The organism is Acidithiobacillus sp. TH-A67 (genome assembly GCF_057473545.1).
The window spans coordinates 1-57,671 of record NZ_JBYCKU010000064.1 but is presented as its reverse complement, the minus strand read 5'-3'; the positions used below and the strand labels follow the sequence as shown (position 1 = coordinate 57,671).

Sequence of the window (57,671 nt, the reverse complement as noted above, 5' to 3'; positions counted from 1 at the left end):
GCGACCTCTCCCTGCCACAAGCCGAGCAGCGCCGCACGCTGCCCAGAAGCGACGCTGGCGGTTGGCGCAGCGCCCTGGCTAGGCAAAAGGCGTACGCGAAGTAATGGCTCGCCGGTTTTCACCAACTGCCCGGCGGCAACGGTACTAACCACTTCCCCCTCCACCCCTGCCTTGATCACGACCTGATGCATGAGCACAAAGGCTGGAGCGCTAGGAAATATGAAGCCTACAAAAAATTCATAGGCCAGCCACGCGGGCAACGCGAGGATGATTGCCAATAACACATACCAGCGCCAAGGCGGAACAGGCCTTTTGCCGGGAGCATAGCGGGTCGGCAAACCGCCCGATGAATCGGGAGACACAGGAGGCCGATCAAAGTGGATTTTCATGCAGTCCCCTGTCAGGAACAGGTACGCCGCCAAGACAGGACCATTTTACTGCCACGAAGCATAGGTGGATAGCGAGGTCACTGAGGCGCACGAAGGTAATCCTCCCACGATTGAACCATGATCCCGGCAAAGCCTGGCGAGCCGGATAGCTGATCGCTAATGCTTCGCCAGCGCGACAAAGCGACGGACCGACCAAGGGATGCAACGCTCTCCTCATCAGACAAATGAGGCTCGATGCTTTGGGCAATAAAAACCGGTAGCCCATCGGCGTTAGGCAATATCCGACGAGTCAACTCGACAACCCGCTTAGGATTTGCCACATAGAGCATGACATCCAACACACTGGCACCGGCACCTCGCAACGCAGCGGCTAACTCTGGCTGGCTGAGATCACGCCAGTTGACGGTTACCGCTATTGGCAACGGACTAACATCCCGCACAGCAGCAATTGCTTTTTCCAGACCCTCTTCCCACGCCGCACGTTCTGACTCAGGCAGCTGACTTCGTTCCGCGTCAAATGCAATTCCATCAATTCCGGCATCAATCATTGGCGGCAACCAGCGTAGCACCGCTCGTCTACCCTGCGGGAACACCAATTGGGGGTAACCAAAAAGAGCGTATACCTGCAGCCCGCTCGCGTGCAGGTGAGAGACCAGTCTGCGAAGTCGATCAGCAGCCTCAGGGGAATCCAGAAAGCTGTCGAGAGTAGGTGCCTTGAAAGACAGCAGCACCACTCGGCTACTGTCGGGTAGCGCATTTGCCTGTGCTGGATCGGCCAGCCAGGCTTCTCCATTCCAAACATACCATCCCAAGGATGTCTGAAGGCGTCGTCCCTTGGCCGACGGTCCCAGTGCTGCCAGGGTAAAGCCAAACCAATTCTGACGGAACTGAGCTAGTTGCGTAGATACCCGCGGCAACGCAGGTGGGGGCAGCAAAGCGAGAGCAGGAGACCGAAGGCCTGCGTTTCGCGAAAGGACATGGGAGGCTGAGCTGATACGAGACGCGGATGCGTGGGAAGGCAAAGGTTTCGCCAACGTAGCACGACCACTGCTATCCGCTGCTGAATTCGGTTCACCGATGGGGAAGCTATCATCCACTGGCCGACGATATTCAGGTTCAGATGGACTTCTCATCGTTCTTGGTATAGCAGCGTCGAGCTGACCACTCACCACCGCCCAAGCAATCACACTCTGCGCCGCACGTTGTTGAGCACGTGTGTAGGCTATCGCCGCCTGATACAGGGCGTATCGAGCTTGGAGCTCTTTTTCCAGCACGTCACCACCTAGACTGGCGGCACGGCGTTTAGCAATCACCCATGCGGCATAGGCTCCGCCGAGCTGTCGCCACGACGCCACCAGGTCTTGGCGACTGATTTGCAATTGCGACTGAAGGTCACGAAGCTGACTCCCTGTCTCCTGACGCTGATTTTCCCAGTCCAAACGCGACTGCAACGCGGCCTCCTGCAAACGCTGACGTTCGGCCCGGCGCAACTTAGTGATCTGCAATGGGATAGAGGCCTGCACACCCACTCCTGCGGTCCACCCATTGGGCACACCGAAACCTGGATCATAACCAGTACTGAAATCCAAGCTGGCACTGATGCCAGTGAAGTTGGTCATCTGCGACTCCTTCTGGCGCGCCTGCATGGCCACTGCTGCAGCGCGGACTGCTGGCACCGAATCGATCATCGTGTCGGTTACGGGGACATATGGCGCACTCACGGGAGGCTCGACCGGGATATAATCACCGAGCTTGGAAGAGCTCAGGCGGCGCAGAGCAGACAGCGCTAGACTCTGCCCAGCCTGAGCCTTGGCCAAATCACGTCGCGCCAGATCAAACATCGATAGGAAATCCTCCTGATCTGACAAAAGTAGCAAATGGGCCTGCTCGCGGCGCTGCAACCAAAGGCTATCTGTTGAGTCGTTGCGTAAGAAAGTCTCGGCGAGCCGCTCCTCGAGTTTAGCAAAATACAATGTGCTATTGGCTTCCAGGACAAGGCGTTCGACGGTATGGCGAGTCTTTTCGCCCTGAACGCGTGCTTCCTCGACCCCAAGTTTCGATTTCAGAACAGCACGCTGCTGGCTTTGAGCGGACCCTAACAACGGCAGACTCAGACCGATGGTGCTGGTACCGGTAGAATAGCGCACTACCTGCTGAGAGGATATAACATCCTGTCGTACCGCCCAACCAACATGAGCAAACAGCCGCCAACCAGAATTTGCGGTTGCAGCTGCCAGATCGTCTTTCGCCTGCTCAACCCGACTATCGGCGATCTGATTAGCCAATGCTGAGCTGCACGCCTCCTCCAACACAGAGGAAAGCGTTTGCCCCAATGCCGGCGTGATTCCAAACAGGAGACACAGGAGCAACGTGCTGCTTCTCGTGCACCGGGGCATGACTTCACCACCCATCAGAATTTTGATTTACGCAGCACCCACCATGGTGCCATGGAGGATTCCAGATGCGTTTTCCACAACATTTCCTGCAGGATTGCCAACGACGAATTTACGCGCACAAAAAACGCGAACAAAGGATAAAATGGAAGCAGGATAGCGTACGACAAATCATCTTTCCAACGTTCCGATACCAACAGCATGTAAAGACCATATAAAAAGCTCAGAACCAGAAAATAAATGAAGTACACAAACCCAAGAATACCCAATACCGGCCCAGGCGGATAGCTGACAAAAAGAAAAATCGTATACAATACGATAATAAACGGAAGCAGCAATTGTTGAATCAAACCACTGTAGATAGTAAATAAAAAGTTTTTCCAGCCAAGCACGCTAGGCCGGAAATTTTTTCCATACTTGCGAATATACAAATAGTAAAGATCCCCGTCCCAACGCCAGCGCTGCCTGAAAAACGCTGTAAAACTCTCCGGGACGTCCGTGTGACCGACGACGTGGGGATCGAAGATGATTCGCAATCCCGGGTGGCGACCAAAAAATTGCTTCATCCGCAGCGTCAGGTCTAGATCCTCCGCCGTACCCGTATCCCAGCCACCAATGTGACGGAGAAAGGAAGCACGGAAGACACCAAACGCTCCCGAGATGTTATTGACCATATTGAACTCCGACAGCCCCGTTCTGCCAGCGCTGATAGAGAGCAGATACTCCATCGCCTGGAACCGCGTAGCCAGACTCCGTGCGCCGTTACGCACCCGTAAATTGCCTGCAACACCAATGACATTGAAATCCACGAAATGGGCTACCGCACGCCGGACCATATCGTTGTCGAAGGAAGTATCCCCGTCGAGGGCCATCACAACCGTACCATGCGCGAAGGCAAGACCCGTATTGAGCGAGGATACGCGACCACCACGTTGCCACTTAGGCACTACCTGAATCTGGCGGTCTGCGCGTCCGGAAAGCTGCCGCTGCGCTTGCCGGGCGGCGCGCAGCGTCGCGGCATTTTGAATTGCACCATCCACCATCGGAATAATTTCTATAGTCCCAGCATAGTCCTGTTCAACAAGGGAGCGAATGGTTTTTTTCACCTCTTCGCCCTCGGAATAGCAGGTGATCAGACAACTGACACGCGGGAAAAACCCTTTTGGGGAGTTCACACCGATACGTCGACGTAATCCCCATCGCAGTATTCCCAAAAAAACGAGAAGCTGTAAGGGGAATTCAAGTAGCAAGGCAAATGGAAAAAACTTGGCCGCAACCAGCAGCATCGAACTTCTGGAACTGGCGTACCAGATATGGAGAAATGTCCACCATGCTTCGCTCCACATTATTGGTCTCTCTCACGCGGGATTTCCAATTTAGCCATCAAACTGCCCGCATCATCGCTCGCCGCGATGTCTTCAGGGCATTGCAACAGCGAATACTGCATCTGTAGTGGTGGCGAGGTGACATTCAACATCGATTGAACTACGCTTTGCACTCGCTCTACATATCCTTTGGCCGAAGACTCTGGAAGAAAAATCCAGAATACCTCGTCGCTGGTACGCGTAACCAGATCGGACTCGCGCAACAATTCGGCTAGGCGCCGACCGAGTTCATCGAGAATCATCTGCGTCTGAGGAGAACCCATTTCATTCTCGACTGCAGCAACATTCTCAACTTTCATGCTTACCAACCCAAAACCAAAAGTCGTATGGCGCCGCTGTACTGCCAAGGCCCACGAGATGACGCGACGAAAATAATTGGGCACGATAAAAGCGGGAACATCCAGCACTGCAACATTGTCATCAAGTTGCCCCATACGAAGAGCGCTACGTCCCTGAGGTGCTAATGTATAGGTAAAGACCTCTCGTTTTTCTAGCTCCTCAGGCTGGTTTTTGCTGTTGCACTGTAAACAGCGAGCGATGACATCGGGATCCACAAAATTATAGCGACAGGTGTTACAGTGGTATTGGTCCAAGGGGCGGTCATAGTCTACCCCTATGTGGCGCAGTCGGGTGGAACAATTTGGACAAACCAGCCCATCAGCGGTCATAAAGTCCATTTGCGGCGCAACATTCCCGCAAATAAAACAATGAATCAAGGAAGCCTTTGCAATATCAATGCTGCCACAATGGGGACAGACATCAATAAAATTGTGTTGTGCCGATCCACATCTCGGGCAGTGGTGAGTCCGGTCGCATAATTCTTTCGCCATCAGCAACCTGCGACGGGTCAAGCCCTCAATCAGGATAAAGGAAGCCGCTGCAGAGCTCCCTGATAAACTCTCTACCAGCGGATAACGCCACAGAGACGGGCTGAGACGATCAAGGATTGGCTTCAACACAGTTTCTGTTTGGCGACAATACAAGTACGCCAGCAATTTTTCATCGCTCTGTGCCTTGGCCGGATTAAGACGTAAGGTAGAGAACTGCTCCTGCAAAGCAAGCGCAGAACGCAGGGTATCTTCGCCAACAACGGCCACACCATCACCCACTGCGTCGAGCGTGGGGGTTATTTGAGACGCCATCGTAAACCAGACTGGCGACATCCAGAATGCCGAACGACGAACTTGATGGATATACTGCTCCGCCAGCTCGGGCGGTAGTTCGTCGAATAAGAATCCCGCCGCAGACGAGTCCGGATTCGCCAACACACTCTCAACATCATCAACGAGCACCCAAGACTTCGACGGTAAAACCTGAACCTTCTCAGACACCAGATAGATGACTTGCTGCAACCTCATGCCTCCAAGAGAATACCAAACTTTGGCATCCAAAACTGGCAGCTACCACGAAACAACACAAAACACTTTGACTGCCAAAAAGGGCGAGGACATAGCCTCGGCTCCCTTGACCCAACTCCCCCTTGGAACTCAGCGCTCCGACAACATCCGCTCAATGCGCGGACCAAGAATCAGCTCCATGGCATAGCCCATTTTGACGCCGGGCACGACGATGGTGTTTTTCCGTGACATGAAACTGCCAGGAATCATCTGCAGCAAATACGGGAAGTTCTCTTCCTTGTGGTCGCTGAAGCGGATCACCACCATGCTCTCATCGGGAGTAGGAATATCGCGAGCGATGAAAGGATTGGAAGTATCCACCAAGGGTACCCGCTGAAAGTTGATATGCGTGCGACTAAACTGCGGGGTGATGTGGTGGATGTAATCGGGCATGCGCCGCAGGATGGTGTCGACAATGGCCTCGGCGGAATAACCGCGCTGGGCATTGTCACGATGGATCTTCTGGATCCACTCCAGATTGACCACCGGCACCACACCGACGAGCAGATCGACATAGTTGGCCACATCGTGCTCTTCGGTTTTCACGCCGCCGTGCAGCCCCTCATAAAAGAGCAGGTCGGTGCCGGACGGAATGTCCTGCCAGGGCGTGAAGGTACCCGGGGCACTGCCGCGCAGCTCGGCCTCGGCATCATCATGCACGTAATAGCGCATCTTGCCGGTGCCGGTCTCGCCATATTGGCGGAAGAGCGCCTCCAAGGAGCCAAAATCGTTCCCCTCGGGTCCGAAATGGCTGATGGTCTTGCCTTCGGCAGCGGCCTTGGCAATCGCTTCGCGCATTTCGACACGATTATAGCGGTGGAAGCTATCGCCTTCGATCACCACCGGATTGACATCCAGGCGGTGGAAGATATCGTGAAAGGCATGTTTGACGGTCGTAGTACCCGCGCCCGAGGACCCGGTCACCGCAATGACAGGATGTTTTTTCGACATGGAACTGCTCCTTGATAGGCAAAGAAAAGGGGGTAGCACGCAGCGAGCGCGGCAAATTAGCTATGAGTGTATATCAGCGCAGCGGAATCGCTCAAATATTCAGACGTTGCGCGATGGCGAGCGTAGCCTCTGCCTGGTTCAGGGTGTAAAAATGCAATCCTGGTGCCCCTTCTCGCAGCAGGAGATCGCACTGGCGCGCGACCACATCGGCAGCCACTTCGCGCTGCGCCTCCGGTTCATCGGCGTGGGCTTCCAGCAGCAGGCGCAAGTAGCGCGGAATCTCTGCCCCACACTGGGCAGAAAAACGAGCAATTTGCTCAAAATTATGGATGGGCATCACCCCGACCAGAATCGGCACCGTCACCCCGCGCCGCTCCAGCTGGTCACGGAGCTGCAGATAGGCATCGGGGTTGTAAAAATACTGGGTGATGAGCGCGTCCACCCCAGCTTCGGTCTTGGCGACAAGATAATCTAGATCCGCACGCGCATGCTGCGCCTGTGGATGGACCTCGGGATAGGCCGAAGCGAAAATCTCGAAGCCACCGAAGTCGCGGATGAAAGCGACCAGATCGCTGGCATGACGGAAGAACCCCGGATTTTCCATACCTTCCGGCAGGTCACCGCGCAGGGCGACAATCCGGCGCACCCCCCAGTCCCGATAGCGCTGCAGGAGCTCCCGAATCCCCGCCTCGGTAGAACCGATGCAGGTGAGATGCGGCACTGCCTCATAGCCATCCTGTTGCTGAATCAGGCGCACCGTGGCCAGGGTACGCTCCTGAGTGGATCCGCCCGCGCCATAGGTAACCGAGGCATAGGCTGGGCGCAAGGCAGCCAGGGCGGCCATGCTCTCGCGCAAACGCTCTTCGCCCGCCGAATTCTTCGGTGGAAAAAACTCCACCGAGATTTCCGGCGTCTTCATCAGTAGCGGTAGGCGTCGTTCTTGAACGGGCCGTCCACCGGCACGCCCAAGTAGTTCGCCTGCTCTGTGGTCAACTGCGTAATCACCCCGGCAAAGCCCTCGACCATGTAGCGTGCCACTTCCTCGTCGAGCTGCTTGGGCAGCACATTCACCCGAATCGCCTTGGCCTTTTCCGCAGCCGACAGCTTGGCGAAGCCCGCCTGATAGAGGTGGATCTGCGCCAGGACTTGGTTGGCAAAGGAACCGTCCATGATGCGACTGGGGTGACCCGTGGCGTTACCCAGATTCACCAGACGACCCTCGGAGAGAAGAATCAGGTAGTCATGACTGTCAGGGTTGGCCTTGCTGCCACTCGCGGCGTCACGATAGATCTTGTGCACCTGCGGTTTCACTTCTTCCCAGGCCCAGGTCTTGCGCATGTAGGCGGTATCAATCTCATTGTCGAAATGGCCAATGTTGCAGACCACCGCACCATTCTTCAGTGCCGCCAGCATGCGACTATTGCAGACGTTGAAGTTGCCAGTAGCGGTAACCAGCAGGTCGGTCTGCGCGAGTAGATCTCGATTGATGCAGGCGTCCGAACCGTCATCCACTCCATCCCGATAGGGGGAAACCACTTCGTAGCCATCCATGCATGCCTGCATGGCGCAGATCGGATCGACTTCCGTAACCCGCACGATCATTCCTTCCTGGCGCAAGGAAGCAGCGGAACCCTTGCCAACATCACCATAGCCCAGCACCAGGGCGCGCTTGCCGGACAACAAGTGATCCGTAGCACGCTTGATGGCGTCATTCAGCGAGTGACGACAGCCATATTTGTTGTCATTCTTGCTTTTGGTTACGGAATCGTTGACGTTGATGGCCGGGATCTTGAGGCTGCCCTCTTTGAGCATTTCCCAGAGGCGATGGACGCCGGTGGTGGTCTCTTCCGAGACGCCGTGGATTTCGTCCAATAGTTCCGGATGCTTTTCGTGCAGGAGGCCGGTCAGGTCACCGCCATCGTCGAGGATCATGTTCGGCTTCCAGCCCCCCGGGCCGGTGATGGTCTGCTCCACACACCACCAGTATTCTTCTTCGGTCTCGCCCTTCCAGGCAAAAACCGGGATCCCCGCCGCGGCAATGGCCGCCGCCGCCTGATCCTGGGTAGAGAAGATGTTACAGGAAGACCAGCGCACCTCCGCCCCCAGAGCCACCAGGGTCTCGATGAGGACGGCAGTCTGGATGGTCATGTGGATACAGCCGGCAATGCGCGCGCCCTTGAGGGGCTGTTCGGCGCGATATTTCTCGCGGATCCGCAGTAAAGCCGGCATTTCCGTCTCAGCAATGCGGATTTCCTGGCGACCCCAGTCGGCCAGGGACAGATCAGCAACTTTATAATCAGCTTGGTCTTGCAACACGGCATTCATCGGGGTTTATCTCCTTTGAAAGACGAGCGCGGTTGAAGCGAAGACCCGCACCGAGCCTGACCGCCGGACCACGACGGCTGCAGCGCCCCTCGGTACAGGTAAAAAATCAGTTCAGACCGGCCGCGGCACGCAAAGCCGCGGCACGATCGGTGCGCTCCCAGGTAAACTCCGGCTCCTCGCGGCCAAAGTGCCCATACGCGGCGGTCTTGCTGTAGATCGGCCGCAATAGGTCGAGCATCTGGATGATGCCCTTGGGACGCAGGTCGAAATACTCGCGCACGAGGGCAGCAATGCGATCGTCGTCAATGACGCCGGTACCAAAGGTATCGACCATCAGACTGACCGGCTGGGAGATGCCGATGGCATAGGCTACCTGTACCTCGCAACGCTTGGCCAATCCCGCGGCAACGATGTTTTTGGCGACGTAGCGACCGGCATAGGAGGAGGAACGATCGACCTTGGAGGGATCCTTGCCCGAGAAGGCGCCACCGCCGTGACTCCCCTGCCCGCCGTAGGTATCGACGATAATCTTGCGGCCGGTCAGACCGCAGTCACCCACGGGTCCGCCAATCACGAAGCGGCCGGTGGGATTGATGAAATACTGGGTGCCCTTGTGCAACATTTCTGGCGGCAGGACGGGCTTGATAATTTCCTCGCGCACCGCTTCCACCAGATCGCTGTGTGTCACATCCGGGCTGTGCTGCGTGGAGAGAACCACCGCGTCGATGGCCACCGGGCGGCCATTCTCATAGCGCACCGTCACCTGGCTCTTGGCGTCGGGGCGCAACCAGGGCAAGCGACCATCCTTGCGCACCAAGGCCTGCCGTTCGGTCAGGCGGTGGGCGAAGTAGATCGGCGTGGGCATCAGCACGTCGGTTTCGTCGCAGGCAAAGCCAAACATCAGCCCCTGGTCGCCCGCCCCCTGATCCAAATCCAGGCCGGCACCCTCGTCGACACCCTGAGCAATATCGGGCGACTGCTTGTCGAGAGTCTGTACAACGGCGCAGGAGGCCCAGTCAAAACCCATCTCGGAGGAATCGTAGCCAATCCGGCGCACCGTCTGCCGCGCCACGTCGGCGTAGTCTACCTGCGCCGTGGTGGTGATCTCACCGGCAAGGACAATCAAACCGGTGGTGATCAGCGTTTCAGCAGCGACTCGCCCCCGCGGGTCCTGCGCCAGGATCGCATCGAGAATGGCGTCGGATATCTGATCTGCAACTTTATCGGGATGGCCTTCGGATACGGACTCAGAGGTGAAGAGATGGGTTTTGGACATGCGGACGGTTCCTCGGCTGCAGGCGATGTCAATCGCAGAAAAGTGAGGCAAATATAGCAGAGGGTCCGACCACAAGAAACTGAAAGGCGCTCATTGCAAGCGCGAAAAACCCTCAAGATCCCGATTGCGTCGGTGCGATAATGGGGAAGGCGCGCTTGCCCTCACTGCCACCCCAGAAGTAGGAAATGCCACCCGTCACCTGGACATTGTTCAGGGCACCCCCCTGCGCGCGCGGGGTGTCGAAGAGGATTTGATCCTGCACGCCAAGGCGCAGGCCGAAATGGTCACCCAAGCGCTGCTCGTAGCCGAGACCAAAGATCCCCATCGGCGAGGTCCCCCGACCAGCCTGCTGGCTGAAGACGTCGCTCGAAGCACCGATCCCCAAGGAAAGATACGGAGAGGAATCCCCAGAAAAGACATAGTAGTTACCAAGGATGGAACCACTGTACTGATTGGCATTGCTTTTGTTCTGATCTTGCAGTCGCGCAAAGGCCGACGCCACCTGCGCCTCAATACCCAGATGCCGCCCCAAACGCTGCCCGACACGCAGACCTACCGTGCCTCCGCCATCCAAATGGCTACCCGACCCAAAGAACGTATCGCCACCAAACAGGTTGACATAGGGCTGATCCGGGGCAGCCATTGCCGCGGCCGGCAGCACTGCCAGCCCAGCAAACAGCAATCCAGGGAAAAGCCCCAAAACTCGCATCATTCGCACCCGATCACTACATTGTCGTACAATGGCCACATTGTAGTCCTCAATCGTGCAAATTACCACTCGTATCCGTTGCAAAAAATCAACAGGAGATTCCATGCCGACCCTTATCTGCGGTTCCCTCGCCTTCGACACCATCATGGTCTTTCAGGACCGCTTTCAGGAGCACATCCTGCCCGATCGCGTGCATATGCTGAACGTATCTTTCACCGTACCCGAGATGCGCCGCGACTTTGGCGGCTGCGCCGGCAACATCGCCTACAACCTCAAGCTTCTCGGCGGCGAGCCGCTGATCGTCGGCACCGTTGGCCAGGACTTCGGCCCCTACGCCGAGCATTTGCAGCGCCTTGGCATTGCCTGTAGCCATATTGCGGTTCTCAACGATCAATATACCGCACAAGCGTTCATCACCACGGACCTCGATGATAACCAGATCACCGCCTTCCACCCCGGAGCGATGATGCAGGCAGGCAAGAATCGTCTCGCCGGGCGGATTCCAGCGGGAAGCCGCTGGGGCATCGTCGCCCCCGATGGACTCGATGCCATGGTGCAACACCTGCACGATCTGCGCAGCGCCGGAGTGCAGACCATCTTCGATCCCGGCCAGGCATTGCCTCTCTTCGATGGCGACACCCTACGCCAGATGATCAGCGAGGCCGATTATCTCAGCGTCAACGATTACGAGTGCGGCATGATCCAGTCGCGCACGGATTGGGACCTGACAACCCTCCGCGGCAAGCTCAAGGCCTTGATCGTCACCCAGGGCGAGAAGGGTTCGTCTATTTACCAGGGCGAGGAAGAGATCCGGATTCCGGCGGCCAAGGCCAGTGCCGTCGTCGATCCCACCGGCTGCGGTGATGCCTATCGTGCCGGCCTGCTCTATGGCCTGGAGCACGATTTGCCGTGGGCGACCTGTGGCCGCATCGCGTCGCTCATGGGTGCCTATAAGATCGAGGTTGCGGGCACCCAGAACCATCACTTTACACACAACGAGTTCGTACAGCGTTATCAGGACAGTTTTGGCGAGGCCTTACCTGCCTGAATCAGCTTTCGATGGGCTTATCTTCAGCCTCCCAGACGACCATGCCGCCGGCGAGGCTGTAGACTTGGGCGAAGCCCATCTGCGCCAGGGTGACGGCGGCAAAGGCGGAACGGGTGCCACTGTCGCAGTAGAGCAAGACTCGGCGTTCCCGCGCCTGCGACAGTTCCGGGTGCGCCTTGCCATAGTCGAGGTCTGCCAGCGCTTCCAAGTGACCGCGCGGGACGTGATGGGCCCCAGGCAATCGCGCCTGATGAAAATCCTCTGCCTCACGCACATCGACGATCAACACGTCTTCGCCGGCATCCAGCCATCCCTCGACCGCATCACAATCAACTTCAGAGATTTGTGCCCGCGCCTCACGGATAAAGTCTGCCAAGCTTTTTGCCATATTTTACCTGCTCCTGAGTCACACCTTTCCGGAGCGGCTACCATGGCGAGGAAATCGACAAAAGGCAAGCTTGCGGACACTTCTCAAGGCCATAAAAAGGTTCTATGCTGACCTTAAGTCCTGCAGCGAAGAAGGAGTCCGTCGTGATACGCAAACGCAGCAAGAGCGCTGAATGTACCCTTCCCCCCTTGGGCATGGATGCCGAGGCCCTTTGTCAGGACAGCCAACACTATCTCTTCCGCAGCCTGGGCGTTCCCGTCGCCGAAGCCACTGCCGGCAAGGTTGCGCGTAGCGTCTACACCGCCCTGGGCATGGCTTTGCGCGATCGCTTGGTAGAGCGCTGGAACCAAAGCGAAGAACGGCGCGCGGAAATGCGAGGGAAACGGGCGTTTTACCTGTCCCTGGAATTCCTGCTCGGACGCAGTCTGAACAATACCCTGCTCAACCTTGGACTCGAAGAGGCTGCCGAAACAGCCCTGGCCTCCCAAGGCTGGAAATTGGCTGAACTGGCTGAAAAAGAGGCCGATGCCGGCCTCGGTAATGGCGGTCTTGGCCGCTTGGCTGCCTGTTTTCTCGACAGTTGCGCAAGCCTCGCTCTGCCGGTTACGGGATATGGCATCCGCTACGCTTATGGCATGTTCCGCCAAGAAATCGTCAATGGCGAGCAGGTCGAAGAGCCCGACCACTGGCTGAAAAATGGCTATCCCTGGGAGATCAGACGCCCAGAGCGGGTACGCCGCGTTTCCTATCGCGGGCGCAGCGAAGTCTATATCGACGCTGCCGGCAAAAATCGCTTTCGTTGGGTAGATACCCATGATGTCCTGGCTGTGCCCTACGACATCCCCATTCCCGGCTATGCCAATGGCGTCGTCAATACCCTGCGCCTATGGCGCGCCGCCGCCACCGACGTCTTCGATCTGGGGGAATTCAATGCGGGGGCCTATCCCGAGGCGGTTGCCGCGAAAAACGCCGCCGAGCATATCAGCATGGTGCTCTACCCCAACGACAGTAGCGAAAACGGCAAGGAACTGCGTCTGCGCCAGCAGTATTTCCTCGCCTCCGCCAGCCTGCAGGATGTCCTGGCCGACTGGGTCGCAAAGCATGGGGAAAAATTCTCCCATTTTGCCGAGAAGCATGTCTTTCAGCTCAACGACACCCATCCCAGCATCTCGGTGGCCGAACTCATGCGTCTGTTGATCGACGAATACGGCCTGGACTGGGACGCCGCCTGGCAGATCACCAGCAGCACCATGGCCTACACCAATCACACCCTGCTCCCCGAGGCGTTGGAGCGCTGGCCGGTGCGTCTCTTTCGCCAGCTCCTGCCGCGGGTGCTGGAGATCATCTACGAGATCAACGCGCGCTTTCTGCGCGAGGTGGCGCGCACCCACCCCGGTGACAGCGGCCTGCTCAGCCGTGTCTCATTGATCGAAGAAGGCCCGGACCCCATGGTACGCATGGCCAACCTAGCGGTGGTCGGGAGCTTTTCCGTCAATGGTGTTGCCGCGCTGCACACCGAGCTTCTGTGTCGGGAGTTGTTTCACGACTTCTACCAGCTCTGGCCGGAACGCTTCAACAACAAGACCAATGGCGTCACCCCGCGCCGCTGGCTGCAGTCTGCCAACCCCGAGTTATGCAAGCTGATCAGCGCTAAGATCGGCAGCGACTGGCAGCAGGACCTGGCCGGGCTACAGGCACTGGCGCCCTTTGCCGATGACAGTCGATTTCGCAAGAGCTGGGCCAAGGTCCGCGCCGCCAACAAAGCGGCACTCTTTGACGTCATCAGCGAGCAGACCGGGGTGGCAATGATCCCCGGCGCCCTGCTCGATACCCAAGTCAAACGTATCCACGAGTACAAGCGGCAGTTGCTCAACGCCCTGCATGTGGTACACCTCTACGATCGCATCAAGCGCGGCGATCTGGAAGGGTTCACGCCGCGCAATGTGCTTTTTGCCGGCAAGGCGGCGCCAGGGTATTTCATGGCCAAGCGCATCATTCGCTTCATCAACGAGATCGCTCGTACCATCGATGCCGATCCCGACACCGATGGGCTGTTGCGTGTGGTATTCCTGCCCGATTATCGGGTCTCGCTGATGGAAAAGATCTGCACCGCCACCGATCTTTCTGAGCAGATTTCCACCGCTGGCAAGGAGGCATCGGGCACCGGGAACATGAAATTCATGATGAACGGGGCATTGACGATCGGTACCTTGGATGGTGCCAACATCGAAATTCGTGAGGCCGTAGGTGCCGAGCACTTTTTTCTCTTTGGCCTGAATGCCGAGGAGGTCGCCCATCTGCACGCGCGGTATCAGCCGCAACACTTCGTCGATGCCGACCAGGATCTGGAGCGCGTCTTGCAGCTCATCCGCAGCGGCTATTTCAATCCCTACGATTTTGGCCTCTTTGATTGCCTGCTGGATGCCGTACTCTCTCCGCATGATCCCTGGATGGTGCTCGCCGACTTCACCAGTTACAAGCAGAAGCAGCAAGAGGTCGCAGAACTATGGTGCGATCAGGACGAATGGCTGCGTTTCAGCATCCGCAATACGGCGGCGAGTGGGATCTTTTCCAGCGATCGAACCATCCGCGAATACAACGCCGATATCTGGCATCTGACGCCCCTGGTAGCGGAGGGCGCCAGTCTTGGCTAGAATCCGCGGGTGTCGGAAAAGTTTGTGAAGGAGTCAGGTGAGTACATCGTCCGTTCGCCCTGTGGTATTGCTCATTCTCGATGGTTGGGGCTATCGCGAGGCGGCGGAAGATAACGCCATTGCGCTGGCTCATACGCCGCACTGGGATAGCTGGTGGAAAACCCACCCGCATGCCCTCTTACAGGCATCCGAGGCTTCGGTCGGCCTGCCCCGCGGGCAGATGGGCAACAGTGAGGTCGGGCACATCAACATCGGTGCCGGCCGGGTCGTCTATCAAGAGTACGAACGGATCAATCGTGCCATCGCCGATGGCAGCTTCTACCAGAATGCCGCACTGGTGCAGGCCGTGGATGCGGCCCAGCAACGCGGCAAGGCGGTGCACATCCTCGGGCTGCTCTCTCCCGGTGGGGTACACTCCCACGAAGATCACCTGATCGCCGGCTTGCGCCTGGCGCGGGAGCGCGGCGCCGAGCGGGTCTATCTGCATGCCTTTCTCGACGGGCGGGACACCGCTCCCCGCTCGGCAGCGGCATCCCTGCGGAAAGTAGAAGACGCTTTGGCGCGTAAGGGTGGGCGCCTCGCCACCCTCATCGGTCGCTACTATGCCATGGACCGCGACCATCGCTGGGACCGCGTGCAAAAGGCCTACGATCTCATCACTCAGGGCCTTGGCACGGAATATCCGAGTGCCGAAGCCGCCCTGGAGGCGGCCTATACCCAAGTGGAAAGCGACGAGTTCGTACCTGCAGCGCGGATCGGACCCGCAGCGCGGGTAGAGGACGGCGATAGCATCGTCTTTCTCAATTTTCGTTCTGATCGCGCCCGCCAGATCACCCGCGCCTTTGTCGAGCCGGACTTCTCCGGCTTCCCGCGTGCAGTCGTGCCGAAACTCTCGGCCTTCGTCACCCTGACAGAGTACAGCGAGCAGCTGCCCGTGCAGGTAGCCTTTCCACCGAGTCGCTTGCGCAATACCTTTGGAGAGTGGATTTCCCGCTTTGGGATGCGGCAACTGCGCATCGCCGAGACCGAGAAATATGCCCACGTGACGTTCTTTTTCAACGGTGGCGAAGAGCAGGTTTTTGAAGGGGAAGATCGCGTTCTCATTCCCTCGCCCAGCGTCGCCACCTATGATCTGCAGCCGGAAATGAGCGTACGGGACCTGGCGGATCGCCTCATTGCCGAGGTGCAGGCCGGTCAGCATGACGTCATCATCTGCAACATTGCCAACCCCGATATGGTCGGACACAGCGGCAAACTGGAGGCCGCCAAGGTTGCGGTGGAGGCCGTAGATCAAGCCCTGGGCCGTATCGTGCCGGCGGTGCGGGCACGCGGTGGCGAGGTGCTGATCACCGCGGATCATGGCAATGTTGAACAAATGCTCGACCCGGAGACCGGCCAGGCACACACTGCGCATACCTGTAACCCTGTGCCCCTGCTCTATATTGGCCGCTCCGCCCGCCTGCAGGAAAGCGGCGCGCTGGAGGATCTCGCCCCCACGCTACTGCAACTGCTCGGCCTACCCAAGGCCCCGGAAATGAGCGGGAAAAGTCTCATCGAGCATACGTGAAGGATCTGACCCCCACTGCCGTCCTGCTGGGCAGCGCCCTTTTCTGGGTAGGCATCGGCCCCGCCCAGGCGAGCAATCTGCCACAGAAAATCCACGAGAACAGGGCCCGTTTGGAGTCCATCCACCAGAATGTGTCGGCGCTGCAGGCGCAGTTGGCTGATAAGCAGAAAACCCAGGCAGAGCTCCGTAGCGAGATCGCCCAACTCGACCAGCGTATCCAATCCACCCAGCGCCAGCTGCAAAGCATTCAGAAGCAGCGCCAGCAAACACAACAGGAAATCAGCGAACTGCAAGGTCAGATTGACAAGCTGCAACAAGAATTGCAAACGCAGAAAAAAATCCTCGCGGACCAGTTGCGCGCCGCCTACATGTTGGGTGGGGAAACCCCACTCGCGGTCTGGCTACAAACGGAAAAGCCGGCCGAAATTGGGCGCCTCAGCGTCTACTATCGGGCATTGGCCAAGGCGCGTCTGGAATTGATCGCGAAGACGCAGACAACGAGCAAAGAGATCATCAAGACGCAAGAGCGGAAAAAGCAACAAGAGTCCCATCTCGCGCAACTGGCAGCGCAGACGCAACATCAGGAAACTACCCTGGAGGCCCAACGGAATCAGCATGCCACACTGGAAGAACAACTAGTGAAGCGCATTGCCGCCGATCAGGCCAAAATTGCCAATCTGCAAGCCAACGCCAACATTCTCAACGGCTTGGTGCAGCGGCTCTCGGTGCAGTACGCGCAGCAACTGGCGGCGGAAAGGGCGGCGGCCGAGGCGGCGGCGCGCAAACGCGCGGCCGAACGTCTGGCGGCAGAACAAGCGGCGGCCCGCGCGGCTGCAGAACGGCGCGCTGCCGAGCGCGCCGCGGCGCAGGAGCGTGCCCGGATCGCGGCCCAAGCCGCCGCCGAGCAAAAACGTGCCGAACAACTGCAAAAAGAGCTGCATCAGCCTCCCCCGCCAACGCCGGTGCAAGCTCCGCCAATTGCGACGGTTCCCCCGGTTACGCCCAGTATCGCCCCGCCAGCCAGCGGCGCCGTTGGTCACGGTAGCTTTCCCCCTCCCGTCAGCGCGCCTGTGCGTCATCTCTTTGGCACGCCGCGGGTACAAGGCGGGCCGAACTGGCAGGGAATCACCTTTGCCGCGCCGGCGAGCACGCCGGTACACGCCATCGCCCCGGGCATGGTCCTATACGCCGGTCCGTTACGTGGTTATGGCGAGATCGTCATTGTCCAACAAGCCAATCTCGTTCTGGCCATTTACGGGCATCTGGCTAAGCCCGCCGTGCAGGTCGGCCAGAAGCTGCAAACCGGCAGCCTGGTAGGTACGGTCGGCAGCGGCGGTGAGATGGGTGATGATGGCCTCTATCTCGAGATCCGCAGCCAGGGTCACCCGGTCAACCCATTGAATTTCATTCGCTAGCAGTGCAAGGTTCTGGAGCCATGATGACGACGCGCATCCTGCAAATCTGTTTACCCGTCCTGACTATCGCGGTCATGGCTCTGGGTCCGGTTCCTGCCCGGGCAGACGAGAGTCAGACCATTCCCCTCAAGGAAATCCAGACGTTCAGTCAGGTCTTTGCGCTGATCAAGTCGGACTACGTCGCTCCCAGCTCCGACCAGAAACTGATGCAAGGGGCCATCGCCGGCATGGTACATGCCCTCGATCCGCATTCCGCCTATCTCACTCCCAAGGAATGGAAACAGATGCAGGTCTTTACCGATGGCCGTTTTGGTGGCGTGGGCATCGAGATCACCCCGGATCATGGGCTCTTGCGGGTGGTCACGCCCATCGACGGTACGCCTGCCGCGCGGGCAGGGATTCGTGCTGGCGATCTCATCATCAAGATCAATGGCAAAGCGGTTGAGGGTCTGGGCCTGCAGAAGGCGGTGGACGAGATGCGTGGCAAGCCGGGTAGCCAGGTCAGTCTCACCCTGCTGCGACCGCACAGCAACATCCCCCTGCAAGTCACCCTGACGCGCGCCATCATCAAGGTTCAGAGCGTGCGCTACCAGATGATCGCCCCCGACTACGGCTACCTGCGCATCAGCCAGTTCCAGGATAACACCGGCAATGCCGTGCAGGCGGCCGTCAAACAGCTCGAAAAAGATGCCAATGGCAAACTGAAAGGACTCATTCTCGATTTGCGCAACAACCCGGGTGGGGTGCTGCAGGCGGGGGTGGAAACCGCCGACACCTTCCTGAATCAGGGGCTGATCGTCTACACCAAGGGCCGCACCGGGAACAGTGACATGCGCTTTCGCGCCCATGGTCCCGACCTGTTGCATGGCGCCCCCGTGATCGTATTGATTAACGGGGGGACGGCCTCCGCTGCGGAAATCGTGACCGGCGCCCTCAAGGATGATGGCCGCGCTTTGGTGCTCGGCAGTCGCAGCTTTGGCAAGGGTTCCGTGCAATCCGTCATCCCTCTGGATAACGGCGGGGCACTCAAACTGACCACGGCGCTCTACTACACGCCAGCTGGCTGTTCCATTCAGGGGCAAGGAATCGTCCCCAACGTCGCCATCGTCCCCAGCAACCCGGAAGAGCGGCAAATCGATGCCGCTTTGCTCAAGGAATCGGAATTGGAGGGAATGCTCCAAGCGCCGGACCAGTGCCAGAAGGTTCAGCCACAGTTCCAGATTGCGGAGCCGACGCCGACCGCCACCACTCAGCAAAAGCAGACGCCGTCCGAGGGTCCGGATCTCGCCACCGATTTTGTGCTGCGCAAGGCCCTGGAGATTCTGCAGGGCGATGCCGTAGGGGTGATACAGGATGGGAAGTCGGTAAAAAAAGTCATCCCATTACCGACTTATCCCAGTCGGGATAAAAATGCCGACGCCAAGGTCAAAGCTGCCTGAGTGAGAATGCAGGAGGAGAAGGTGGCGCCGGTACCGAAAGTAGTCATTCCGATTGCCGATGGTTGCGAGGAGATGGAGGTGGTAATTTGCGCCGACATCCTGCGCCGCGCCGGCGCGGAGGTCTGTCTGGCCGGAGTGGATGGCACGCGTGCGGTCACCGCCTCGCGCGGCGTGCGCCTCCTGCCGGATTGCAGTTGGAGCGAATGTGCCGATACGCCAATGGATCTGCTACTGCTCCCCGGCGGTGCGGGTGGGGTGGAGCGCCTGCGGCAATCCGCCAGCCTGCGCAATAAAATCATCGAGCGTAGCGCCGGTGCTGAGAGAGTCGCGGCCATTTGTGCCGCTCCCTCTTTGCTTGCCGAGCTGGACGTACTGCGTGACAAAAAAGTGACCAGTTATCCCGGCGCCCTCGATCCGCAGAGCAAAGACTATCAATTTCAGACCGCGACCGTCGTTGTCGATGGTTCGCTTACCAGTTCTCGCGGTCCGGGGACCGCGATGGACTTCGCTCTCGACCTCGTCGTCCAGCTCTTTGGCCGGGAACGGGGAATGGCGGTGGAAACGGCCTTGCAAAGGCCGTCGGTTTACCTTTGATCCATCCCCATGGATAATGCTTCGTCTCAATCAAACTGAAGGAAAACGCATGAAACTTCGCGCAGTTGTTCTCGCCGGCATGGTCGGTGCTTTCTCTCTGCCCGTATTCGCTGCGCCAGCGGCCACCGTCAATGGTCATGCCATCGACAACAGCCAGGTGCAGGAAATCATGAGCATGAGCCCGGATCTCGCGAAAGAGCCCAATGCTCGCGAGCAGGTCATTCAGAATCTGGTCAACATGGAACTGCTGTCGCAGTATGCGGATCAGCACGGCCTGGCCCAGTCCGCCGACGTGCAGGAACGCCTGAGCCTGGCCAAGCGGCAGATCCTAGCGGACGCCGCGGTCGAATCCTATGTCAAGGCCCATCCCGTTTCCCAGACCGACATTCAGAATGCCTACAACAAATTCGTCGCGGCCATGGGCAAGAAGGAATATGAAGTGCGCCACATCCTGGTGAAGACCAAGGCTGAGGCCGACAAGATCATGGCGGATCTGAAGTCAGGCCAGAAGTTCTCCAAGCTTGCCGAAAAGTACTCCATCGACAAGGGTAGTGCCGCGCACGGTGGCGAGCTCGGCTGGATCGTTCCCGGCATGGTGGTACCACCCTTCGCGCAGGCCGTGGAAACGGCGCCCATCGACAAGCCCGTGGGTCCGGTACAGACCCAATTTGGTTACCACATTATCGAAGTGCAGGCTACCCGACCGGTCACTCCGCCTTCCTTGAGCTCCATGCAGGACCGTATCAAGGCCCAGCTGCAGCAGCAGGAGGCTGCCAAGTTCGTATCGGATCTGCGGAGCAAGGCTACCATCAACATCACCAAGTAATTCCTCGTTACTCTGGCGCTGCAGGGGCCGAAGGGGTTTCTCTTCGGCCCTTTGCCTTGCCTGTAGCCGGATCAGGCGCCACAATGAATGGAGAGAGTTTTTGGGAGTACTGGTGTGGCAACGCGAAGAAATCCTCAGCAACCCGTCCTGGAGCGGCAAACGCAGATCCGCGAGCCGCGCTTGTATCGGGTCTGTCTGCTCAACGATGACTTCACTCCCATGGACTACGTGGTACGCATCCTCGAAGAATACTTTCACAAGAGCCACGAAGAAGCCTTCCAGATCATGATGGAGGTGCACAATCATGGCAAAGGCATCTGTGGGGTCTACCCCTTTGATCTCGCGGAAACCAAGGTCACCCTGGTCACGGCTGATGCCCGTCAGCATCAGCATCCCTTGCGCTGTACCATGGAAAAGGAGTGAGCGATGATCGACAAGCCCTTGGAACAGTCCATCAATCAGGCATTTCAGACGGCGCGCGAATTTGGGCATGAGTATGCCTCAGTCGAGCATCTGCTGCTGGCCTTGCTCGACAACCCGGCCAGCCAAGAGGTACTGGATGCCTGCGGTGCCGATCGCAAGCGCCTCGGGCGCGAGCTCAGAGGATTCCTGAGCAAGAAAATTCCCTCCCTGGGACAGGCCGGCACCGTCAACAGTCAGCCATCCATCGGCTTTCAGCGGGTGATTCAGCGTGCCCTCTATCATGTGCAGTCGGCGGGAAAAGATGCGGTCACCGGTGCCAACGTATTGGTCGCTCTCTTCGCTGAGCGGGAATCCCATGCGGTGTATTTTCTGCAGAAGGAACATGTGTCGCGGATGGATGTGGTTACGTACCTTGCCCATGGGCATCAGCGCGACGATAGCCAGGAAGAAGGTGAAGAACCAGAAACCGAGAAAGAGCAGAACAAGTCCGGCAAGGATCCGCTGTCTGCGTATACACGCAATCTCAACGCCCTGGCCCGGGCTGGGCGCATCGATCCGCTCATTGGCCGCGCCCATGAATTGGAGCGCGCGTTGCAGATCCTTGCCCGCAGACGGAAGAACAACCCGCTCTTCGTGGGTGAGCCCGGGGTCGGCAAGACGGCTATCGTCGAGGGTTTGGCACGTGCCATCGTCTACGGCAACGTGCCGGAGATTCTGGAAAACGCCACCATCTATGCCCTCGATATGGGTGCCCTGATCGCCGGCTCCCGCTATCGTGGCGACTTCGAGGAGCGCCTCAAGGCGGTGCTCAAGGCCCTACAACGACAACCCAAGGCCATCCTTTTCATTGACGAAATCCACACTATCGTCGGTGCCGGTGCCGTTTCCGGGGGGGCCATGGATGCCTCCAACCTGCTCAAACCCGCCCTGGCGGCAGGGGAGCTGAAGTGTATTGGTGCTACTACCTACCAGGAGTTCCGTCAGCATTTTGAGAAAGACCGCGCCCTCAGTCGACGCTTTCAGAAGATCGACGTACCCGAGCCGAGCCCGGATGAGGCGGTCGAGGTGCTCCGTGGACTCAAACGGCACTTCGAGAATCACCACCACCTGCGCTATACCGACGCCGCCTTGCGCGCAGCCGTGGAATTGTCCATCAAGCATATCCACGACCGGCACCTGCCCGACAAGGCCATCGACGTCATCGATGAGGTTGGCGCCGCCCAGGCCCTGCTCCCGCCGTCGCGGCGCAAGAAGAGCATCGGCGTTCATGACATCGAGGAGATGGTGGCCAAAATGGCACGTATCCCGGGCAAGTCAGTCTCTCTCGACGACCGCACGGCACTGAAGAACCTCGAACGCGACCTGGGGCTGGTGATCTTTGGTCAGGATCGTGCCATCCGCGAGCTGAGCGCGGCCATCAAGCTCTCCCGCGCGGGGCTGCGGCACGCGGAGAAACCGATTGCTGCCTTCCTCTTCTCCGGCCCCACGGGCGTCGGCAAAACCGAGCTGACCCGGCAGCTGGCACAGCTTTTGGGTATTCCCTTGCTGCGCTTCGATATGAGCGAGTATATGGAGCGGCATAGCGTGTCCCGCCTCATTGGCGCACCGCCCGGCTATGTGGGCTACGACCAGTCTGGTCTGCTCAGCGATGCGATTTTGAAGCAGCCGCATGCCGTTCTGCTCCTCGATGAAATCGAAAAGGCGCACCCGGATATCTTCAACGTGCTCCTGCAAGTGATGGATCATGGCAAACTCACCGATGCCAGCGGTCGGCAAGTGGATTTCCGCCAGGTGATCCTGGTCATGACCACCAATGCCGGCGCTGAGGAACAGGGAAAGACAGCGATCGGCTTCGTCCAGAAGGCGAACGAAACCGGCAAGGAAATGGAGAGCATTCGGCGGATCTTCGCGCCTGAATTCCGCAACCGCCTCGACGCCATCGTGCCCTTCTCACCTCTGGCGCGGGAGGACATTCTGCACGTGGTCGACAAGCTGCTCATGGAACTGGATGAACAGCTCCTGCAGAAGGGATATAGCCTGGAGGTCAGCAGCGAGCTGCGCGACTGGCTGGCGAAGAAGGGCTACGATCCGCTCATGGGTGCGCGACCGATGGCGCGTCTGATTCAGGAGGAACTAAAAAAACCGCTGGCGGAACACATCCTCTTTGGCGATCTCCCCAAGGGCACGCAGATCAGTGCAACGCTGGAAGGAGATAAGGTCGTCCTGCGTCTCCCCGAGACCGCTCCCGCCTAACGCTGGCGGCGCCAGTAAGGCGCCAGCAGGCGGGCTTCCGGTACCTCTTCGAGAATGGCGGCGGGGATTTCCACGGTCAGGCCAGGACGTGCGCGGATACTCACCCAAAGCAGATTCATGCGCAGGTTGAGGTCGGCAAAGACCACCCAATTCTGATAGCGCTGCAAGACGCCGCCCACCAGACGCAGGGTGCGCAGTTGCCGTTCGCTGCTGTAGCGCCGCAAACCGGGGAAGATCATACGAAAGTCGGCAAGCAGGTGGCCGTACTCATCGCGGCTCGGGACCCGCTGCCACAACGGCCCGTCGGCCTCCAGCCGGCCCCAGGGCAAGGCAGCAGGCAGAGCAGCGGAGGCCGGGACCAGGAAGGTACCGGCCTGCGCGCAAGGCTTATCCCGGGAAGCGGGCAACGTCCTTTTGGATGATTTTACGGGCGGCTTCGACACCGGACCAATCCTTGAGTTTTACCCATTTGCCGGGCTCGAGATCCTTATAGTGCTCAAAGAAATGCCGCACCTGATCAAGTAGGGACTGCGGCAAATCCTTGACGTCCCTGATCGCCTCATAACCGGGTGCGATCTTGGCATGGGGCACGGCAATCACCTTCATGTCCAGGCCGTGCTCATCTTCCATCGTCAACACGCCTACCGGACGGGCACGCAGGACCGTGCCGGGCGCCACCGGCTGCGGGGAAACGACCAACACATCCGTGGGATCACCATCGTCCGACAGGGTATTGGGGATGAAGCCATAGTTCAGCGGATAGTGCATGGCGGTAAAGAGAAAACGATCGACAAAGACGGCTTCCGACGCCTTGTCGACCTCATACTTGATGCTGGAGCCTTGCGGAATCTCGATGACGACGTTGATATCATCGGGAACGGCCTTGCCGGCGGGGATTTCCTTCAACTTCATGCAGAACACTCCTCCTGGATGGAAAATGCGGCCCGCACGCGGGCCAGATCCGCGGGGGTATCGACCCCAATCGGCGGAACAACATCGCTACAGCATACCCGAATTCGGTATCCGCGTTCGAGTATCCGCAGTTGCTCCAACGATTCTAGCTCTTCCAGGGCCGAGCGCGGCCAGCGCGCATACTCCTGCAGAAAGCCAGCGCGATAGGCATAGAGGCCAAGATGTCGCCAGTGCTGGCCCGTGGGCAATTCGGCGCCTTGCGCCAACGGGTAGCGATCACGCTCCCAGGGAATGGGGGCCCGGGAGAAATACAAGGCATCCTTGGCGGCGTTCAGCACCACCTTGACGGCGTGGGGGTCGACCAGTTCTTCCCAGTGGGTCAGGGGCACCGCCGCTGTGGCTACCATCAGAGCCGGCTCTTCGGCAAGGGCGGCAGCCACCGCATGTATCAGTGTCGCCGGCATTTGCGGTTCATCGCCCTGCAGATTGACGATGATTTCGTCCGCCGGCAATCCGAGAATCTGAACCGCCTCGGCCAGGCGCTCGCTACCGCAACGGTGACGTGAATGGTCTGTACCGCCTCACCGCCATATGCGCGCACTGCCGCCAGGATCTGCTCGTCGTCTGCCGCTACCACCACGCGTCCCGCGCCACTGGTCAAGGCACAACGCCGCACCCTCTCGATCATTGGCAATCCGGCAATAGGCAGGAGCATTTTTCCCGGAAGGCGGGAAGACGCCATGCGCGCTGGGATGAGAACGGTAAAGCTCACTTGCTTTCGCCATCCAACGGCTCCGCCTCTTCCAGCAGGAGGACCGGAATGCCATCGCGGACAGGAAAGCGCAATCTGCAGCGATGACAGCAAAGGGCGCGCTGCTCTGCGCAAGGCAGGAGGGGGCCTTTACAGGCCGGACAGGCGAGCAGGTCGAGTAAACGGCGATCGATTTTCACTGTGGACTCCTCAAGGTAGCCAGCCGCTGATCGAGCCAGTGGTTGAAGGATGGCTCCCAGTTGATGCCGATCTCCAGCACCCAGACCTCCGGGAGACCAGTCAACTGCGCGCATTTTACGGCATCCTTGCGGGTGATGACGAGGGGAGCGGGTATATCCACCAGATCCTGCTGGCGAAAAACGTGATGGTCGGGGAAGGAATGCAGAGTTACCTGCGCCCCCAGACCCGTCAATGTCCGCTGAAAACGCTCAGGACGGGCGATACCCGTAACGGCATGGAGGTGGCGATTACGCAACGCCTGCAACGGTAGTTCCTGCACGGGATCGTGCAGGGGCACCAAGCGCGTAACCTGCTGCTCGAAGCGAAAACAGGGCTGTTCGATACCCACGAGGTCTGCGCTGCCAGCGGCGGCGGGATCGCAGAGCAGGGCATCGGCGGTCAGCAGAGCCGTTTTCGCCTCGCGCAGGGGACCGGACGGCAGGCAACGCCCATTACCCAGGGGTCTTTCCCCTTGCAGCAGGAGGAGGGAAAGACTGGGTTGCAGGGCAAGATGCTGAAAACCATCATCGAGAACGACGATGTCGTGCCCAGCATTGGCGGCAGCCAAGATGCCGGCATGGCGGCGGCGACTGAGAAAGACCGGAGCTATGCTGCGCAGCAGCAGGGGCTCGTCGCCGGCACGGGCGGGAGAATCGTCCGGAAGCACGGCATAGGGCTCCTGCGGTGGGTGCGCGCCATAACCGCGGCTGATGGCGGCTGGGTGCCAGGAGTGGCGTTGCAGGTAGCGGAGCAAAGCCATCGTCATCGGGGTTTTCGCGCTCCCTCCCACGTTGAGATTGCCCACGACAATACTCGGCAAGGCTCCGGGCAGGCGCCTCGCCCGTGCGCGCCGCCGCGCTGCCAAGGCGCAATAGATGGCACCCAAGGGGCGCAGGAGATCGGCACCGACGCCACCGGCGTACCACTGCCGCTCCAGCTCCTGGCGCCAGCTCAACAAAACGGGCTTACCAATCGAAGACCCGTTGCAGGAACTCCGGCAAGCGCTCCCCGGCCGCGCGACGCTCCTGCCAGAAATAGCGCCGGTAGGCATCGGCCTCTTCCCGCGCCGCAATGGGCTCCGCCAACACGGACGCCCAGTGCTGGAGCACCGCGGCGGGCTGGGCCAATTTGCGCGGCTCGGCGGCCAGGGTACTGGGCAGCGCCCATTGCAGGCCCAAGCCCTGACTGAGAGGACGCCCACCGGCAAAGATTTGCCATAACTGCATAGCACCGACAGCGAGGAGGTGCACAGCGTCACAGGCGGCCGCCAGGGCGGGGTGCCAGCGCGCTTCGTCCACCCGCAGGATACTGCCCACTTTCACCTGCTCCCGTCGCCACTTGGACAAGACTGGCAAATTAGCAGGTGCGCCAGCGCCTTCGAGAAAGAGCAGGCCACGCTGGCGCAAAGGGGAACTCTGCCAGGCGGCCATCCAGGCGGGCCAGTCGCTGGCCTGCAGGCCCGTCACCCAAAACAGGGCGTCGCCCTGGCTGCCCAGGATCAGATTACGAAAATTGGGCTCCACCTGCGCTACCGTCACCAGCGTGAGGAAATCCACCGGCTCCTGCAGTCCGACATCACGGGCGAGTGATTCCCACTGCTGATATTGCCTCTGACTGCGTGGGTAAACGGCCTCCCAGGGAGTGAGGCCGATAGCCCCCGTGGGTGGGGCGGCGATCGCCAAGGCAGGGGTATGCTTCTCTTCGAGCAATCTCGCCAGGGCAGGACTGGGCACTCGACCCAAGCCCAGATAGCGCAGGGGACGCAGCCGCTCCAGGGTGGTAGCCAGGGCACGGGGATGGGCGCTGGGGCCAAAACCGTAGCCGAGACGCTCAATGCCCGCCGTGCTCTCCGGGAACAGCGTCGCATCTTCCCGCTCGAAGGTCAGAATCATGCGCAGATCGCGGCGCTTGTCACTGATCGCTCGACAGAGCTCGACGCCCAGCCGCAGATCGTCATGCTCGCTGCCGCCCTGTAACCACAACACGGGACCGCGATCCCCAGGTAGCCTCAGTCCCCCCAAGCGGGCGTTGGCCTGGGCCAGACGTCCCGCCCGAGCATCCTGCCAGCTCGCCCAGCGGGCACGCCAATAATTGGCTCCGTAATAACTCATCCCTGCCATCCTTCTTCGACCCGCTCCATTATGCGGTCCGCACGCTGCCGCTGGGCCCGCATCTCGTCCTCCAGCTTCCGTTGCAGAGCGAGCATCTCGGCCGGGGAGGCGTCGGTCGCAATGTACATCGGCTCCCCCCAAAGCACCACGGCGCGACTACCGGGCAGAGGAAAGAGAAAGTGGTCCCAACTCGCAAAGCGACGTCCCCAGCGCGCCGAAAAGGTAACCGGAACAACCGGAAGCCCGGTCCAACGCGCCAACTCCAGCACCCCCGCCTGCAATTGCTCACGGGGCCCGCGTGGGCCATCCGGGGTGATCGCCAGATCGTAGCCTTCCCGCGCCGCGCGCAGCATACCCTTGGCCCCCTTCAAGGCACCACGCCGACTGGACCCGCGTACGGCCTCATAGCCCCAGTGCGACATCACCTGGGCGATCAGTTCACCGTCGCGATGCTCGCTGATCAGAATTTTCACCCTTTGCCCGCCTATCCGCCGGTAGGCCGCCGGAATCAGGGCGAGACGCCCATGCCAGAAAGCCAAAATGATGGGCTGCCCGGATTCGCGCAATGCACGAATGCGGTCGGCGCCCTCTTCCTGCCAGCGCAGACTTTGGGCAACACCTCTTAGCACCAAGGCAGCCAGCGCGGCGGCGCGGGACTGCCAGCGCCCTGCCAGGCGCACGGCTCAGCGTCCTGCCGGACTCAGGGTCGCGAAACTGATGCGCGTCAAACCTGCCGCCTGGGCCGCATCGAGAACGTCGATCACATACTGCTGAGTGGCGTCCTTGTCGGCACGCAAGACGATGACACGCTCCGGATCTTCGGCAGCCAGGGCCTTGAGGCGGGGCAGCAGATCGCTCATCGACAGGCCATGGCCGTCGATGGCCACTTGCCCCGTCGCACTCAGATCGATGGTGATGGGGGTTTTTGGTTCGCCCCTGGCGGCTTGCTGCGCCTTGGGTAACTGCATCGAGATGTGACTGTGCCGCACAAAGCTCGTGGTAACCATGAAAAAGAGCAGCAGCACCAGGACGATGTCGACCATGGAGATCACGTTGATCTCCGGCTCCTCATTCCTTCCACCCCGCGAGCGAAAATTCATGATTTTCCGCCTGCCAGCAAGTTGACCAGTTTCAAGACATCCTTCTCGGTAGCCAGCACCAGCACCTCCACACGCCCGCGGAAATATCGATAAAAGAGCAGACTGGGGATGGCGACGATCAGGCCCGCCGCAGTGGTGATCAACGCCTCGGCTATGCCGCCCGCCAGGGCCTTGGGATCGCCCATACCCACCGCACCAATGGCAGCAAAAGCATGCATGATGCCGAAGACGGTACCGAGTAGGCCGAGCAGCGGCGCGACACCGGCAATACTGCCCAAGAAGTTCAGGTAGCGATCGAGATGCGCCATTTCGTGGCGCCCGGCGTCCTCGACGGCCTCTTTGATGGCATCTCGTGGCTGCCCCACCTGCTGCAGGGCAACCAGAAGAATACGTGCCAGGGGCGTGTCGTTTTCATAGAGCTGCTTGACGGCTTGCGGCAGTTTCCCCGCTTCCACCATGTCGGCAACTCGCTCGACCAGACCCGGCGGCACAACCCGCGCCCGCCGCAGCACCCAGAAGCGATTACCGACGATGGCCAGGGCCAGAATCGCGGCTAAAATGAGGATGGGCAGCACAAAACCGCCCAGGCTGAACAACTCTACGAGATCTCGCACGCAACACTCCCGCCAGATAACTTACGGGAAGCGACTATAGCATAAGCACCAGATTTGCCGAGAACCTTTCTGTTACGCTTGGTGAGCAAGAGCGGGGATCAGGCCAACTCCCAGTACGGGCGGGGACGCGCGGCCTGTGGCAGATGCAAGCTGCCGTCTTGCCAATACCAGGACGGCCCTTGGTCTTCGCCGAGATAGCGGATGCTGGCATAGGGGTACTGGTGCAGCAAGGCATGGCGTTGCCAAGCATCCCAGGTATAGGGTGCAAAAATCAGCTTGGGAGCAATGGCAAAATGCGCGGCAAATAAACGTTTTTCCGTTGCCTCGTCCATATCCCCCAAAATCAATACCCGCCCGGCATCGAGGCTGAGCACGCAAGGCTGCACTGGGGCGAAGTGCAGGGCTCGGCCACCGGCGATGACACCGCCGGCACACGCACGTAGGGGTCGATTGGCTGCCCCCAGGCGATTGCCAACCGGAATCAGGGTCTCTGTAGCAGCCGGCAAGGGCTGCGGCAGGCTCAGATCGCCAAGCACCCAAACGCGCAGACGACTCTGTCCAGATTTCTGCAACTGCGCTGCGAGCAGTGGTGTCAGGGCTCGCTGATCCGGGCGAAGCCAGAGGTTGGCGGTGTAGAGTCCCGTCTCCCGGCCAGAGTGCCAGAACAACGCCATTCCCTTGCCCACTGGCAGCTCCTCCAGGCGAAAGCCATCCGGCACCGGTCCCGGCGCCAGGAGGGGTACAAAACCGAGATAGGCCAGATTCCGTCCCGGCCAGTAGCGCGGCAGCAGGAGCAATGCAAAGAGTATGGCGCTGGCGAGTGCCGCCCAGAAGCGCCCCGGGGTCACCGTCAGCAGGGCCCAGGGCCAATGGCGCAGCCAGTCGAGCATGGCGGTTACGGCCTGCATTTCCAGGGCCACGAGGCGAAAGAGCAGGCGGTAACCCAGTTCCCAGTCCAGCAGCGAGAAGGCTGCGCCGAGCAAGGCCAAGGGCACGGCAAGCAGCTCGATCAGCGGTATCACCAGTAGATTGGCCAGCGGCGAGATCAGCGAGATGCTGCCAAAGAGGAAGGCAAGCAGCGGCAGCAGCAGGATCGAGACCCGCCACTGCGCCGCCAGGGCCTGGCGCCACTGACCTTCCTCCATACCCAGACTGATCAACACAGCCACCGCCAGGATCGACAGCCAGTAGCCCAGATCGATGACCTGCCCCGGATCGAGCACGGCCATCATCGCCGCGCTGAAGGCAAGGCCGGACCACGCCGCATGGCGGCGGCCCAGCAAAGCTGCCACGCTGGCGGCGGTAATCATCCAGGCAGCGCGCTCCCCCGGACTTTGCATGCCCGCCAAGTAAGCATATGTCCAGGCTACCGGGATGGCCGCCAGGAGCGCCGCCTGCTGCGCTGGCCAACGGCGGACGAGGGCCGGAACACGGCGCCAGAGGGAGCGCCAGAGCCAGAGAAAAAAGCCGGTGATGACGGCCACATGGGAACCGGAAATCACCAACAGGTGAGCGGTACCGGTATCTCGGTAGATCTGCCAGACGCTTGGGGGAAGCTGGTTGCCGATACCCACCGTCAGGGCCTGCACGTAACCCGCCCAAACCCGCGGCAGGGCGGCGTTACTGGCCTGTACCACGCGGCTGCGCCATTTTGCGAGCAAGTCCAGAGGATGCCAGGAAGAGGCTGGCAGGGGCGTGGCGGAGACGATCTTGCCCACACCCAGCAAACCCTGCCAGAAACGCTGGCGTGGCAGATCGACAAAGGCGCTGTGGCGCAGGGTCTGTAGCGATTCCGAGCGGATTTCCAGGCACCAGCGTTGGCCGGTGATCGGGGCTTCGGGTAGGGCTCCGTGCAGCTCGACCAGAGAAGGCATACGCACCATCAGCGCCGCCGGCTCGGCACGCTCCGGCGCCAGGTGGAGACGCCACTGACCGCGCTGCTCCTGCGGGATATCCGCAATGCGCCCGGTGATAGTCAGCGATTGCCCGGCGGGGAGGACTCTTTCGAGCAAGTGCCGCGCCTGTAATCCAGTAATCAGAAAGGCCAAAGCGACGGCTGCGGGCAACAGCGCCTGATGCCAGCGCCAGGCCAAGAGGAGAAAAAGCAGTAGCGCTAGGCCGACTGGTAGTTGCGCTGGCAGTACGCTAACGGTCTGAAAGAGAATCACACCGGCCAGCAACGCCAGCGACACGGCGAGCAGCCCTGGCCAGGATTTGGACCAGCGCGCGAGACTCGCTAGACTAAGCCCTCTTTGTCCCGACAGGATTCCCTTTGCACCTGCCCGCATTTCTTCGCCTCCCGAGCCGTGAGGAAATCCTCCGCAAACGCCCTCTGGGACGTTTCACGCACTATCTGACCCACAGTGCCTACTGGCAACTGAAGCGCAGCAATCTGGCCCGGGCAGGCGCTTTGGGCACCTTTATCGGTACCCTACCCTATTTTGGGCACGAACTCACGATTCTCATTCTGTGTCTGGTCCTGCACCGCTGGCGGCGCATCGACGTCAATGTGCCCCTGGCGATGCTCCTGCCCTTTATCGTCACCGGCCCGCTCACCATCGTCGAGGTATTCTACGCCTCCTATCAGCTCGGCTACTGGCTTCTGCAGCAGGTGCACCTGGCCCCGGCCATCACCATCCATTATGCCGACATCCAGCGCCTGGTGCATGGCAACATGGGATTGCTGTCCATGGGAGACCGCCTGTGGCACGCCTACTGGGTCACCTGGATCGGCAGCATTCCCTTGGGTGCCACTCTCGCCGCCATCGTCTACGCCGGCATACTGCTCGGCTGGCGCGCATGGATCAACTGGCGCCTGTTTCGTCGCCGGCAAAACCGCAACTAGGGAGCAGCACTATCCTGTAGAGTACCATCGCGCAAGTGCAGCACCCGCGCCATGCGTTCCGCCAGGGCGGGCTCATGGGTTACCACCACCATGGCCGTTCCCAGCTCGGCATTGAGGTCGAGCATCAGCGCGTGCACCGCCTCGGCAGCGGTCCGGTCGAGATTTCCCGTAGGTTCGTCGGCAAGGAGCAAGGCTGGGCGGGTCACCAGGGCACGCGCCAGGGCCACGCGTTGGCGTTCCCCACCGGAGAGCATCCCCGGCTTGTGCTGATAGCGTTGCCCCAATCCCACCCGATCAAGCAGTTCCTTGGCCCAGGGCTCGCCTGCGGCCCGCTTCTCCCGGCGGATGAGCAAGGGCAGTAGCACATTCTCCAGGGCAGTAAACTCCGGCAACAGGCGATGCAGCTGATAGACGAAACCGATGCTCCGATTGCGCAGGCGACTGCGCTCCGCCTCCCCCAGGCGGTAGAGATCCTGCCCCAACACCTGCACAATGCCATCACTGGGGCGCTCCAGGCCGCCCATCAGGTGCATCAGCGTACTTTTACCTTGTCCCGAGGCGCCGACGATGCCCAGACGTTCGCCGCGGCGCAGCTCCAGATTGACGTCGCGCAGCACCTCCAGGCGTCCCGCGCCGAAGCTGTAGCCATGACGCAGGTGTTCCACCTGCAAGACGAGATCACTCATAGCGCAACGCCTCTGCCGGATCGACGCGGGAGGCGCGCCAGGACGGATACAGGGTCGCCAGCCAGCTCATCAGCAGGGCGGCGATGGCCACATGCACCACGTCTGCCGGCTCCAGGCGGGAAGGCAACTGACTGATGGAATAGACCTCGGGCGAGAGAAACTGCACGTGGAAGAGCTGCTCGATGAAGGGCACGATGGTCGGGATGTTCAGCGCCAGCAACACGCCACCGAGCACCCCGAGGGCCGTGCCAAAGACGCCGATGATTACCCCCTGCACCATAAAGATCAGCATGATGCTGCGTGGCCGCGCGCCCAGGGTGCGCAGAATGGCGATATCCGGCTCTTTATCGGTCACCACCATCACCAGGGTAGCAACGATATTGAAGGCGGCCACGGCAATGATCAGCGACAGGATAACGAACATCACCAGCTTTTCCATGGCCAGGGCTTTGAAGAAGTTCTCGTGGGTCTGGGTCCAATCCTGCACGTAAAAAGCGGGCCCCAGGATCTTTTGCAAACGCGCGGCAAAGGCAGGCGCAGCAAAGGGATTTTGCAGTTGCAGGCGTAGGCCGGTCACCCCGGAGCCCAGGTTGTAGAGCGCCTGGGCGTCAGGGAGGCTGATGTAAGCCATACCGCTGTCGTAGGCGTAGATGCCCACAGAGAAGAGCCCAACGACGGTGAACTGGCGCAGGGTCGGCGTCACCCCCAGGGGCGTAACGCCCCCCTTGGGCGAAATCAGGGTCACCTTGCTACCGATGGTCGCGCCCAGTTGGCGGGCCAGGGCACTGCCCAGGACGATTCCCCAGGGCTGTTTCTGCAAGGTATCGAGGCTCCCCGCCTTCATATCTTGCGCCAGACGGTTCACCCGCCCTTCCAGCTGCGGATCGATCCCTTCCACTAGGGCCCCACTCACCAGCCCGTCGTGGGAGAGCATGGCCTGGGCCTGGACGTAGGGCGCCACTCCGATCACCCCCTGCACCTGCGAGAGATTTTTTTCCGACTCGCGCCAGTCGAGCACCGGCACCCCGTTGCCCTGCACGATGACATCGGAGGTAACGGCCAGGATGCGGCTACGCAGGGTGTGGTCAAAGCCATTCATCACCGCCATCACGGTGATCAGGGCAGCCACCCCGATCACCATACCCAGAATGGCCGTGCCGGTAATGAAGGAAATGAAATGGTTGCGCCGTTTGGCGCGGGTGTAGCGCAGCCCCACCCAGAGCTCGAAAGGGCTCATGCCTGCTCGGGCCGCAAATGGGGAAAGAGGATGACCTCGCGGATACTGGGCTGGTCGGCCAGGAGCATCACCAGGCGGTCGATGCCCATGCCCACCCCAGCAGTGGGCGGCATGCCATACTCCAGCGCACGGATATAGTCGTGATCGTAGAACATCGCCTCGTCGTCACCGGCCTCCTTGGCCAAGACCTGGGCCTGAAAGCGTTCGGCCTGATCTTCCGGGTCATTGAGCTCGGAGAACCCATTGGCCAGTTCGCGCCCGGCAATGAAGAGCTCGAAGCGGTCGGTGACTTCGGGATCGGCGTCATTGGCGCGCGCCAGGGGGCTGACTTCCGTCGGGTATTCGATGATGAAGGTGGGCTGTAATAGTTGCGTTTCGACGGTCTTTTCGAAGATCTCGATGAGACGTTTCCCCCAGCCCCAGCCCGCCTGCACCGGCATCCCCAGCTCCTGCAATTTTGCCGCCAGGACTTCGGGATCGCGCAGATTCTTTGCCCGCAGATCGGGGTTATAGGCTCGCACGGCCTCGGCCACGCTCAAGCGCGCGAAGGCGCCCTCCAGGTCGATCTCCTGTCCCTGATAGACGATCTTCGTCTGCCCTAATGCAGCCTGTGCTGCTGCACGAATCAGCTGCTCCGTGCGATCCATGGCGATGTGATAATCGGCATAGGCCTCGTACCACTCGAGCATGGTGAACTCGGGATTGTGGCGGGTGGAGATGCCCTCGTTGCGGAAATTGCGATTGATTTCAAAGACGCGTTCGACACCGCCGACCACTAGCCGCTTCAGGTAGAGCTCGGGGGCGATACGCAGATAGAGGGTCATATCGAGGGCATGGTGGTGGGTGACGAAGGGCTTGGCCGTCGCGCCACCGGGGATCGGCTGCATCATCGGCGTCTCGACCTCAGTAAAGCGCGCCGCTGCCAACCCCTGACGCAACGCCGCCACCGTCGCCGAACGGATCTGGAAGGTGCGCCGCGTCTGCTCGGTAACGATGAGGTCCACGTAGCGCTGGCGAAAGCGGGTTTCGGCATCGCTCAGACCATGCCATTTCTCCGGCAGGGGGCGCAGGGCCTTGGCCAGCAATTGCAGGAAATGCACGCGCAGGCTCAACTCGCCAGCCTTGGTGCGGAACAGCGTCCCCTCGACCCCGATCACATCACCCAGATCGAGTTCCTTGAACTGCGCGTAGGCACCCTCGCCCAGCTCATCGCGGCTGAGAAAGAGCTGCAAGCGACCGCTACCATCCTGGAGATCGGCAAAGCTCGCCTTACCCATCACCCGCCGCGTCATCAGGCGTCCACCCAGACGGGCGCTGATCGGCTCCTGCTCGAGCGCCGCGGCGTCCATGTCAGCACAGCGCCGTTGCAGATCGCCGGCCTCGGCATCCCGCCGGAAGGTATTGGGATAGGCACGGCTACCCTCGCGCCAGCGCTGCAGCTTCTCCCAGCGCACCTGCATCTGATCGTTCCGCTCTTCCATGCCTTGTCCTCGTTCCCTGCCTCAGAGTCCGGCCTTCAGGGCCGCCTCGATGAAAATATCCAGACCACCATCGAGCACCTTTTGCGTATCGCCCACTTCGACACTGGTACGCAGGTCTTTGATCCGTGACTGATCCAGCACGTAGGAGCGGATCTGATGCCCCCAGCCGATATCGCTCTTGCTCTCTTCCAACGCCTGCTTTTCCGCTTCCCGCTTTTTCAGCTCCATCTCGTAAAGCTTGGAGCGCAACATGCGCATCGCCTCGGCGCGGTTCTTGTGCTGCGAACGATCGGCCTGGCAGGCCACCACGATACCCGTTGGCACGTGCGTGATACGCACCGCCGAGTCGGTCTTGTTGATGTGCTGACCGCCAGCGCCGCTGGCGCGATAGGTGTCTACATTGAGGTCCGCAGGGTTGATTTCGATTTCGAAGCTGTCGTCGATCTCGGGATAGATAAAGACACTGGCAAAACTGGTGTGACGACGGTTACCGGAATCGAAGGGCGACTTGCGCACCAGACGATGGACTCCGGTTTCCGTGCGCAGCCAGCCGAAGGCATGATCGCCTTTTACGTGGATACTCGCCGATTTGATCCCTGCCACTTCTCCTTCCGAGACTTCCACCAGCTCGGCGGCGAACCCATGCGCCTCCGCCCAACGCAGGTACATGCGCAGAATCATTTCCGCCCAGTCTTGCGCCTCTGTGCCACCGGCACCTGCCTGGATGTCGACGAAACAGTCGGCGGCATCGTGCGGACCAGAGAACATCCGCTGGAACTCCAGCTTCTCCACCGCTGCCAGGGCCTGATCGAGATCGGCATCGACGGCTGCCAGAAGCTCCGCGTCATTTTCGCCCAGGGCCAGTTCCAGCATCTCGGCGCTGTCGGCGACCTTGGTGGCGAGCTCATCCATCGGCCGCACGATGGCCTCCAGGCTGGCACGCTCCCGCCCCAGTTCCTGTGCCTTCTCCGGCTGGTTCCAGATCGCGGGATCCTCGAGCTCCCGTCCGACTTCTTCTAATCGGCCCCGCTTTTCTTCGAGGTCAAAGATACCCCCTCAGGCCGTCCAAGCGGGCCTGGAGATCGTCGCGCAGGGCGCGTATCTCATTCACTTCACGCATCGCAAATCCTTGTCTCGTGAGACTCCAGACCATGATCTGCCTGGCGCCAAAGGCGCATAGTATGCGCAAAGATTGCTCTAACGACCAGCACCGAGAAACATCTGCTACCCGAAGGCACGGATCTGTTTCACCGGATCGCGTTCATTGAAACCGAAGCGAAAGCGTTTCAAGGTCGGTCTGGTCAATCAGACCGTCAGGGGAGGACTGCGGGTCGTTTCCAGGACCGGTCCCGTAAACGGACGATGCCGAGCCTGGTGAAGAGACAAGCTCACACCTGTAGCGCCGCCGCGTGGTGCCGCAGGTGCTCTTCCATAAAGCTGGAGATAAAATAATAACTATGGTCATAACCAGCGTGCTCGCGATAGCGGAGCGGCTGCCCGGCCTCGGCGCAGGCGGCAGAAAAAATCTCCGGCCGCAGTTGTTCTTTTAAAAAGGGATCGGCCAAGCCTTGATCCACCAAAATTTCTCCCGGGAATCTTTGGCGCAGCACTAATCTGCTGGCATCCCATTCCGCCCAGGCTTGACGGTTTTCCCCGAGATAACCGGAGAAGGCCTTCTCTCCCCAAGGCACCTGGCTGGGAGCCGAGACGGGAGCAAAAGCCGAAACGGAACGATAGCGCTGCGGTTCGCGCAGGGCACAGATCAACGCGCCATGCCCACCCATGGAGTGGCCCATGATACTCGCCCGCGTCGCATCCACGGAAAACTCCTGCGCCAGGAGAGCGGGTAGCTCCTCAGTCACATAGTCATACATCTGGTAGTGCTGCTGCCAGGGGGCCTGCGCAGCACGCAGATAAAAACCCGCACCCATACCAAAATCCCAATGGGCATCATCACCGGGCAGCCGCGCCTCGCGCGGGCTGGTATCCGGCGCCACCAGGATCAGCCCCAGCTCGGCAGCCCAACGCTGGGCGCCCGCCTTGATGAGAAAGGTTTCCTCGGTGCAGGTGAGGCCAGCGAGGTAATACAGCACGGGCAGCCGCTCTTTCTGCGCCTGCGGCGGCAGGTAGACTGCAAAGCGCATGGGCGTCTGACAAGCGCTGGAGAAATGACGAAAGCGTGTGACGCTGCCGGCAAAGCAGCGATTTTCGGCAACACATTCGAGTTTCACCGCCGGCCTCAAAAGGTGATGACGCTGCGAATCGACTTGCCTTCGTGCATGAGGTCGAAGGCCTCATTGATCTGTTCAAGCGGCATCACATGGGTGATGAGGTCGTCGATATTGATTTTGCCATCCATGTACCAGTCGACGATCTTCGGTACATCGGTACGCCCGCGCGCACCCCCAAAGGCCGAGCCGCGCCAGTTGCGTCCGGTCACCAGCTGGAAAGGCCGGGTGCTGATTTCCTCGCCGGCACCCGCCACCCCGATGATCACCGAAGTACCCCAGCCCTTGTGCGCGCACTCCAGGGCCTGACGCATCAACTGCGTATTCCCCACGCACTCGAAGGTGTAATCCGCCCCACCGCCGGTCAAACCCACCAGGTAGGGAACCAGATCGCCCTCGACTTCCCTGGGGTTGACGAAATGGGTCATCCCAAATTTTTCAGCCAGAGCGCGCTTGCCTGGGTTGACGTCGACACCGACGATCATGTCTGCGCCGACCATCCGCGCTCCCTGGATGACGTTCAAGCCAATGCCGCCCAGACCAAAAACTACCACCTTGCTGCCAGCCTCCACCTTGGCGGTAAAAACCACCGCGCCGATACCCGTGGTCACGCCACAACCGATGTAACAAACCTTTTCGAAAGGGGCGTCCTCGCGAATCTTGGCTACGGCGATCTCCGGCAACACCGTGTAATTGGCAAAGGTAGATGTCCCCATGTAGTGATGCAGCATTTTGCCATTCAACGAGAAGCGACTGGTGCCGTCGGGCATTAAGCCTTTGCCCTGGGTCGAGCGGATGGCCTGACAGAGATTGGTTTTGGGATTGAGGCAATACTCACACTCGCGGCATTCCGGGGTGTAGAGAGGGATGACATGGTCACCCGGCTTGAGCGAACGCACATTGGGCCCGACCTCGACCACCACCCCTGCCCCTTCGTGGCCGAGGATGGCGGGGAGGAGCCCCTCCGGATCGGCCCCGGAAAGGGTGTAGGCGTCTGTATGGCAAACGCCCGTGGCCTTGATTTCGATCAGCACCTCGCCGCTTTTTGGTCCTTCCAATTGCACGGTTTCGATAGAGAGAGGCTGCTGGGGGGCGAAGGCTACGGCTGCACGAACGTCCATGGGATCTCCGAAGTTAAGGAATAAAAGAAAGATACCATCCGGTATGTAAGCTTGGCAAACTTCGTCCGAAAAACCGACATATCAGAATATAGCCATTTATTAACTATAAAATGAAAATTTTACTTTATAGATAATCTTGTCTTAAGTACAAATTAAAACTTTCCATTCGCCAAAATATTACTTCCAATAGATCATGCAGAAAACCTTGGAGTGAACAACATGACCCTAAAAACACTCAGATTTGCGATTTATCTGGCGATGATTGCGGCGAGCGTACGGGCCGGCGCGAAAACCGCCGAGCCCAGCAATATCGACCCCACTCCTCTCCTAGTACAGGTACAGGTGCACAATAGCGCCGAGATCGGGCAGCAGACGGAAACATTCACGCACCCCGCCAGCGGTGCCGACAGCAGCCACCTGCTCGACTTTGTGAGCGGCGCACAGAGTGTCGCCTCGGGTGGCGTTTCTGCCTTGCCCTATCTGAATGGCCTGGCGAGCGATAATCTCAATCTGCGGGTGGACGGCATCTCGATTCCTAATGCCTGCCCCAACCAGATGATCCCGCCCCTGTCGTATCTGCCGCCCAGCCAGATCGGCAAAATCGAAGTCTATCCCACGGTAGCGCCGGTAAGTGTCAGCAACAACGCCATGGGTGGCACGATCCTGGTTTCCGCAGAGGCACCCATCTTTGCCAGCCCAACACAGAAATATAGCTATGGCGGCAGCGTTGGCGCTTTCTATCAAAGCAATGGCAATATTCATGGAGAAAATCTCTCCATATATGGCGCCACGCCGCATTTTTCCATTCAGTATGCTGGCAGTCTCAGCCAGGGTGACAATTATCAGGCCGGCAAGGGATTCAAACCCGCGACATCCAGTATTCCGGCAAAAACCGTGGGCTCCAGCGCTTTCCGCAGCGAAAACCAGAGCGTGACCCTGGCCGGTCATTGGGATACTCAGGAACTCACTCTGCGCATCAGTCACCAGCACATTCCCTATGAGGGCTACCCCAACGTGCGTATGGACCTGACCGATAACCAGCAGGCCAGTTTCAATCTGCACTATCGCGGTGGCTTTCACTGGGGCTTTGTCGATGCCCGAGTCTACAATGTTCTGATCCAGCACGAGATGAATTTCCTGCCGGACAAAGTCACCGCCATGGCGGCAGAGATGCCCATGTATTCCCAGGGGGTGAAAAATGGTCTGCGTCTGGAGTTCGGGCTGGATCTCAGCCCACAGGATCTGCTGCGTACCGGCATCGAGGTTGCACGCTATCACTTGAACGATTGGTGGACGCCAGTGCCGGGTAGCCGGATGATGGGCCCGGATACCTTCTGGAATATCCGCGACGGTCGGCAGAATCACTACGATGCCTTTGCCGACTGGTCGCACCATTGGAATCCAGAGTGGATGAGCCGCCTGGGCCTGCGTTTCGCTGCGGTAGACATGAACAGCGGGCCGGTGCAGGGCTACAACCCTATGATGTATGGGAATCCGGCCATGCCGGGCTCGGTGCCAGGGCAATTCAATGCCGCTGATCGCTCCCGTAGTTTCAGCAACTGGGATCTCAGCGCCATTCTCCAGTACCACCCTACTGCCGCGACGGCCCTGGAGCTGGGCTACGCACGCAACGTTCAGGCACCCAGCCTCTATGAGCTCTACCCCTGGTCCAGCAACCAGATGGCGATGTTCATGAACAGCTTCTCCGGAGATGGCAACGGTTACATCGGCAACCTGCACCTGCGCGCCCAGACCAGCAACACCATCAGCGCCAGCCTCCACCTGCAGGAAGTCCACTGGGATCTACGGGTCACCCCCTATGTGAACTACATCCAGAACTACATCGGTGTCGAGCGCTGCCCAACGAACTTGGGCGGCGCCTGCACCATCGCCAACCGCGACGCAGAAAGCGGCTTCGTAAACTTGCAATACCGCAACCAGAATGTCCTGATCTGGGGGGTCAACCTGCAAGGGCAGACACTACTGCTGCACAGCCAGCAGTGGGGGGACTTTTTCCTCGACGGAAAGATGGCGTATACCCGAGGTGAGAATCTCAGCCTCGACGTACCGCTCTACCGGATCATGCCCCTCAACGGCAGCCTCACCCTGCACCAGGACTGGGGGCACTGGGAAAACTGGATCCGCGAGACCCTGGTCGCCAGCAAGACCCGGGTCGATCCCCTGCGCAATGAGCTGCAGACACCGGGCTATGGGCTCCTGGAGCTGGGCACACGCTATCGCTCCGGTCCCTGGCAGGCCAGTCTGCGCCTGGAAAACCTGCTCAACCAGCTCTACTATCAGCCCCTCGGCGGGGTGTACCTGGGACAGAAGCCATTTGTTTATGGCATCCCGCTACCCGGCCCGGGGCGGTCGGTGAACCTCGATCTCCGTTATCAGTTTTGAGATCGTAGTCCGATCAGCATGCCAGGCGCACCGCAATTCCTTTGGAAGCGGGCGTTTTCGAGAGCTTGTCGTGCTCCGAGATGGGAATCAGCGGGTTCAGCTCGGGATAATACCCGGCAACGGTACCGCGCGGGATCTCGAAAGATACGAGCTCCAGACCGTCCACCCGACGCTCTACCTCATCCGCCGCGTCACCGAGCAGCGATACCTTTTGTCCCGGACGCAGACCGGCATCGGCGATATCCGCGGCGTTCATGAGGAGCACATCGCGCGTACCCTCGATGCCGCGGAAGCGATCGGAATAGCCGTAGACCGTGGTATTGAACTGATCATTGGAGCGCAGGGTGATGAGCCGGTAGCGCCCCGGTGCATCGGCAAAATCCAGGGCATTGAGGCGTTCCGGCAGAGTAAATTCGGCCTTACCGCTGGGAGTTTTCCAGACCCGCTCGCGCGCCGCGTTGACTCGCCAAAAACCTCCGGGCTTCTGAATCCGGGCGTTGAAATCATGGAAATCCTCTGGGTAGGTAGCCGCGATCAGGTCGCGTACCTGGCCGTAGTCTGCTTGCCAGTCGTCCCAGCGCAGCTTGGGATTGGGGTCCAGGGTCGCCTTGGCAATCCCCGCCACAATCGCCAGCTCCGAGCGCAGCTGCGGCGAGGCCGGTTCGCGGTGCCCGATGGATGGGTGGATCATGGAGAAGCTGTCTTCAATGGTCACGGTTTGATTGCCCGTCGCCTGCTTGTCGATCTCCACGCGCGACAGGCAGGGGAGGATGTAAGATTCCTTGCCGGGGTACAAATGGCTGCGGTTGAGTTTGGTCGATACCGTCACCGTCAGCTGCTGCTGTGGCCAGACCTCTTGCAAGCGGGCGATATCAGGCATTGCCCGGAGCAGATTGCCGCCGAGGCTGATCGTGGCCGCCACCTCGCCGCGTAGCAGCGCCTCGCCAACCTCGACAATGTGCATGCCGTCCTTCTGCGGCGGTTCAAAGTCGAAGAGGGCGCGCAGCTTGTCCATGGGAACGAGCACCGCCTTTTCCGCGATGCCCACCGTGCGTTGCCCCTGCACATTGGAGTGCCCGCGCACTGGACAACAACCGGCACCGGGGCGACCGATATTGCCGCGCAGCAAAAGAAAATTAACCAGCATGCCGACGTTCGTCGAACCATGTACCTGCTGCGTCAATCCCATGCCGTATACGCCAATCACCCGTTCGGCAGCCATGTAGACCGCTGCCGCTGCGCGCAGAGCGTCCTCGCTCAAGCCGGTCTCCGCACAGATGGCCGCCCAGGATGTCGCCCGCAAAAAATCGAAAAAATCCTCGAAGCCATGGGTATGCTCGGCCAGGAACGCATGATCGATGACCGTACCACCCTGGGTTTCATCGGCCTCCAGGACCGCCTTGCACAGGCCAGTGAGGGCAGCGATATCGGAACCGGCACGCAATTGATGATATTGATCGGAGATTTGCGTCTCGTGGCCACTGAGCATATCCGACACGCTACTGGGATCGACGAACGCCACCAGACCCTGTTCCCGCACCGGGTTGAAGGTGATGACCTTGGCCCCGCGCTTTTTGGCATCCTTGAGGGGATGCAGAAAACGGGGCGAGTTCACGCCCGGATTCTGACCAAAGAAAAAGAAGCAGTCAGCCTCGGCCAGATCTTCCCAGATTATCGTGCCCACCGGCGAGCCAATGACGCGCTTGAGACCAACGCTGGTGGTCTCGTGACACATATTGGAGCTTTGCGGCAGATTGTTGTTGCCATACACGCGGGCCAGTAAGGCGTAGAGGTAGGAGGCTTCCAGACCGGCGTGCCCCGAGGCGTAGAATACCACCTGTTTTCTGGGCAGACGGCGCAGGGTCAGACCGATGGCAGAATAGGCCTCGTCCCAGGAGACCTCGACATAGCGATCCTGCTCGCGATCGTAACGCAGCGGCGCCGTGAGGCGTCCGGTCTTTTCGAGTTGGTGGTCGGACCAGTCACGCAGCTCGGTGACGGTATGCGAATCCCAGAATCTGGGCGTGCAGCGTGCCGAGGTGGTGTCCCAGAGGATCGCCTTGGCGCCATTCTCACAGAATTCGAAGGGATGGTAATTGACCGGCTTGGGCCAAGCGCAGGAGGTACACATACTGCCGCCGGGCTTGTTGAGACGTGCCAGGGTCTCCAGCGCCGCGGGGGTGGCCCAACTCTCGCCGTAGATATGTACGATACCCTCTACCGATCCCCAGCCACCCGCCGGTGGCTTGGGAAGATTCACCTGGGATTTCTTTTCCACTGCCATTCTCCCGATTTTGTCTAGACTTTCAGTATAGAGAAGCGGAGAGGATTACGCTGGCCCGCGAGACATATAATTATTCTCTAATCGTACTTTGTTTAAAAAACCTAAGAATCTGGATGCTCGGCATCCGTGGTCACAGGTAAAGGTGCGCCCTCAGAGGCTAATACCGTCGCCACATCGCGCGGATAGGTGAACGCCGCGAAAACCATGGCGAGGCCGGCAATCAAGAGAAGAATCAGCAAAAGCAGAAAGGCATGCCCGAGGGCCTCGGCGCCTTGCCCATCGCTTTTCTGAAAATATCCAACCAAAAGCCCAATCATCAGCGGCGCCAAACCCACCAGAGTATAGCGCACCAGATTGCGTACACTTTCTGCTCGCCCCCACAAGCGGGAGTGCATGATATCGAGACGCGCGGCATCCAGAGTTGGATTGGTAGCGCCCAAAAACAAGGCCGCCAGAAAAAAACAAGGCGCCGCCACCCAGACGCTGGGCAGCAGGAAGGCCGGCAGAAAGGCCAGCACCGTCAGAAAGAAGGACCCCGCTGCCACCCACACCCGTGCCGCGACAATGTGCCGGTGCAACAATCGATCTGCGAGCCAGCCACTGAGCAAAACTCCGAAGATTCCGCCACTGCCTAGCCCCATGAACAGGATGCTGGCGGTATCGGCGGGGAGATCGAAGCGCTGCATAAGATAGAGATCGGCAAACACCAAAAGTCCGGTGAAATAAAAATAACTGGCCGACGAGCCGAGAACGAGAATGATGTTGGTACGAATGGTGACGATGTAGCGCACCGCCCGTGTCCACGGCCAGCAGGTCGGATCCTCGTGCATCACCCGGTCGGGGTATGGCGAAATCGCCATCCGACGAATCAGATCGGCAACCTTGTGGGAACGCGCTGGGGCGGAGTCAGAGCGCGAAAGGCTTGTGGAGCCGGTGGCAATTTTCTCCATCGTATTGCGTTGCGGCTCCCGCAGATACCGTCGTATAACGACAACTCCCAATAATCCCAACAATGCCAGGCTCCAAAAAGCAAAACGCCAGCCCAGGAGGTCGGCGACGATACTCGCCACCAGCATCCCGATTCCGGCACCCAACAACTCACCACCTACAATCAGGCCAAAAATTCTGCCACGCTGAGAGGGCGGAAAGTAATCCCCGGTCAGGGAGGCGACCACCGCGCCGACGGAGATACCGCTGGCACCGACCACGATCTGCGCCAGCAAGAGCTCCAGATAACCGGGAATGAAGCCGCTGGCAGCCATACCCAGTGCCCAGCTGCCAGCAAAAATGGCCAGGAGATGCACGCGCTTTCGTCGATCCACCCAGATCCCAGCGATCAGGGTTAGTATCGCGCCAGAGAGCGAGGCTACCGTACCCACCAGACCAAATCGCGCGTCGCTGATGTGTAATGTGGCCTCCAGTGCATGGGCCAACGCCCCAAGCGCTGCGAGGTTTGCCGATGCCACTCCCAATACCGCGGCGAGTATTACCACTACTCGGGCACGATTGGGCAGATGTTGCGAAAAACGATATTCGAGATGCTCGTATTCGGAACAGAGCCAATGTTCCAGGTTGACGAGATTTTCCCTGTTGATCATAGAGGTAGTATAAGCGAAAAGAGAATAGACGGCCTTGACCTTACAAGCCAGTAAAGGGTTTATCCTGTAATCATGAACAGCACATTGACACCCGAATCCATCGATAAGAAGATCGCGCGCACCCCGAGCACCCAGCGCCTGCGCGTGGGGGTAACGGGCATGACCTGTGCCTCCTGCAGCAGCCGGGTGGAACGGGCCTTGAACAAGGTGGCGGGGGTGGAAGCGAGCGTCAACCTGGCGACGGAAACGGCGGAGATCCAGTTTGATCCGGCGCAAACGCCCGTCGCCACCGTCGTTGCCGCTATCGAAAAGGCTGGCTACGGCGCCCTCAGCGCCGAAGCGCAATTGGCCGTGGAGGGGATGACCTGTGCATCCTGTAGCAGCCGGGTGGAGCGTACCCTGCGCCGTCTGCCCGGGGTGCTCGAAGCTGGCGTAAACTTGGCAACGGAGCGCGCGCAGGTCCGCTACCTGCCAAGCAGCATCACCGTCGACGAGATGATAGCCGCCATCCAGGCAGCGGGCTACGGCGCCAGAAACCTGGACCACAGCGAGGAGGCGGAGGAAGGCGACCACAAGGCCGCCCTCCTGCATGCCATGGGCCGTGATGTGGTCCTCGCTATCAGTTTCGCCCTCATCGTTCTTCTTCTGGCGATGGGATCGGCATTTTCGCCCGCTTTTGCCGCCTGGCTACAGACTAACGCGCCACTGCCCAAATTTTGGGAGGGTGTGCAGTTTATTCTGGCAAGTATCGTGCTGTTCTGGCCCGGACGGCGTTTTTTCCGCCCTGGTTGGATTGCCTATCGTCACCTATCCCCCGACATGAATTCCCTCGTCGCCACCGGTACCGGCGCGGCCTGGCTCTATAGCAGCCTGGTGCTTTTTGTCCCCTTCGTCTTTCCCGCCAGTGCTCGTCATCTCTATTTCGACTCCGCGGCCGTGGTCATCGCCGCCGTATTGCTCGGCAAATATCTGGAAGAGGTCGCCAAGGGACGCAGCTCGGCGGCCATCCGCGCCTTGTTGCAACTGCAGACGAAAACTGCGCGACGCATCGATGCGCAAGGGCAGGAAGAGGAAGTGTCCGTTACCCAATTGCGTCTCGGCGATCATCTCCTGGTGCGACCCGGAGAGCGTATTCCGGCGGATGGCCGGGTGCTGGAGGGCAGCGCCCATGTCGATGAAGCAATGCTGAGCGGTGAACCGATTCCGCAAAAACGCGAAGCGGGCGCCGAGGTCTTTGCCGGCACCTTCTGCCAGGATGGACGCCTGCGCATCGAGGTCACGCGCTTGGGGAAAGACTCGGTGCTGGCGCAGATCATTGCCCTGGTGGAGTCCGCGCAGAGCGGCAAGTTGCCCATCCAGGGTCTCGCGGACCGGGTGATCCGCATCTTTTCCCCGCTGGTTCTCGCCATCGCCTTGTTGAGCTTTCTGTTCTGGTCGCTCTACAGCGCCAACGTCAGTCTGGCATTGGCCACGGCCGTGGCCGTGCTGGTGGTTGCCTGCCCCTGCGCCATGGGTCTTGCCACACCAGCCGCCATCATGGTAGGCACCGGGCGCGCTGCTGAACTGGGGGTCCTCTTTCGCAAGGGCAGTGCCCTGGAGATGCTCGCCGGAGTCGACACGGTATTGTTCGACAAAACCGGTACCGTCACCCGCGGACGCCCGACCCTGGTCGCTCGCGGTGGTGCCCAGGAAGCGCTGGCGATTGCGGCGGCGGTCGAGCGCGATTCGGAACACCCCATCGCCCGCGCCATTGTCGATGCGGCACCCGCGCCTTCCCAGCCGGTTGAGAATTTCCGGGTCGTGCCTGGGCAAGGCGTCGAAGGGCAGTTGGCTGGCACCCAGGTGCGGGTGGGTACCCAGGAGTTTCTGGAGCAGCAGAATATCGCCATCCCCGAGGACGACGAACTGCGTATCCAGGAAGCGGCCGGTGCGACTATCGTCTTTGTCGCTCAGGGCAATGCGTATCTGGGGTGGCTGGCGGTAGCCGATGCCTTACGGGTCGAAGCGCCAGAAGTCTGCACCGCGCTACGTCAGATGGGAATGAATCTAGCCCTGGTGACTGGCGACGGCGCGGCACCTGCGCGCCGGGTGGCGAAACAACTTGGCATCGAAGAGGTACATGCGCGGATCCTGCCGCAGGACAAGGCCAAGGTCGTCCAGAAGTATCAGGCCCGGGGTCGGCGGGTTGCCTTCATCGGCGACGGCATCAACGATGCCCCGGCCCTCGCCCAGGCGGATGTCGGGATTGCTCTGGCAAGCGGTACGGAAATCGCCATGGAGGCCGCCGACGTGACGCTGAGCCACCCCGACCTCGGCACCCTGGTCACCGCTCTACGGGCAGCTCGGCAAACCCTGGGGCGGATTCGCGGCAATCTTTTCTGGGCCTTCTTTTACAACATCCTCTTGATTCCTCTAGCAGCCGGAGTCTTTTTGCCCTGGGGACTGCAGCTCAACCCCATGCTCGCTGGGGTTGCCATGGGTTTTTCCTCGATCTTCGTGCTTGGCAACAGCCTGCGCCTGCGGCGCATCCGTGCCTTCGTCGCCTAGCACGGCTCCGCATGGCGAATCTGCAGTTGCAGGCGCGATTCACCGCGCCAGTCGTTGCGCTCCAGGGCATAGGCGAAACGGACTTGCTGGCCAGCCTGCACGGGCCGCACGCCATCCTCACTGGCAAAGAACCAGATGGCGTCAAAATCCTCGCCGCCCATACGCAGCGCAAGCTTGAGGTGGCGGCCATCGCCCACCGACCGTAGACTGCTGATCGTCCCTTCCCCAACAAAGAGGGGTGCCTCCCACTGCCGCCCAAAGGGCTCCAACTCGCTGATTTCCAGCAACTGTTCCATGCTGGGCAGGGTCGGCATAGCGCCATCGGTCCAGATGCGCGGGCCGCGCGGTTCTTCTCCAAAATGCACCGCCGCTAACTCTGCCCAGGCGCTACGAAAGACATCCAGGGCGCTGCGCCGCAGGGTGACCCCCCCCGCCCCGGCATGTCCGCCCCAAGCAAGGAAGGCATCGGGATGGCGGGAGGCGATCTTCGCCAGGGCGTCCCGTATGTGGAAAGCACCAACACTGCGTAGCGAAGCGCTGACGAGATCAGGATCTTCCTTGGGAGTAAAAAAAGCCACCGGGCGACCTGTCGCCTCAACGATCTTGGCCGCGCAGATTCCTTGCACCCCGGCATGTCCTGCGGGGTCGAAGATGCACAGCGCCGCTGCATCGGAACGCAGCTGTTCCTGCACCTGCCGCTGCGCCGCACCCAGCATCTGCGCCTGCACCGCCTTGCGCGCCTCGTTATCCTCCAAAAGCACGGCAGCGAGGCTTTCCGCCTCGGGCAGATTTTCGCTCAAAAACAGTCGTACGCTGTCCTCCGCCGAGTCGAGACGGCCTCGGGCATTGATCAACGGTGCAAAGCGAAAGGCCAGGGTGGCCGCGTCAATCTGCGCACTACTCCGGGTCAAGGCGGCGAGGGCGGTCCAGACCGGCCGCCGGCGAGGTCCGTTCATCAAGCGCAATCCGTACGCGATAACGGCTCGGTTGTTGGGGGAGCGGGCCAGATCCACACAGTCCGCCACCGTCCCCAAGGCCACCAGATCCAGCAAGTCACCCAGTTTGGGGGCAGCGGCCGGCAGCAAGCCTGCCTTCTGCAAGCCCTGGCGCACCGCACAGCAATACAGCCAGGCGACATGGACGCCAGCCACATAGGGGTCGGGAAACTGCCCATCGCGGCGTAGCGGATTGACGCAGGCAACCGCACCGGCGGGCGGGCCCGCCTCCGGAATCCCGTGGTGATCGGTGACGATGACGGTAAGGCCTGCAGCTTGCAAGCGGGCAATGCGCTCCTGATCGCTGCTGCCCTGATCGGCGGTAATCACCAGGGCCGGACGCGGTGCCTCGGCCAGAATGCGCTCGGTGAGGTTCTCCGAGACACCATAGCCATCGCGCAGGCGATGGCCGATGTAGCTGTGCAGCCGCTCTTCCGGCACCAAAAAATGGTCGCGAAAGGCCAGTTTCAGCACCGCATGGGCAGAGGCACCATCGGCGTCATAATCAGAGATGAGGAGAATCGGCAGGCGCTGTCGCAGCGCGTCGATGGTAGCTTGCACCGCGACATCGATGTCGGGGAGCAAGTCGGGAGGACTCAGTTGCGCGAGTTTTCCCGATAGCAGATCCGCCACGCATCCGGCATGCTCCGCGCCCAGGCGGCCAGCGATGATGCGCGCCTGCAAAGGGCGATAGCCGATGGCTAGCGCCGCCGATTCCACTTCCGCAGAGACTTTCCGCGTGCAGATTTCCGGTCGCTGCATCGCTACCAATGTCCGTGTCGCAGCGCCGCACCCGGCTGCCGGCGGCGACGCCAGAAGGCCCAGCGGCTACGCGGTGACAGGTACAGGTGCTCCAGACCATCCCCCTGGGCAAGTAGCCCGGTGTAGAGGTCGATGGTACCGTGCCTTTGGCGAAAAGCGCGCAGCGCGGCTGCCTGTTGCTCGAACTGCGCCGCCACCTCGGGAAGACGCCAGTCCTCCGGCCACACCCACAGCAGAGCCTCGGGCCAAGGATCCTGGCCGGGACTCCAGTCCGCCAGCCCCAGCCACCGCTGGGCCGCGCGCAGCTCCTCGCCCGTCGCCGCCAAGTGGGTCCAGTGGCTTTGCGGGCGCTCGCTGGGCAGGCTTCCCTCGCCCCAGGGCCAGAAGTAACACCAGGGGTCGAGACCCTCGGCACTGCGCTTTTCGTTGTAGGAATGTGCGGCCAGCAGCATCTGCAATTCGTTGAGAAAGGCGTGCACGGCGCGGGCATCGGCACCCTGAATCCGCTCCACCAAGGGTTCGTGGCCCCACACCGTATTGGGGTCGGGGGTGTGCAGCGCGAGGGGAGAGCGGCTGCACAGATACCAGCGCTGGCGGCCCCGCTGCAGCCGCCAGGGCATGGCGGCAAAATGGGCCTGGGCGGCGGCGAACAATGCGGCGTCCTCAGCCTCTGGCAACTTGCCGACGGGCGTTAGCACCGCCCTCCCCGCCTGCCCGCCAATCGCCACCGGCTCCAAGGCCAGTGTCCAGTCACTGGCGCAGTCTACGCCATCCTGCCATGCCAGTAAGGCGGCGGCTGGCAGCGATGCAGAAAAACCCAGGAGCCGGCCCGCCGCCTCCAAGCTGGATTGCGTCGCCAGACGCTCGGCCCGGCCCTGCCCCCAAAGCCTCGGCAGCAGCGTACCGAGCCTTTCCTCGGGCAGTCCGTGGAGGCCCGTGAGCCACAGGCCCAGTCGCGACATCAGCGCTCCAGGATAGCGCGCTGCACCGCCTCCAGATTGGCATCGACGGTGACGACCGATCCGCCTTGGGCAATGGCAGTGTCCGGATCCTTCAAGCCGTGCCCCGTCAAGGTGCAGACCACCGTTGCCCCGGCCTCGATCTTGCCCGCCCGCGCGGCAGCCACCACGCCTGCAACAGAGGTTGCCGAGGCCGGCTCGCAGAAGACGCCCTCGTACTGCGCGAGCCAACGCTGCGCCTCGAGGATCTCCGCGTCGCTGTGCGCGGCAAACCAGCCACCGCTCTCCTTTTGTACTTGATGCGCCTGCTCCCAGGACATCGGGCGACCGATACGGATGGCGGTGGCGATGGTTTCCGGCTCGCGCACGAAGTCGCCAGCGATGAAAGGTGCACTGCCTGCCGCCTGGAAGCCCAGCATCTTGGGCCGTTTGCTGCCGCCCGTTTGCTGCCCGTAGGGGCACTGCCCCGCGCAGAACTTGCACGCCCCGGTCAGCACATCCCTGGCGTCACAACGCGGATCGGTGGCCTCGCAATAGCCCATCCAGTGCGCCGTGATGTTGCCAGCATTGCCAACGGGCAGGGCATGGTAGTCGGGGGCCTCACCCAGTGCCTCGATGATCTCGAAGGCCGCCGTCTTCTGCCCTTGCAGACGATAGGGATTGACCGAGTTGACCAGGGTGATGGGGGCATTGGCCGCCACGTCCTGGACGATCTGCATACCGGCATCGAAGTTGCCGCGAATCTGCAGGACGAGGGCGCCGTGCATCATGGCCTGCGACAGCTTGCCCAGGGCGATTTTGCCTTCCGGAATGACGACGAAGGCGCGCATCCCCGCCCGCGCCGCATAGGCAGCGGCAGCGGCGGAGGTATTACCGGTCGAGGCGCAGATGATCATCTCGCTGCCTTCTTCCTTGGCCTTGGTCACCGCCATGGTCATACCGCGATCCTTGAAAGATCCGGTGGGATTCAGGCCCTCGAACTTCACGAAGAGCCGCAGGTCGATAGCCAGCTGGCGCGGCAGATTGATGCATTCGATGAGCGGCGTGTTGCCCTCCCCCAAGGAAACCGCCTCGGTTTCCGGATGCAGCGGTAAAAAGGCACGATAACGATCGATAATTCCGGTATAACGGGTCATGTCAAAGATCCTTGAGTGGAAATCAGCCTTCGTCCAGGGATTCGACGCGCAAGCGCAGCACCGCTGCGGTGACGATGGGGAGGGCCTCGATGCGGGCGATGGCCTGCTCCAGATCGCCTTCGCGACAACGATGCAGAAGCAAAACGATGGGAACCGATGCGGCACCAGGACGTTCACGCTGCACCAGCGCCTCGATGGAGATCTGGTATTCCGCCAGAATCGTCGCCAGCTGGGCGAGAACCCCAGCGCGGTTCTCCGCCTGAATGCGCAGGTAGTAAGCGCTTTCAACTTCGGCCATGGGCAACAAGGGTAAGGGGCTCAGGGCATCCGCCTGAAAGGCCAGATGCGGCACCCGGTTGCTGGGATCGGCGGTCATGGTACGTGCCACGTCGACCAGATCGGCCACCACCGCACTGGCCGTCGGATCCCCACCGGCGCCGCGGCCGTAATACAGACTCTGCCCCGCGGCATCGCTGTCGGCGAGCACGGCATTGAAGGGGCCTTCCACATGGGCAAGAAGATGATCCTGCGGAATCAGGGTGGGATGCACGCGCAGCTCGACACCATCGTCACGTCGGCGCGCAATGCCCAGCAGCTTGATGCGGTAACCGAGCTCCGCCGCATAGTGCACATCCTCGCCTTGTAAGGAGCGGATGCCCTCCACGTGGCAGTGGGCAAAGTCCACGGGAATACCAAAGGCGATGGAGGCCATCAAGGTGATCTTGTGCGCCGCATCACCCCCATCCACGTCGAGCGCCGGATCGGCCTCGGCATAGCCAAGCTCCTGTGCCTTGGCCAAGGCCTCGGCAAAGCTCCAGCCCTCGCGAAACATCTGCGTGAGAATGTAATTGCTGGTGCCGTTGATGATCCCTGCCAGCCAATGGATGCGGTTGCCCGCCAGACCCTCGCGGATCGCCTTGATGATGGGAATAGCCCCGGCTACCGCCGCCTCGAAGGCCACCATGACACCGCGGCGCTGCGCCGCAGCGAAGATCTCGTTGCCATGCTCGGCGAGCAGCGCCTTGTTGGCGGTGACCACATGCTTGCCGTTGTCGATGGCGGCGAGGATCAGCTCGCGTGCGAGTCCAGTGCCCCCCATCACCTCCACCAGCACGTCGACCTCGGAGTCGCGCACCACCGCCCACGGATCCACGCTGACCCGGCCAGGAAAATCGAGATCTTCCAACCGTTGCGGACTGCGCACCGCTGCGTGGACCACACGCAGATCGCGCCCTACCCGGCGGGTGATCTCTTCGGCGTTGCGCAGCAGAACGCGCACGGTGCCCTGTCCCACGGTACCCATGCCGAGGATGCCAACGCGCACTGGACGACTGTCGGTGCTCATTCCCATCCCTCGCGAAACATCTGCTTGATCCCACGAATGGCCTGCCGCGTACGGTGTTCGTTCTCCACCAGACCGAAACGCACATATTCATCGCCGAGTTCGCCAAAACCGATGCCTGGGCTGACGGCCACCTTGGCGCGCTCCAGCACCATTTTAGCAAACTCCAGCGATCCCTTGCTGCGCAGTTCTTCCGGGATCCGCGCCCAGACGAACATCGTGGCCTTCGGGCTCGTCACCTCCCAGCCCGCCGCATTCAAACCTTCGCAAAGGACATCACGCCGCTGTTCATACATCTTGCGGATGTCCTCGACGCAATCCTGCGGCCCTTCCAGGGCGGTGATGGAGGCCACTTGGATGGGGGTAAAAGTGCCATAGTCCAGATAGCTTTTGATGCGTGCCAGGGCGCCGATCAGCTTGGGGTTACCGGCCGCGAAACCGACGCGCCAGCCGGGCATGTTGTAGCTCTTGGACAGGGTGAAGAACTCCACCCCTACATCCTTGGCCCCCGGCACCTGCAAAAAGCTCGGCGCCTGATAGCCATCGAAGACGATGTCGGCGTAGGCCAGATCATGGACCACCCAGATGCGATGTTCCTTGGCAAATTCCACGATGCGGGCAAAGAAGTCGAGATCGACCACTGCGGCAGTGGGGTTGTGTGGAAAGTTGATGACCAGCATCTTGGGTCTGGGCCACGCCGCCTTCATCGCCTTTTCGAGTTCGTCGAAGAAATCGAGCCCCGGCAGCATGGGCACATGGCGCACATCGGCGCCCGCAATGACAAAGCCATAGGGATGGATGGGGTAAGTCGGGCTCGGCACCAACACCGTATCACCGGGGCCCATGGTGGCAAGGGCCAGATGGGCCAGCCCCTCCTTCGAGCCAATGGTGACGATGGCCTCGGATTCCGGATCGATGGAAACGCCATAGCGGCGTTCGTACCAGCCGGAAATGGCCTTTCGCAGCCGTGGAATGCCGCGCGACACGCTGTAGCGGTGGGTATCGCCGCGCTGGGCGGTCTCACAGAGCTTATCGACGATGAACTGCGGCGTCGGCTGATCGGGATTACCCATGCCAAAGTCGATGATGTCTTCGCCACGCTTGCGGGCCTGCAGCTTCAGGTCCGTGACAATATTGAAGACATATGGCGGGAGGCGTCGAATCCGCTCGAAATCGCTGTTCATGGCTACCAGAGTCCTGCCCTTGAGGCATCTATCAAAATCGAAGAACAATAGAGAGGCAAATCGGCGCTGTCAATTGAGGAGACGGGCATGAAACTACACCGGCAGGTCGGCAACCTGCGCCACAACCTGCAATCCTACGATGAGCTGGGATTTGTCATCGATGGTCAGCACTACCGCGGCGGCGTTCTGCTCGCGCAAAACCTCTTGCTGCACCCGTGGGGTCCGACCCACGCCCGTCTACTCGACTGCACGGACTTCCAGCCGCTCCTCGCCGCCGCCGTCCCGGAAGTCGTGCTGCTCGGCACCGGGCGGAGGCAGCACCTCGACATCTACCTGCTGCGCACCCTGCGCGACAGCGGACTGACGGTGGAGGCGATGGACAGCGCCGCGGCCTGCCGCACCTACGGCATCCTTTTGGCAGAAGACCGGCAAGTGGCTGCGGCGCTGTTGCCCATCAGCACCTGACTTCAGGAAAACAGGGTGAAGGGATCTAGCTGCTCGGCCTCGATGCGCCGACGCAGGAGTAGGAGGCTCTCCACCTGGATCTGGCGCACCCGCTCGCGCGTCAGCCCGAGCCGACCGCCCACATCTTCCAGGGTGGCACCGTCGTTGCCATCCAGACCAAAACGCCAGAACAGCACCAGACGCTGCTTTTCCTCCAACTCCGAAATCCAAGCGTACATGCGCTGGTTGAGGTTGAGCTCCGCCAGACGCTCTTCGGGACCGGCCACCTCGGGGTCGTGCACAATCTCGGCCAGACCAAGATCTTCTTCCCGCCCACCGCCAGAGTCCAGACTGGTGACCCGACCATCGAGGTCAAGGCACTGACGGATCTGCTCCACTGGACGGTCCAGCGCCGCAGCTACCTCTTCTGGGGTCGGATCACGCTGCAGCTTTTGCTCCAGGCAACGCGCCGCACGCAAAATAGAGGAAATTTCCTTCATGACATGAATCGGCAGACGGATAGTACGCGTCTGGTTCATCAGGGCACGCTCGATGTTTTGCCGAATCCACCAGGTGGCGTAGGTAGAAAAGCGAAACCCCTTCTCCGGGTCGAATTTTTCCACCGCATGGATCAGACCAAGATTTCCTTCTTCAATCAGGTCAAGGAGGGGCAGTCCGCGATTGATATAACGTCGCGCCAGCCGTACCACCAGGCGCAGGTTGCATTCGATCATACGCTGGCGCGCGGCGCTGTCGCCCTGTTGCACCAAGCGTCCCAGGGTAATCTCTTCCTCTGCCGTCAGCAGCGGATTATGGCCAATCTCTTCGAGGTAGCACTGGGTGGCATCCCAATCCGGACCATGCTCGACGAAGGGAGAACCTGCTGCGTCGTTGTCTTGGACATTTTCTTCTTCCAGTTCCAGCTCCGACCGCAGTTCCAACGCTTCGCTGCTCATGTTCAGGCTCCTTGGTGATCCCTCTGATTGACCGTTCCGGGTAGTAGCGGGACAAAACGACAGTCGCCAAGGTCTTCCTCTTCGGCATCCTGTCCATTCCAGCGATAAAATTTGAGCCGCTGCCCGTCGGCGGTGTCGGCCTGCGGCATAAGCAGACAACCACCCGCGACGAGTTGGTGAAACAAGGGCGGCAAGGCACAAGGGACAGCAGCAGCAAACAGCACCGCGTCAAAGGGCGCAAACGCCTCCCAGCCCTGACTGCCATCTCCCAAGCGTAGACGCACGTTTGGAGTACGCAACCGCTGGAGAAGTTCCTGCGCCGCCCTATACAAGCCTTCGATCCTTTCGATGCTGAACACCTCAAACCCCAGCGCAGCGAGCAACGCCGTCTGGTACCCCGAGCCCGTGCCAATTTCCAGAACACGTCGCGGATTTCCACTGGCCCGCAGCACGGAAAGCATCCGCGCCACGATGAGCGGCTGAGAAATGGTCTGTCCCCAGCCGATCGGCAAGGAAACCGGCTCGTAGGCGCGACAGGCCAGCGCCTCGGCGACAAAGAGATGCCGGGGTACCTGGGCCATTACTGCCAGGACCTCTTCGTCGTCGATACCGGCCGCACGCAGCGCGGCCACCATGCGCTCCCGGGTGCGCGGCGAAATCATCCCGACTTCGGGGTTCACCACGCGCAACAACGCAGCCATTGCGAGAGATCATCCATGAAACGGTAGCGGGTCATGTCGAGATCGAGGGGGGTGATGGAGACACAGCCGCGCCGCACTGCATCGAAGTCCGTACCGGGACCGCCATCCGCCTCGCGCCCCGAAGGACCAATCCAGTACACCGGCTCCCCCCGCGGATCGGCCGCCGGCATGAGCATCTCGCTCTTATGGCGCCGCCCAAGGCGGGTGACCTCAAAACCCTGTAACTCCGCATAGGGCAAGTCCGGGACGTTGACATTGAGGATGGTGTCGCCGGGAAGGGGATTTTCCAGCAGGCCCCGTAACAAATCCGCCGCAACCCGTGCCGCGCTGGCGAAATGCTCCGGCTCCCGCCCAACGAGGGAGACGGCCATGGCCGGCATACCGAGGTGGCGGCCTTCCATGGCGGCAGCGACGGTACCGGAGTAGAGGACATCGTCGCCCATATTGGCACCGCGATTGATACCAGAAACCACCATTTCGGGCGGCTCGGGGAGAATGCCAGTGGCCGCGAGATGGACGCAATCGGTGGGCGTGCCACCTACCAGATAGTGGAAACCGTTGAGACCTTTGCGAACCCGTAGGGGCCGGTCCAGGGTGAGGGAATTGCTGGCGCCACTGCGATCCTGCTCCGGGGCCACCACGTCGATGCTGCCAAGTGGCCGCAATGCCTCGGCCAAGGCGGCCAGACCGGGAGCCAGATAACCATCATCATTACTGAGAAGGATTCGGGGCATTGCTCATCCATGGCTGGAGACTGGCACGGCGATCCGCAAGCCTCGGACCGCCAGCCTATGGTACGTCAGGCGCGGTCCTGCGGTCTAGTTCTGCGGCTCGGGCGCGCTGGAGGATTGCTGCTGTAACTGATGCTCGAGTAGGGCTACCCGCAGCTCCGCCACGTGTACCGCCTCTTTCAGGCTATCGATGCGCTGCAGATAGCGGGCATAATTACGCTCATTGCCATAGCGAACTGCTTTCCCTTTCTCGTAGGCTTGAGTAGCCTGCAGAAGCTGCAAACGCGCAGCCGCCAGTTGCGTCTTGAGGGCCTGTTGTGCTTGGTTATCTGCATGGTTCTGCGGCGCAGCGGGCTGCTCCGGCGACGACTGCGCTGGTCGATTGCCCAGCGGCTCGCTTGCTGGCGCGGCACGGTCCGGGGCGCTAGGCATCGGTGCCCCGTCGAGGGTCTCTACCTGGCGCGCGTCGGCGGGGGGATTTCCGCCGTAACTGACCACGCCATCCGGAGAAATCCAGCGATAGATCGTGGCCTGTGCATCGAGTGCCAGGCCGGTACTTAGCAAAGCGACTATAACTGCAAGCGTGCACGTGCGTCGCCCAGATGATTGCATGATCAATCTCCTCTGCATTCTCCAGTTGGGAACAATTAGCGCAAGTCTGCCGGTTCAGCAAGTAAAAAGCCCCGCGAGGGCGGGGCTCCAGCAGTAGAAACCAGACCGGCTCAGAGGCTGTAATACATCTGGTATTCGACTGGATGGGTAGTGACGCGCAGAGCCTGGACCTCGGCCCACTTCACTTCCAGGTAGCCTTCCAGCCATTCCGGGGTAAAGACCCCACCTTTCATCAGGAACTCATGATCGGCCTCCAGGG

The 57,671-nt window shown here is 60.5% G+C and carries 50 protein-coding genes, 1 pseudogene and 1 riboswitch (1 of these 52 running past the window's edge); of the genes and pseudogenes, 13 read left to right on the top strand and 38 right to left on the bottom strand.

All coding sequences use genetic code 11. The annotated features are described in order from the left end of the window. From AC2VNM_RS10505 to AC2VNM_RS10465, 9 genes are all read right to left on the bottom strand, one after another. Window positions 1-389, bottom strand: partial view of an HlyD family secretion protein gene (locus AC2VNM_RS10505; RefSeq protein WP_486913262.1) — the 5' end (the start) only. It extends 652 nt beyond the left edge of the window; 389 of the gene's 1,041 nt are visible here — the first part of the coding sequence; the start codon lies at window positions 387-389; its stop codon lies off the left edge, out of view. 77 nt (window positions 390-466) lie between these two features. Next, window positions 467-2,674 (bottom strand): TolC family protein, encoded by a 2,208-nt coding sequence (locus AC2VNM_RS10500; protein ID WP_486913261.1) that lies wholly within the window; start codon window positions 2,672-2,674, stop codon window positions 467-469. 125 nt (window positions 2,675-2,799) lie between these two features. After that, complete coding sequence (locus tag AC2VNM_RS10495) at window positions 2,800-4,068, bottom strand: glycosyltransferase family 2 protein (protein ID WP_486913260.1); 1,269 nt, start codon at window positions 4,066-4,068, stop codon at window positions 2,800-2,802. 59 nt (window positions 4,069-4,127) lie between these two features. Continuing rightward, window positions 4,128-5,519 carry a TackOD1 domain-containing metal-binding protein gene (locus AC2VNM_RS10490; protein WP_486913259.1) on the bottom strand — a complete coding sequence of 464 codons (1,392 nt, stop codon included), beginning with the start codon at window positions 5,517-5,519 and terminating at the stop codon, window positions 4,128-4,130. Window positions 5,520-5,654: 135 nt separating this feature from the next. Next, window positions 5,655-6,515, bottom strand: a complete 861-nt coding sequence (locus AC2VNM_RS10485) for a phosphoribulokinase (RefSeq protein WP_483189723.1) — start codon at window positions 6,513-6,515, stop codon at window positions 5,655-5,657. A gap of 91 nt (window positions 6,516-6,606) precedes the next feature. Beyond that, entirely contained in the window at window positions 6,607-7,434 is an 828-nt protein-coding gene (gene metF, locus AC2VNM_RS10480; RefSeq protein ID WP_483167349.1) for a methylenetetrahydrofolate reductase [NAD(P)H], read from the bottom strand. Then, window positions 7,434-8,840, bottom strand: a complete 1,407-nt coding sequence (ahcY, locus tag AC2VNM_RS10475; protein ID WP_486913258.1) for an adenosylhomocysteinase — start codon at window positions 8,838-8,840, stop codon at window positions 7,434-7,436. The genes metF and ahcY overlap by 1 nt, the downstream gene beginning before the upstream one ends. A 17-nt stretch (window positions 8,841-8,857) precedes the next feature. Next, window positions 8,858-8,937: riboswitch (S-adenosyl-L-homocysteine riboswitch) on the bottom strand. Window positions 8,938-8,946: 9 nt separating this feature from the next. Further along, window positions 8,947-10,116, bottom strand: a complete 1,170-nt coding sequence (gene metK / locus AC2VNM_RS10470) for a methionine adenosyltransferase (RefSeq protein WP_486913257.1) — start codon at window positions 10,114-10,116, stop codon at window positions 8,947-8,949. Window positions 10,117-10,228: 112 nt separating this feature from the next. After that, a complete protein-coding gene (locus AC2VNM_RS10465) occupies window positions 10,229-10,828 on the bottom strand; it encodes an outer membrane beta-barrel protein (protein ID WP_483166372.1) in 600 nt (199 codons plus the stop codon). A gap of 100 nt (window positions 10,829-10,928) precedes the next feature. Between AC2VNM_RS10465 and AC2VNM_RS10460 the strand changes: the two genes are divergently transcribed. Beyond that, window positions 10,929-11,873 (top strand): carbohydrate kinase family protein, encoded by a 945-nt coding sequence (locus AC2VNM_RS10460; protein WP_483166373.1) that lies wholly within the window; start codon window positions 10,929-10,931, stop codon window positions 11,871-11,873. 1 nt (window position 11,874) lies between these two features. Here AC2VNM_RS10460 and AC2VNM_RS10455 read toward each other — a convergent pair whose 3' ends face one another. After that, window positions 11,875-12,261, bottom strand: coding sequence for a rhodanese-like domain-containing protein (locus tag AC2VNM_RS10455; RefSeq protein WP_483166374.1), 387 nt, complete (start codon window positions 12,259-12,261; stop codon window positions 11,875-11,877). Window positions 12,262-12,404: 143 nt separating this feature from the next. On the opposite strand from AC2VNM_RS10455, the gene AC2VNM_RS10450 reads away from it, so the two are divergent. The 8 genes from AC2VNM_RS10450 (at window position 12,405) to clpA (ending at window position 23,432) form a co-directional block, all read left to right on the top strand. Further along, window positions 12,405-14,915, top strand: coding sequence for a glycogen/starch/alpha-glucan phosphorylase (locus AC2VNM_RS10450; protein WP_483166375.1), 2,511 nt, complete (start codon window positions 12,405-12,407; stop codon window positions 14,913-14,915). Between the two features lie 37 nt (window positions 14,916-14,952). Then, window positions 14,953-16,482: a 2,3-bisphosphoglycerate-independent phosphoglycerate mutase gene (gpmI, locus tag AC2VNM_RS10445; RefSeq protein ID WP_483166376.1), complete on the top strand. Its 1,530-nt coding sequence runs from the start codon at window positions 14,953-14,955 to the stop codon at window positions 16,480-16,482. Beyond that, a complete protein-coding gene (locus AC2VNM_RS10440; RefSeq protein ID WP_483166377.1) occupies window positions 16,479-17,897 on the top strand; it encodes a murein hydrolase activator EnvC family protein in 1,419 nt (472 codons plus the stop codon). The genes gpmI and AC2VNM_RS10440 overlap by 4 nt, the downstream gene beginning before the upstream one ends. Before the next feature lie 20 nt (window positions 17,898-17,917). After that, window positions 17,918-19,336, top strand: a complete 1,419-nt coding sequence (locus AC2VNM_RS10435) for a S41 family peptidase (protein ID WP_483189726.1) — start codon at window positions 17,918-17,920, stop codon at window positions 19,334-19,336. A gap of 21 nt (window positions 19,337-19,357) precedes the next feature. After that, on the top strand, window positions 19,358-19,930 hold the full coding sequence (locus AC2VNM_RS10430; protein WP_483166379.1) for a DJ-1 family glyoxalase III: 573 nt from the start codon (window positions 19,358-19,360) through the stop codon (window positions 19,928-19,930). A gap of 49 nt (window positions 19,931-19,979) precedes the next feature. Next, the gene (locus AC2VNM_RS10425) at window positions 19,980-20,756 is read left to right on the top strand and encodes a peptidylprolyl isomerase (protein WP_483166380.1); all 777 of its coding nucleotides are present in this window, start codon (window positions 19,980-19,982) and stop codon (window positions 20,754-20,756) included. 114 nt (window positions 20,757-20,870) lie between these two features. Then, complete coding sequence (gene clpS, locus AC2VNM_RS10420; RefSeq protein WP_483166381.1) at window positions 20,871-21,179, top strand: ATP-dependent Clp protease adapter ClpS; 309 nt, start codon at window positions 20,871-20,873, stop codon at window positions 21,177-21,179. Between the two features lie 3 nt (window positions 21,180-21,182). Beyond that, window positions 21,183-23,432 carry an ATP-dependent Clp protease ATP-binding subunit ClpA gene (gene clpA / locus AC2VNM_RS10415; RefSeq protein ID WP_483166382.1) on the top strand — a complete coding sequence of 750 codons (2,250 nt, stop codon included), beginning with the start codon at window positions 21,183-21,185 and terminating at the stop codon, window positions 23,430-23,432. Here the strand turns inward: clpA and AC2VNM_RS10410 are convergent. From AC2VNM_RS10410 to AC2VNM_RS10365, 10 genes and pseudogenes are all read right to left on the bottom strand, one after another. Further along, the gene (locus AC2VNM_RS10410) at window positions 23,429-23,839 is read right to left on the bottom strand and encodes a hypothetical protein (protein ID WP_483166383.1); all 411 of its coding nucleotides are present in this window, start codon (window positions 23,837-23,839) and stop codon (window positions 23,429-23,431) included. The genes clpA and AC2VNM_RS10410 overlap by 4 nt on opposite strands. Continuing rightward, the gene (ppa, locus tag AC2VNM_RS10405) at window positions 23,820-24,344 is read right to left on the bottom strand and encodes an inorganic diphosphatase (RefSeq protein ID WP_483166384.1); all 525 of its coding nucleotides are present in this window, start codon (window positions 24,342-24,344) and stop codon (window positions 23,820-23,822) included. Before ppa ends, AC2VNM_RS10410 begins: the two co-directional genes overlap by 20 nt. Continuing rightward, window positions 24,341-25,116: pseudogene (gene kdsB / locus AC2VNM_RS10400) on the bottom strand (3-deoxy-manno-octulosonate cytidylyltransferase). The gene ppa and the pseudogene kdsB overlap by 4 nt, the downstream one beginning before the upstream one ends. Further along, window positions 25,113-25,295, bottom strand: coding sequence for a Trm112 family protein (locus AC2VNM_RS10395; protein WP_483166386.1), 183 nt, complete (start codon window positions 25,293-25,295; stop codon window positions 25,113-25,115). Before AC2VNM_RS10395 ends, kdsB begins: the two are co-directional and overlap by 4 nt. Then, window positions 25,292-26,293 carry a tetraacyldisaccharide 4'-kinase gene (gene lpxK / locus AC2VNM_RS10390; RefSeq protein WP_486913255.1) on the bottom strand — a complete coding sequence of 334 codons (1,002 nt, stop codon included), beginning with the start codon at window positions 26,291-26,293 and terminating at the stop codon, window positions 25,292-25,294. Before lpxK ends, AC2VNM_RS10395 begins: the two co-directional genes overlap by 4 nt. A gap of 7 nt (window positions 26,294-26,300) precedes the next feature. Beyond that, window positions 26,301-27,446 carry a hypothetical protein gene (locus AC2VNM_RS10385; protein WP_486913254.1) on the bottom strand — a complete coding sequence of 382 codons (1,146 nt, stop codon included), beginning with the start codon at window positions 27,444-27,446 and terminating at the stop codon, window positions 26,301-26,303. Further along, window positions 27,443-28,126, bottom strand: coding sequence for a lysophospholipid acyltransferase family protein (locus AC2VNM_RS10380; protein ID WP_483166389.1), 684 nt, complete (start codon window positions 28,124-28,126; stop codon window positions 27,443-27,445). Before AC2VNM_RS10380 ends, AC2VNM_RS10385 begins: the two co-directional genes overlap by 4 nt. A 3-nt stretch (window positions 28,127-28,129) precedes the next feature. Next, window positions 28,130-28,546: an ExbD/TolR family protein gene (locus AC2VNM_RS10375; RefSeq protein ID WP_483166390.1), complete on the bottom strand. Its 417-nt coding sequence runs from the start codon at window positions 28,544-28,546 to the stop codon at window positions 28,130-28,132. Continuing rightward, on the bottom strand, window positions 28,543-29,160 hold the full coding sequence (locus AC2VNM_RS10370) for a MotA/TolQ/ExbB proton channel family protein (protein WP_483166391.1): 618 nt from the start codon (window positions 29,158-29,160) through the stop codon (window positions 28,543-28,545). Before AC2VNM_RS10370 ends, AC2VNM_RS10375 begins: the two co-directional genes overlap by 4 nt. Window positions 29,161-29,258: 98 nt before the next feature. Continuing rightward, entirely contained in the window at window positions 29,259-31,448 is a 2,190-nt protein-coding gene (locus AC2VNM_RS10365; RefSeq protein ID WP_486913253.1) for a ComEC/Rec2 family competence protein, read from the bottom strand. On the opposite strand from AC2VNM_RS10365, the gene AC2VNM_RS10360 reads away from it, so the two are divergent. After that, window positions 31,433-32,005, top strand: coding sequence for a DUF2062 domain-containing protein (locus AC2VNM_RS10360; protein WP_483166393.1), 573 nt, complete (start codon window positions 31,433-31,435; stop codon window positions 32,003-32,005). The genes AC2VNM_RS10365 and AC2VNM_RS10360 overlap by 16 nt on opposite strands. On the opposite strand, the gene AC2VNM_RS10355 is transcribed toward AC2VNM_RS10360, so the two are convergent. From AC2VNM_RS10355 to AC2VNM_RS10330, 6 genes are all read right to left on the bottom strand, one after another. Then, window positions 32,002-32,691, bottom strand: a complete 690-nt coding sequence (locus AC2VNM_RS10355; RefSeq protein ID WP_486913252.1) for an ABC transporter ATP-binding protein — start codon at window positions 32,689-32,691, stop codon at window positions 32,002-32,004. The genes AC2VNM_RS10360 and AC2VNM_RS10355 overlap by 4 nt on opposite strands. Beyond that, entirely contained in the window at window positions 32,684-33,928 is a 1,245-nt protein-coding gene (locus AC2VNM_RS10350; RefSeq protein ID WP_483166395.1) for a lipoprotein-releasing ABC transporter permease subunit, read from the bottom strand. Before AC2VNM_RS10350 ends, AC2VNM_RS10355 begins: the two co-directional genes overlap by 8 nt. Then, on the bottom strand, window positions 33,925-35,409 hold the full coding sequence (gene lysS / locus AC2VNM_RS10345; protein ID WP_483166396.1) for a lysine--tRNA ligase: 1,485 nt from the start codon (window positions 35,407-35,409) through the stop codon (window positions 33,925-33,927). Before lysS ends, AC2VNM_RS10350 begins: the two co-directional genes overlap by 4 nt. Window positions 35,410-35,430: 21 nt before the next feature. After that, window positions 35,431-36,529 (bottom strand): peptide chain release factor 2 gene (prfB, locus tag AC2VNM_RS10340; protein WP_483166397.1). Its coding sequence is split into 2 segments (ribosomal slippage): window positions 35,431-36,453 and window positions 36,455-36,529, totalling 1,098 coding nucleotides; the frame shifts between segments, so codons are not numbered across the junction. Window positions 36,530-36,797: 268 nt separating this feature from the next. After that, window positions 36,798-37,640: an S-formylglutathione hydrolase gene (fghA, locus tag AC2VNM_RS10335; RefSeq protein ID WP_486913251.1), complete on the bottom strand. Its 843-nt coding sequence runs from the start codon at window positions 37,638-37,640 to the stop codon at window positions 36,798-36,800. Between the two features lie 8 nt (window positions 37,641-37,648). Further along, complete coding sequence (locus tag AC2VNM_RS10330) at window positions 37,649-38,758, bottom strand: S-(hydroxymethyl)glutathione dehydrogenase/class III alcohol dehydrogenase (RefSeq protein WP_486913250.1); 1,110 nt, start codon at window positions 38,756-38,758, stop codon at window positions 37,649-37,651. A gap of 219 nt (window positions 38,759-38,977) precedes the next feature. Between AC2VNM_RS10330 and AC2VNM_RS10325 the strand changes: the two genes are divergently transcribed. Beyond that, a complete protein-coding gene (locus AC2VNM_RS10325) occupies window positions 38,978-41,161 on the top strand; it encodes a TonB-dependent receptor (protein WP_483189728.1) in 2,184 nt (727 codons plus the stop codon). 13 nt (window positions 41,162-41,174) lie between these two features. Here AC2VNM_RS10325 and AC2VNM_RS10320 read toward each other — a convergent pair whose 3' ends face one another. Beyond that, window positions 41,175-43,439 carry an FdhF/YdeP family oxidoreductase gene (locus AC2VNM_RS10320; protein ID WP_483189729.1) on the bottom strand — a complete coding sequence of 755 codons (2,265 nt, stop codon included), beginning with the start codon at window positions 43,437-43,439 and terminating at the stop codon, window positions 41,175-41,177. Window positions 43,440-43,546: 107 nt separating this feature from the next. Further along, complete coding sequence (locus tag AC2VNM_RS10315) at window positions 43,547-45,043, bottom strand: MFS transporter (protein WP_483166402.1); 1,497 nt, start codon at window positions 45,041-45,043, stop codon at window positions 43,547-43,549. Window positions 45,044-45,115: 72 nt separating this feature from the next. Here AC2VNM_RS10315 and AC2VNM_RS10310 point away from each other — a divergent pair, with 72 nt between their 5' ends. Then, window positions 45,116-47,590: a heavy metal translocating P-type ATPase gene (locus tag AC2VNM_RS10310; RefSeq protein WP_483166403.1), complete on the top strand. Its 2,475-nt coding sequence runs from the start codon at window positions 45,116-45,118 to the stop codon at window positions 47,588-47,590. Here AC2VNM_RS10310 and AC2VNM_RS10305 read toward each other — a convergent pair. The 5 genes from AC2VNM_RS10305 to alaC are packed head-to-tail and all read right to left on the bottom strand — an operon-like array spanning window position 47,587 to window position 53,968. Further along, complete coding sequence (locus AC2VNM_RS10305) at window positions 47,587-49,347, bottom strand: single-stranded-DNA-specific exonuclease RecJ (protein ID WP_483189730.1); 1,761 nt, start codon at window positions 49,345-49,347, stop codon at window positions 47,587-47,589. The genes AC2VNM_RS10310 and AC2VNM_RS10305 overlap by 4 nt on opposite strands. A gap of 2 nt (window positions 49,348-49,349) precedes the next feature. Continuing rightward, a complete protein-coding gene (locus AC2VNM_RS10300; RefSeq protein ID WP_483189731.1) occupies window positions 49,350-50,309 on the bottom strand; it encodes a hypothetical protein in 960 nt (319 codons plus the stop codon). Then, on the bottom strand, window positions 50,309-51,442 hold the full coding sequence (gene thrC, locus AC2VNM_RS10295; protein WP_483189732.1) for a threonine synthase: 1,134 nt from the start codon (window positions 51,440-51,442) through the stop codon (window positions 50,309-50,311). The genes AC2VNM_RS10300 and thrC overlap by 1 nt, the downstream gene beginning before the upstream one ends. Before the next feature lie 22 nt (window positions 51,443-51,464). Continuing rightward, complete coding sequence (locus AC2VNM_RS10290) at window positions 51,465-52,787, bottom strand: homoserine dehydrogenase (protein WP_483166407.1); 1,323 nt, start codon at window positions 52,785-52,787, stop codon at window positions 51,465-51,467. Further along, window positions 52,784-53,968: an alanine transaminase gene (gene alaC / locus AC2VNM_RS10285; protein WP_483166408.1), complete on the bottom strand. Its 1,185-nt coding sequence runs from the start codon at window positions 53,966-53,968 to the stop codon at window positions 52,784-52,786. Before alaC ends, AC2VNM_RS10290 begins: the two co-directional genes overlap by 4 nt. A gap of 87 nt (window positions 53,969-54,055) precedes the next feature. On the opposite strand from alaC, the gene AC2VNM_RS10280 reads away from it, so the two are divergent. Beyond that, the gene (locus tag AC2VNM_RS10280) at window positions 54,056-54,433 is read left to right on the top strand and encodes an Mth938-like domain-containing protein (protein WP_483189733.1); all 378 of its coding nucleotides are present in this window, start codon (window positions 54,056-54,058) and stop codon (window positions 54,431-54,433) included. Window positions 54,434-54,435: 2 nt separating this feature from the next. On the opposite strand, the gene rpoS is transcribed toward AC2VNM_RS10280, so the two are convergent. From rpoS to AC2VNM_RS10255, 5 genes are all read right to left on the bottom strand, one after another. Then, window positions 54,436-55,368, bottom strand: a complete 933-nt coding sequence (gene rpoS / locus AC2VNM_RS10275) for an RNA polymerase sigma factor RpoS (protein ID WP_483166410.1) — start codon at window positions 55,366-55,368, stop codon at window positions 54,436-54,438. Between the two features lie 2 nt (window positions 55,369-55,370). Beyond that, a complete protein-coding gene (locus tag AC2VNM_RS10270) occupies window positions 55,371-56,069 on the bottom strand; it encodes a protein-L-isoaspartate(D-aspartate) O-methyltransferase (RefSeq protein ID WP_483166411.1) in 699 nt (232 codons plus the stop codon). Continuing rightward, a complete protein-coding gene (gene surE, locus AC2VNM_RS10265) occupies window positions 56,045-56,803 on the bottom strand; it encodes a 5'/3'-nucleotidase SurE (protein ID WP_483166412.1) in 759 nt (252 codons plus the stop codon). Before surE ends, AC2VNM_RS10270 begins: the two co-directional genes overlap by 25 nt. Window positions 56,804-56,887: 84 nt before the next feature. Beyond that, on the bottom strand, window positions 56,888-57,412 hold the full coding sequence (locus AC2VNM_RS10260) for a DUF4124 domain-containing protein (RefSeq protein WP_483166413.1): 525 nt from the start codon (window positions 57,410-57,412) through the stop codon (window positions 56,888-56,890). A gap of 110 nt (window positions 57,413-57,522) precedes the next feature. Further along, entirely contained in the window at window positions 57,523-57,669 is a 147-nt protein-coding gene (locus AC2VNM_RS10255) for a hypothetical protein (RefSeq protein WP_486913052.1), read from the bottom strand. Window positions 57,670-57,671 lie beyond the last annotated feature (2 nt).

Excerpts from the sequence above, each read along its gene's own strand:
- AC2VNM_RS10495 (WP_486913260.1), bottom strand. The coding sequence starts at position 4,068 with ATGCTGCTGGTTGCGGCCAAGTTTTTTCCATTTGCCTTGCTACTTGAA.
- AC2VNM_RS10485 (WP_483189723.1), bottom strand. The coding sequence starts at position 6,515 with ATGTCGAAAAAACATCCTGTCATTGCGGTGACCGGGTCCTCGGGCGCG.
- metF (WP_483167349.1), bottom strand. The coding sequence starts at position 7,434 with ATGAAGACGCCGGAAATCTCGGTGGAGTTTTTTCCACCGAAGAATTCG.
- ahcY (WP_486913258.1), bottom strand. The coding sequence starts at position 8,840 with ATGAATGCCGTGTTGCAAGACCAAGCTGATTATAAAGTTGCTGATCTG.
- metK (WP_486913257.1), bottom strand. The coding sequence starts at position 10,116 with ATGTCCAAAACCCATCTCTTCACCTCTGAGTCCGTATCCGAAGGCCAT.
- AC2VNM_RS10465 (WP_483166372.1), bottom strand. The coding sequence starts at position 10,828 with ATGATGCGAGTTTTGGGGCTTTTCCCTGGATTGCTGTTTGCTGGGCTG.
- AC2VNM_RS10460 (WP_483166373.1), top strand. The coding sequence starts at position 10,929 with ATGCCGACCCTTATCTGCGGTTCCCTCGCCTTCGACACCATCATGGTC.
- AC2VNM_RS10455 (WP_483166374.1), bottom strand. The coding sequence starts at position 12,261 with ATGGCAAAAAGCTTGGCAGACTTTATCCGTGAGGCGCGGGCACAAATC.
- AC2VNM_RS10435 (WP_483189726.1), top strand. The coding sequence starts at position 17,918 with ATGATGACGACGCGCATCCTGCAAATCTGTTTACCCGTCCTGACTATC.
- AC2VNM_RS10425 (WP_483166380.1), top strand. The coding sequence starts at position 19,980 with ATGAAACTTCGCGCAGTTGTTCTCGCCGGCATGGTCGGTGCTTTCTCT.
- clpA (WP_483166382.1), top strand. The coding sequence starts at position 21,183 with ATGATCGACAAGCCCTTGGAACAGTCCATCAATCAGGCATTTCAGACG.
- ppa (WP_483166384.1), bottom strand. The coding sequence starts at position 24,344 with ATGAAGTTGAAGGAAATCCCCGCCGGCAAGGCCGTTCCCGATGATATC.
- AC2VNM_RS10385 (WP_486913254.1), bottom strand. The coding sequence starts at position 27,446 with ATGAGTTATTACGGAGCCAATTATTGGCGTGCCCGCTGGGCGAGCTGG.
- AC2VNM_RS10375 (WP_483166390.1), bottom strand. The coding sequence starts at position 28,546 with ATGAATTTTCGCTCGCGGGGTGGAAGGAATGAGGAGCCGGAGATCAAC.
- AC2VNM_RS10365 (WP_486913253.1), bottom strand. The coding sequence starts at position 31,448 with ATGCGGGCAGGTGCAAAGGGAATCCTGTCGGGACAAAGAGGGCTTAGT.
- AC2VNM_RS10355 (WP_486913252.1), bottom strand. The coding sequence starts at position 32,691 with ATGAGTGATCTCGTCTTGCAGGTGGAACACCTGCGTCATGGCTACAGC.
- AC2VNM_RS10350 (WP_483166395.1), bottom strand. The coding sequence starts at position 33,928 with ATGAGCCCTTTCGAGCTCTGGGTGGGGCTGCGCTACACCCGCGCCAAA.
- lysS (WP_483166396.1), bottom strand. The coding sequence starts at position 35,409 with ATGGAAGAGCGGAACGATCAGATGCAGGTGCGCTGGGAGAAGCTGCAG.
- AC2VNM_RS10330 (WP_486913250.1), bottom strand. The coding sequence starts at position 38,758 with ATGGACGTTCGTGCAGCCGTAGCCTTCGCCCCCCAGCAGCCTCTCTCT.
- AC2VNM_RS10325 (WP_483189728.1), top strand. The coding sequence starts at position 38,978 with ATGACCCTAAAAACACTCAGATTTGCGATTTATCTGGCGATGATTGCG.
- AC2VNM_RS10315 (WP_483166402.1), bottom strand. The coding sequence starts at position 45,043 with ATGATCAACAGGGAAAATCTCGTCAACCTGGAACATTGGCTCTGTTCC.
- AC2VNM_RS10310 (WP_483166403.1), top strand. The coding sequence starts at position 45,116 with ATGAACAGCACATTGACACCCGAATCCATCGATAAGAAGATCGCGCGC.
- AC2VNM_RS10305 (WP_483189730.1), bottom strand. The coding sequence starts at position 49,347 with ATGCAGCGACCGGAAATCTGCACGCGGAAAGTCTCTGCGGAAGTGGAA.
- AC2VNM_RS10300 (WP_483189731.1), bottom strand. The coding sequence starts at position 50,309 with ATGTCGCGACTGGGCCTGTGGCTCACGGGCCTCCACGGACTGCCCGAG.
- thrC (WP_483189732.1), bottom strand. The coding sequence starts at position 51,442 with ATGACCCGTTATACCGGAATTATCGATCGTTATCGTGCCTTTTTACCG.
- AC2VNM_RS10290 (WP_483166407.1), bottom strand. The coding sequence starts at position 52,787 with ATGAGCACCGACAGTCGTCCAGTGCGCGTTGGCATCCTCGGCATGGGT.
- alaC (WP_483166408.1), bottom strand. The coding sequence starts at position 53,968 with ATGAACAGCGATTTCGAGCGGATTCGACGCCTCCCGCCATATGTCTTC.
- AC2VNM_RS10280 (WP_483189733.1), top strand. The coding sequence starts at position 54,056 with ATGAAACTACACCGGCAGGTCGGCAACCTGCGCCACAACCTGCAATCC.
- rpoS (WP_483166410.1), bottom strand. The coding sequence starts at position 55,368 with ATGAGCAGCGAAGCGTTGGAACTGCGGTCGGAGCTGGAACTGGAAGAA.
- AC2VNM_RS10270 (WP_483166411.1), bottom strand. The coding sequence starts at position 56,069 with ATGGCTGCGTTGTTGCGCGTGGTGAACCCCGAAGTCGGGATGATTTCG.
- surE (WP_483166412.1), bottom strand. The coding sequence starts at position 56,803 with ATGCCCCGAATCCTTCTCAGTAATGATGATGGTTATCTGGCTCCCGGT.
- AC2VNM_RS10260 (WP_483166413.1), bottom strand. The coding sequence starts at position 57,412 with ATGCAATCATCTGGGCGACGCACGTGCACGCTTGCAGTTATAGTCGCT.